The sequence below is a fragment of the Shimazuella soli genome, from assembly GCF_022511585.1.
Lineage (GTDB): Bacteria > Bacillota > Bacilli > Thermoactinomycetales > Thermoactinomycetaceae > Shimazuella > Shimazuella soli.
Genome location: NZ_JAKWBN010000011.1, coordinates 1 through 57,671, shown reverse-complemented (window position 1 = coordinate 57,671; position 57,671 = coordinate 1). Strand labels below are relative to the sequence as shown.

57 protein-coding genes and 1 pseudogene (1 of these 58 running past the window's edge) are annotated in these 57,671 nt (G+C 41.6%); 26 read left to right on the top strand and 32 right to left on the bottom strand.

Annotated features, from left to right (window positions below):
- From rlmD to gatC, 6 genes are all read right to left on the bottom strand, one after another.
- A protein-coding gene (gene rlmD / locus MK805_RS16580; protein WP_240877032.1) for a 23S rRNA (uracil(1939)-C(5))-methyltransferase RlmD crosses the window boundary here: on the bottom strand, positions 1-977 show its 5' portion. The gene continues 400 nt to the left of window position 1, outside the view; the window shows 977 of its 1,377 coding nt (coding positions 1-977); the start codon lies at positions 975-977; the stop codon falls past the left edge of the window.
- An 8-nt stretch (positions 978-985) separates the two neighbouring features.
- Positions 986-1,735 carry a sirohydrochlorin chelatase gene (locus MK805_RS16575; protein WP_240877031.1) on the bottom strand — a complete coding sequence of 250 codons (750 nt, stop codon included), beginning with the start codon at positions 1,733-1,735 and terminating at the stop codon, positions 986-988.
- Complete coding sequence (locus MK805_RS16570; RefSeq protein WP_240877030.1) at positions 1,732-2,037, bottom strand: 6TM ABC transporter family protein; 306 nt, start codon at positions 2,035-2,037, stop codon at positions 1,732-1,734. The genes MK805_RS16575 and MK805_RS16570 overlap by 4 nt, the downstream gene beginning before the upstream one ends.
- A 170-nt stretch (positions 2,038-2,207) precedes the next feature.
- On the bottom strand, positions 2,208-3,635 hold the full coding sequence (gene gatB, locus MK805_RS16565; RefSeq protein WP_240877029.1) for an Asp-tRNA(Asn)/Glu-tRNA(Gln) amidotransferase subunit GatB: 1,428 nt from the start codon (positions 3,633-3,635) through the stop codon (positions 2,208-2,210).
- Entirely contained in the window at positions 3,632-5,080 is a 1,449-nt protein-coding gene (gene gatA, locus MK805_RS16560; RefSeq protein WP_240877028.1) for an Asp-tRNA(Asn)/Glu-tRNA(Gln) amidotransferase subunit GatA, read from the bottom strand. Before gatA ends, gatB begins: the two co-directional genes overlap by 4 nt.
- A gap of 11 nt (positions 5,081-5,091) precedes the next feature.
- Complete coding sequence (gene gatC, locus MK805_RS16555; RefSeq protein WP_240877027.1) at positions 5,092-5,382, bottom strand: Asp-tRNA(Asn)/Glu-tRNA(Gln) amidotransferase subunit GatC; 291 nt, start codon at positions 5,380-5,382, stop codon at positions 5,092-5,094.
- Between the two features lie 274 nt (positions 5,383-5,656).
- Between gatC and MK805_RS16550 the strand changes: the two genes are divergently transcribed.
- On the top strand, positions 5,657-6,055 hold the full coding sequence (locus tag MK805_RS16550; protein ID WP_240877026.1) for a hypothetical protein: 399 nt from the start codon (positions 5,657-5,659) through the stop codon (positions 6,053-6,055).
- Between the two features lie 77 nt (positions 6,056-6,132).
- Here the strand turns inward: MK805_RS16550 and MK805_RS16545 are convergent, their stop codons facing one another.
- Positions 6,133-7,077: an MBL fold metallo-hydrolase gene (locus MK805_RS16545; RefSeq protein ID WP_240877047.1), complete on the bottom strand. Its 945-nt coding sequence runs from the start codon at positions 7,075-7,077 to the stop codon at positions 6,133-6,135.
- A gap of 129 nt (positions 7,078-7,206) precedes the next feature.
- Here MK805_RS16545 and MK805_RS16540 point away from each other — a divergent pair, with 129 nt between their 5' ends.
- Together MK805_RS16540 and MK805_RS16535 are read left to right on the top strand one after the other, a co-directional pair.
- A complete protein-coding gene (locus MK805_RS16540) occupies positions 7,207-8,016 on the top strand; it encodes an HAD family hydrolase (RefSeq protein ID WP_240877025.1) in 810 nt (269 codons plus the stop codon).
- 177 nt (positions 8,017-8,193) lie between these two features.
- On the top strand, positions 8,194-9,159 hold the full coding sequence (locus MK805_RS16535; RefSeq protein WP_240877024.1) for a DMT family transporter: 966 nt from the start codon (positions 8,194-8,196) through the stop codon (positions 9,157-9,159).
- Positions 9,160-9,613: 454 nt separating this feature from the next.
- Here MK805_RS16535 and MK805_RS16530 read toward each other — a convergent pair whose 3' ends face one another.
- Positions 9,614-10,294, bottom strand: a complete 681-nt coding sequence (locus tag MK805_RS16530; protein ID WP_240877023.1) for a Crp/Fnr family transcriptional regulator — start codon at positions 10,292-10,294, stop codon at positions 9,614-9,616.
- A 42-nt stretch (positions 10,295-10,336) separates the two neighbouring features.
- On the opposite strand from MK805_RS16530, the gene MK805_RS16525 reads away from it, so the two are divergent.
- The 3 genes from MK805_RS16525 to MK805_RS16515 are packed head-to-tail and all read left to right on the top strand — an operon-like array spanning position 10,337 to position 13,439.
- Positions 10,337-11,710, top strand: coding sequence for an amino acid permease (locus MK805_RS16525; protein WP_240877022.1), 1,374 nt, complete (start codon positions 10,337-10,339; stop codon positions 11,708-11,710).
- Positions 11,707-12,837 (top strand): aminotransferase class V-fold PLP-dependent enzyme, encoded by a 1,131-nt coding sequence (locus tag MK805_RS16520; protein ID WP_240877021.1) that lies wholly within the window; start codon positions 11,707-11,709, stop codon positions 12,835-12,837. The genes MK805_RS16525 and MK805_RS16520 overlap by 4 nt, the downstream gene beginning before the upstream one ends.
- The gene (locus MK805_RS16515; protein ID WP_240877020.1) at positions 12,834-13,439 is read left to right on the top strand and encodes a YitT family protein; all 606 of its coding nucleotides are present in this window, start codon (positions 12,834-12,836) and stop codon (positions 13,437-13,439) included. Before MK805_RS16520 ends, MK805_RS16515 begins: the two co-directional genes overlap by 4 nt.
- Before the next feature lie 18 nt (positions 13,440-13,457).
- On the opposite strand, the gene MK805_RS16510 is transcribed toward MK805_RS16515, so the two are convergent.
- Together MK805_RS16510 and uptA are read right to left on the bottom strand one after the other, a co-directional pair.
- Positions 13,458-13,652: a twin-arginine translocase TatA/TatE family subunit gene (locus MK805_RS16510; RefSeq protein ID WP_240877019.1), complete on the bottom strand. Its 195-nt coding sequence runs from the start codon at positions 13,650-13,652 to the stop codon at positions 13,458-13,460.
- Positions 13,653-13,729: 77 nt separating this feature from the next.
- A complete protein-coding gene (gene uptA / locus MK805_RS16505; protein WP_240877018.1) occupies positions 13,730-14,341 on the bottom strand; it encodes an undecaprenyl phosphate transporter UptA in 612 nt (203 codons plus the stop codon).
- Positions 14,342-14,565: 224 nt separating this feature from the next.
- On the opposite strand from uptA, the gene MK805_RS16500 reads away from it, so the two are divergent.
- From MK805_RS16500 to MK805_RS16490, 3 genes are all read left to right on the top strand, one after another.
- The gene (locus tag MK805_RS16500) at positions 14,566-15,246 is read left to right on the top strand and encodes a response regulator transcription factor (RefSeq protein WP_240877017.1); all 681 of its coding nucleotides are present in this window, start codon (positions 14,566-14,568) and stop codon (positions 15,244-15,246) included.
- Entirely contained in the window at positions 15,239-16,288 is a 1,050-nt protein-coding gene (locus MK805_RS16495; protein WP_240877016.1) for a sensor histidine kinase, read from the top strand. Before MK805_RS16500 ends, MK805_RS16495 begins: the two co-directional genes overlap by 8 nt.
- A 129-nt stretch (positions 16,289-16,417) precedes the next feature.
- Positions 16,418-17,200, top strand: coding sequence for a hypothetical protein (locus MK805_RS16490; protein ID WP_240877015.1), 783 nt, complete (start codon positions 16,418-16,420; stop codon positions 17,198-17,200).
- 87 nt (positions 17,201-17,287) lie between these two features.
- On the opposite strand, the gene tnpB is transcribed toward MK805_RS16490, so the two are convergent.
- Complete coding sequence (gene tnpB / locus MK805_RS16485; RefSeq protein WP_240877014.1) at positions 17,288-18,415, bottom strand: IS200/IS605 family element RNA-guided endonuclease TnpB; 1,128 nt, start codon at positions 18,413-18,415, stop codon at positions 17,288-17,290.
- Between the two features lie 198 nt (positions 18,416-18,613).
- Between tnpB and MK805_RS16480 the strand changes: the two genes are divergently transcribed.
- Together MK805_RS16480 and MK805_RS16475 are read left to right on the top strand one after the other, a co-directional pair.
- A complete protein-coding gene (locus MK805_RS16480) occupies positions 18,614-18,865 on the top strand; it encodes a hypothetical protein (RefSeq protein ID WP_240877013.1) in 252 nt (83 codons plus the stop codon).
- A 599-nt stretch (positions 18,866-19,464) separates the two neighbouring features.
- Positions 19,465-19,905, top strand: a complete 441-nt coding sequence (locus MK805_RS16475; RefSeq protein ID WP_240877012.1) for a hypothetical protein — start codon at positions 19,465-19,467, stop codon at positions 19,903-19,905.
- A gap of 147 nt (positions 19,906-20,052) precedes the next feature.
- Here the strand turns inward: MK805_RS16475 and pruA are convergent, their stop codons facing one another.
- Complete coding sequence (gene pruA / locus MK805_RS16470; RefSeq protein WP_240877011.1) at positions 20,053-21,597, bottom strand: L-glutamate gamma-semialdehyde dehydrogenase; 1,545 nt, start codon at positions 21,595-21,597, stop codon at positions 20,053-20,055.
- A gap of 166 nt (positions 21,598-21,763) precedes the next feature.
- Between pruA and MK805_RS16465 the strand changes: the two genes are divergently transcribed.
- The 3 genes from MK805_RS16465 (at position 21,764) to MK805_RS16455 (ending at position 24,541) form a co-directional block, all read left to right on the top strand.
- Complete coding sequence (locus tag MK805_RS16465; protein WP_240877010.1) at positions 21,764-22,687, top strand: proline dehydrogenase family protein; 924 nt, start codon at positions 21,764-21,766, stop codon at positions 22,685-22,687.
- A gap of 141 nt (positions 22,688-22,828) precedes the next feature.
- Complete coding sequence (locus MK805_RS16460) at positions 22,829-23,317, top strand: Lrp/AsnC family transcriptional regulator (protein WP_240877009.1); 489 nt, start codon at positions 22,829-22,831, stop codon at positions 23,315-23,317.
- Positions 23,318-23,338: 21 nt separating this feature from the next.
- Positions 23,339-24,541, top strand: coding sequence for an aminotransferase class I/II-fold pyridoxal phosphate-dependent enzyme (locus MK805_RS16455; RefSeq protein WP_240877008.1), 1,203 nt, complete (start codon positions 23,339-23,341; stop codon positions 24,539-24,541).
- Positions 24,542-24,597: 56 nt separating this feature from the next.
- Here the strand turns inward: MK805_RS16455 and MK805_RS16450 are convergent, their stop codons facing one another.
- From MK805_RS16450 to MK805_RS16435, 4 genes are all read right to left on the bottom strand, one after another.
- Positions 24,598-25,374: an alpha/beta fold hydrolase gene (locus MK805_RS16450; protein ID WP_240877007.1), complete on the bottom strand. Its 777-nt coding sequence runs from the start codon at positions 25,372-25,374 to the stop codon at positions 24,598-24,600.
- 158 nt (positions 25,375-25,532) lie between these two features.
- A complete protein-coding gene (locus MK805_RS16445) occupies positions 25,533-28,757 on the bottom strand; it encodes an AAA domain-containing protein (protein ID WP_240877006.1) in 3,225 nt (1,074 codons plus the stop codon).
- A gap of 2 nt (positions 28,758-28,759) precedes the next feature.
- Complete coding sequence (locus tag MK805_RS16440; RefSeq protein WP_240877005.1) at positions 28,760-29,860, bottom strand: hypothetical protein; 1,101 nt, start codon at positions 29,858-29,860, stop codon at positions 28,760-28,762.
- A gap of 328 nt (positions 29,861-30,188) precedes the next feature.
- Positions 30,189-31,325, bottom strand: coding sequence for a transglutaminase domain-containing protein (locus MK805_RS16435; protein WP_240877004.1), 1,137 nt, complete (start codon positions 31,323-31,325; stop codon positions 30,189-30,191).
- A 138-nt stretch (positions 31,326-31,463) separates the two neighbouring features.
- On the opposite strand from MK805_RS16435, the gene MK805_RS16430 reads away from it, so the two are divergent.
- Positions 31,464-31,847: a hypothetical protein gene (locus MK805_RS16430; protein WP_240877003.1), complete on the top strand. Its 384-nt coding sequence runs from the start codon at positions 31,464-31,466 to the stop codon at positions 31,845-31,847.
- Positions 31,848-32,012: 165 nt separating this feature from the next.
- The gene (locus MK805_RS16425; RefSeq protein ID WP_240877002.1) at positions 32,013-32,747 is read left to right on the top strand and encodes a YheC/YheD family protein; all 735 of its coding nucleotides are present in this window, start codon (positions 32,013-32,015) and stop codon (positions 32,745-32,747) included.
- Between the two features lie 152 nt (positions 32,748-32,899).
- Here MK805_RS16425 and MK805_RS16420 read toward each other — a convergent pair whose 3' ends face one another.
- The 4 genes from MK805_RS16420 to MK805_RS16405 form a co-directional block, all read right to left on the bottom strand.
- Positions 32,900-33,910, bottom strand: coding sequence for an asparaginase (locus MK805_RS16420; RefSeq protein WP_240877001.1), 1,011 nt, complete (start codon positions 33,908-33,910; stop codon positions 32,900-32,902).
- 93 nt (positions 33,911-34,003) lie between these two features.
- Entirely contained in the window at positions 34,004-34,309 is a 306-nt protein-coding gene (locus tag MK805_RS16415; protein ID WP_240877000.1) for a RidA family protein, read from the bottom strand.
- A 553-nt stretch (positions 34,310-34,862) separates the two neighbouring features.
- Positions 34,863-35,699, bottom strand: coding sequence for a YitT family protein (locus tag MK805_RS16410; RefSeq protein ID WP_420833103.1), 837 nt, complete (start codon positions 35,697-35,699; stop codon positions 34,863-34,865).
- A 126-nt stretch (positions 35,700-35,825) separates the two neighbouring features.
- Positions 35,826-36,776 carry a tyrosine-type recombinase/integrase gene (locus MK805_RS16405; RefSeq protein ID WP_240876998.1) on the bottom strand — a complete coding sequence of 317 codons (951 nt, stop codon included), beginning with the start codon at positions 36,774-36,776 and terminating at the stop codon, positions 35,826-35,828.
- A gap of 234 nt (positions 36,777-37,010) precedes the next feature.
- On the opposite strand from MK805_RS16405, the gene MK805_RS16400 reads away from it, so the two are divergent.
- Together MK805_RS16400 and MK805_RS16395 are read left to right on the top strand one after the other, a co-directional pair.
- Entirely contained in the window at positions 37,011-37,838 is an 828-nt protein-coding gene (locus MK805_RS16400; protein ID WP_240876997.1) for a hypothetical protein, read from the top strand.
- A 245-nt stretch (positions 37,839-38,083) separates the two neighbouring features.
- Entirely contained in the window at positions 38,084-38,380 is a 297-nt protein-coding gene (locus tag MK805_RS16395; protein WP_240876996.1) for a hypothetical protein, read from the top strand.
- A gap of 170 nt (positions 38,381-38,550) precedes the next feature.
- Here MK805_RS16395 and MK805_RS16390 read toward each other — a convergent pair whose 3' ends face one another.
- Positions 38,551-39,402, bottom strand: coding sequence for a trypsin-like serine peptidase (locus MK805_RS16390; RefSeq protein WP_240876995.1), 852 nt, complete (start codon positions 39,400-39,402; stop codon positions 38,551-38,553).
- Between the two features lie 107 nt (positions 39,403-39,509).
- Positions 39,510-39,809, bottom strand: a complete 300-nt coding sequence (locus MK805_RS16385; protein ID WP_240876994.1) for a hypothetical protein — start codon at positions 39,807-39,809, stop codon at positions 39,510-39,512.
- A 169-nt stretch (positions 39,810-39,978) separates the two neighbouring features.
- On the opposite strand from MK805_RS16385, the gene MK805_RS16380 reads away from it, so the two are divergent.
- Complete coding sequence (locus tag MK805_RS16380) at positions 39,979-41,322, top strand: helix-turn-helix domain-containing protein (protein ID WP_240876993.1); 1,344 nt, start codon at positions 39,979-39,981, stop codon at positions 41,320-41,322.
- Between the two features lie 857 nt (positions 41,323-42,179).
- Positions 42,180-42,431 carry a hypothetical protein gene (locus MK805_RS16375; RefSeq protein ID WP_240876992.1) on the top strand — a complete coding sequence of 84 codons (252 nt, stop codon included), beginning with the start codon at positions 42,180-42,182 and terminating at the stop codon, positions 42,429-42,431.
- A gap of 50 nt (positions 42,432-42,481) precedes the next feature.
- Here MK805_RS16375 and MK805_RS16370 read toward each other — a convergent pair whose 3' ends face one another.
- Positions 42,482-43,498 carry a P1 family peptidase gene (locus MK805_RS16370; protein ID WP_240876991.1) on the bottom strand — a complete coding sequence of 339 codons (1,017 nt, stop codon included), beginning with the start codon at positions 43,496-43,498 and terminating at the stop codon, positions 42,482-42,484.
- A 111-nt stretch (positions 43,499-43,609) separates the two neighbouring features.
- On the opposite strand from MK805_RS16370, the gene MK805_RS16365 reads away from it, so the two are divergent.
- Both MK805_RS16365 and MK805_RS16360 read left to right on the top strand, forming a co-directional pair.
- Positions 43,610-44,710, top strand: coding sequence for a GerAB/ArcD/ProY family transporter (locus MK805_RS16365; protein ID WP_240876990.1), 1,101 nt, complete (start codon positions 43,610-43,612; stop codon positions 44,708-44,710).
- 720 nt (positions 44,711-45,430) lie between these two features.
- Complete coding sequence (locus MK805_RS16360) at positions 45,431-46,561, top strand: SMP-30/gluconolactonase/LRE family protein (protein WP_240876989.1); 1,131 nt, start codon at positions 45,431-45,433, stop codon at positions 46,559-46,561.
- Between the two features lie 305 nt (positions 46,562-46,866).
- Here the strand turns inward: MK805_RS16360 and MK805_RS16355 are convergent, their stop codons facing one another.
- Both MK805_RS16355 and MK805_RS16350 read right to left on the bottom strand, forming a co-directional pair.
- A complete protein-coding gene (locus tag MK805_RS16355) occupies positions 46,867-47,160 on the bottom strand; it encodes a hypothetical protein (RefSeq protein ID WP_240877048.1) in 294 nt (97 codons plus the stop codon).
- A 17-nt stretch (positions 47,161-47,177) separates the two neighbouring features.
- A pseudogene (locus MK805_RS16350) lies at positions 47,178-47,318 on the bottom strand (acyl-CoA dehydrogenase family protein); the annotation flags it as partial.
- Positions 47,319-47,345: 27 nt separating this feature from the next.
- Here MK805_RS16350 and MK805_RS16345 point away from each other — a divergent pair.
- On the top strand, positions 47,346-47,576 hold the full coding sequence (locus MK805_RS16345) for a hypothetical protein (protein ID WP_240876988.1): 231 nt from the start codon (positions 47,346-47,348) through the stop codon (positions 47,574-47,576).
- Between the two features lie 349 nt (positions 47,577-47,925).
- Entirely contained in the window at positions 47,926-48,051 is a 126-nt protein-coding gene (locus tag MK805_RS17920) for a hypothetical protein (RefSeq protein WP_255724723.1), read from the top strand.
- Positions 48,052-48,318: 267 nt separating this feature from the next.
- On the opposite strand, the gene MK805_RS16340 is transcribed toward MK805_RS17920, so the two are convergent.
- From MK805_RS16340 to MK805_RS16330, 3 genes are read right to left on the bottom strand one after another with little or no spacing between them, the layout of a single operon-like run.
- A complete protein-coding gene (locus MK805_RS16340; protein ID WP_240876987.1) occupies positions 48,319-50,040 on the bottom strand; it encodes an acyl-CoA dehydrogenase family protein in 1,722 nt (573 codons plus the stop codon).
- Positions 50,041-50,051: 11 nt separating this feature from the next.
- Positions 50,052-51,230 carry an acetyl-CoA C-acyltransferase gene (locus MK805_RS16335; RefSeq protein ID WP_240876986.1) on the bottom strand — a complete coding sequence of 393 codons (1,179 nt, stop codon included), beginning with the start codon at positions 51,228-51,230 and terminating at the stop codon, positions 50,052-50,054.
- Between the two features lie 12 nt (positions 51,231-51,242).
- The gene (locus MK805_RS16330; protein ID WP_240876985.1) at positions 51,243-53,570 is read right to left on the bottom strand and encodes a 3-hydroxyacyl-CoA dehydrogenase/enoyl-CoA hydratase family protein; all 2,328 of its coding nucleotides are present in this window, start codon (positions 53,568-53,570) and stop codon (positions 51,243-51,245) included.
- Positions 53,571-53,851: 281 nt separating this feature from the next.
- Here MK805_RS16330 and MK805_RS16325 point away from each other — a divergent pair, with 281 nt between their 5' ends.
- On the top strand, positions 53,852-54,652 hold the full coding sequence (locus MK805_RS16325) for a PIG-L family deacetylase (protein WP_240876984.1): 801 nt from the start codon (positions 53,852-53,854) through the stop codon (positions 54,650-54,652).
- A gap of 27 nt (positions 54,653-54,679) precedes the next feature.
- On the opposite strand, the gene MK805_RS16320 is transcribed toward MK805_RS16325, so the two are convergent.
- The 3 genes from MK805_RS16320 to MK805_RS16310 all read right to left on the bottom strand — a co-directional run bounded on the left by MK805_RS16320 (position 54,680) and on the right by MK805_RS16310 (position 56,641).
- On the bottom strand, positions 54,680-54,952 hold the full coding sequence (locus MK805_RS16320; RefSeq protein WP_240876983.1) for a hypothetical protein: 273 nt from the start codon (positions 54,950-54,952) through the stop codon (positions 54,680-54,682).
- 84 nt (positions 54,953-55,036) lie between these two features.
- Positions 55,037-55,807 (bottom strand): sporulation protein, encoded by a 771-nt coding sequence (locus MK805_RS16315; RefSeq protein ID WP_240876982.1) that lies wholly within the window; start codon positions 55,805-55,807, stop codon positions 55,037-55,039.
- Positions 55,808-55,837: 30 nt separating this feature from the next.
- Positions 55,838-56,641, bottom strand: coding sequence for a hypothetical protein (locus MK805_RS16310; protein WP_240876981.1), 804 nt, complete (start codon positions 56,639-56,641; stop codon positions 55,838-55,840).
- 215 nt (positions 56,642-56,856) lie between these two features.
- Here MK805_RS16310 and MK805_RS16305 point away from each other — a divergent pair, with 215 nt between their 5' ends.
- Positions 56,857-57,435, top strand: a complete 579-nt coding sequence (locus MK805_RS16305) for a hypothetical protein (RefSeq protein WP_240876980.1) — start codon at positions 56,857-56,859, stop codon at positions 57,433-57,435.
- Between the two features lie 145 nt (positions 57,436-57,580).
- Here the strand turns inward: MK805_RS16305 and MK805_RS16300 are convergent.
- Positions 57,581-57,671: IS3 family transposase (locus MK805_RS16300; protein WP_240877046.1), on the bottom strand; the 91-nt coding region annotated here is incomplete at its 5' end.

Here is a 57,671-nt window from a genome sequence, read left to right as displayed (position 1 = left end):
AAAGATATAGACCCAATACCACAATAAGCATCAATCACAATTTCTCTTCCAGACAGATTTGCATATGTTTTTGCTTGCTCATATAATACTTCTGTCTGTGTAGGATTGACTTGAAAAAACGAATGGGGTGAAATCGCAAAACGAATTTTGCCAATAGTATCATGGATAACAGGCATTCCCCACAGCAGCTTATTTTCTTTGCCCAAAATGACATTCGTGCGAGCAGTGTTGATGTTTTGCTGGATGGAAGTAATAACTGGAAAAGAGCGTCTTAATTCTGTGACCAACGTTTCCTTGTGAGGCAGCTTCACCCCATTTGTCACAAGTACTACCATCAATTCATCCGTATGAACCCCTTGACGAAGAAGAACATGCCGAAGAATCCCTGTATGTGTGGTTTCATCATAGATTGGAATGCGTAATGTCTCTACTATCGTTTTTATTTTTTTGGTTAACTCTGTATGTAATTCATTTTGGATAAAGCAAGTTTCCATATCGACCACTTGATGGGTACCGAGTTGATAGAAACCAGCTATCACTTTTCCATCTTTCGTTGACAAGGGAATCTGCACTTTGTTGCGATAGCTCCATGGGTTTTCCATTCCTTTGACAGGATGAATCGTTACATCCTGTAACAGACCTATTCGCTCTAATTGATCGACTACTTGCTGATGTTTTAACTTTAATTCTTCTGTATAGGATATATGCTGCAACTGACAACCACCACAACTGTCAAAATGAGGACAGATCGGTTCGATACGCTCAGGATGAGCAGTAAGTACCTCTAACAGTTCCCCTTCTGCAAATGTCTTTTTCACTTTCGTAATCCGGATTCTAACCTGTTCTCCTGGCAGTGCTCCACCCACAAACACGGCAAAACCTTCATATCTGCCTACACCTGTTCCACTGTGTCCAAATCCATGAACCTTACATTCAATTATTTGTCCTTTTTGTACAGGCGGCTTTTGTTTCATCATCTTTACTCCTAAACGGATAAATTTTCTTGTGCTACTGCTTCAATCCATTTTGAAACATTAGGATGCGGTAAATACGCTTTACCGTCATACTTATAAGATAATCCTTCTACACGAGCTGGTATTTTCTTTCTCGTAAAGTACCCTTCGCTCAAAAATAAAGGTAAAAGAACAACTGCATTCTCTTTGCTTTCCTCTTCAAGTCTCGCTCGCAATGTGTCCGGAAGCGTAAAAGCATACGATATAGATTTAGCACCAACCTTATCTTGCAATTGACTAGCAATTTTATCTGCTACTTTTCCCCATTCCGCTTGAAACCAAGGTAAATCACTTCCATGGCCTACTAAAAGGATTATTTCATTGGAGATGTCTGTTGACAATGCATGAACACGTTCCGCAAGTACATCTAAAATAAGAGGATGATCATTCATTGGAGCTAATAATCGGATACATGCCCGATGCTGAATCGGTTTTTCATCCATCGGTATACGAGGATTTTGCTCTAATCCCAAAAGATAGCGAATTTCTTCAATATGAGTGCTCCCAGAAGAGACAAATAGCGGGATAGCTACTATTTCTGTTACTCCTAATTGTTCAAGTTGATGTATTCCATCTTCGATTGTTCGATTTTCTACCATTTCCAAAAAGCTCGCGACAACAGGAACATCGAGCTGAACTAGATTTATACATGCATCAACTTGTTCGACCCAATTCCTGCTGCTTGAGCCATGCGAGATAACAAGGACACCTTGTTTCTTCATTCTTCATTGTCCTCCCGTTGATCGATTTTCATCTGTTGATAAGACAACCAAGTATTGATAGCAAAAAAGATATGTAAAATCCCCATCCCGATATAAACCATTCCTAACATGCTAATAGAAAATAATCCTGTTCCAATGAATACAAGACATAACAATAGATATGCTTTATGTGAAAAAGGCTGTCCTCTTCTCTCCATCAAACGAAACAACGGCTGTAGGGACAGAATAAAAAATAGGATAGCAATCAGCGGATTGGCAAATAAAAAACAACAACCAATTAGAGTAAATAAAAAGTATGCCAATGAACCTCTTCTCCCCAGTCTCCCCATATGGGGCAAAATACCTACATGAACAACATCTCTCCACTTATAAGAAAGATTCTTTTATAAGAAATATTATAATAAACATTTCCCCAGAAAAAAACTCGCCCCATCTGGGACGAGCTTATGGGGTCAAGCTCTTTGGATTGCTTTTATTGATTTACTTCTTGACGGATCAATTGGTTTACTAGTTGTGGGTTAGCTTTTCCTTTGGTAGCTTTCATCACTTGTCCAACCAAAAATCCGATTACTTTATCCCGACCGCTTTTTAACTCTTCTACGATTTTAGGATTTGCATCCAATACTTCGACAACAGCTGCTTTGATCGCACCTTCATCACTAATCTGTACCCAGCCTTTTTCTTCCACGATTGCTGCTGGTTTTTTCCCAGTAACTAATACTTCTTTCAGCACATCTTTTGCTATCTTACTACTGATCGTCCCTTTTTGAATCAAAGTAATCATCTCAGCCAGATGTGCGGAAGTAAGTAGCGTATCTTTTAATTCCAATCCTTGATTATTGAGAAAACCAAGCACCTCTGACAGCAACCAGTTGGCAGCTAGCTTTGGATCTGCTCCTTTTGCTACAGTATCTTCAAAGAAATCTGCTAAAGCACGAGTGGAAGTAAGAACTCCTGCATCATAAGCAGGCAGGCCAAACTCAGACTTGTATTTTGCTATTCGTTGATCTGGGAGCTCTGGAAGTTCCGCTTGAATCGCTTGTTTCCAAGCTTCATCAATATGTAAACTTACGAGATCAGGTTCTGGAAAATAACGATAATCATGAGCTTCTTCTTTGGAACGCATGATTTTGATCGTATTTTGTTCTTCTGACCAGCGCAATGTTTGTTGGACGACTTTTTCCCCATCATCTAAGACTTCTGCTTGGCGAACTTCTTCAAACTCCAAAGCTCGTTCCACATTGCGGAAGGAGTTTAAGTTTTTTAATTCGGTTTTGGTTCCAAATTTTTCTTCGCCAACTGGACGCAAGCTGATATTTGCATCACAGCGGAGGGAGCCTTCTTCCATTTTCACATCGGAAACACCTGTATATTGAATGATCGACTTAATTTTTTCCAAATAAGCCTTTGCTTCTTTGGGAGAACGCAAATCTGGTTCGGATACAATCTCGATCAAAGGAACACCAACACGGTTGAAATCGACTAGCGAATCGTCTCCATCGTGATTTAACTTCCCTGCATCCTCTTCTAGATGGAGGCGTGTAATGCCAATTCGTTTTGTTTCTCCATCTACTTCGATGTCAATCCATCCATGTTCCCCGATTGGTTTATCAAACTGCGAGATTTGATACGCTTTTGGTGAATCTGGGTAAAAGTAATTTTTCCGGTCAAACTTTGTATCTTCGGCAACTTGGCAGTTGAGAGCCATTGCGGCTTTCATCGCAAAGTTTACCGCTTGTTTATTGAGTACAGGAAGTACTCCCGGATGTCCCAAGCAGATGGGACAAGTTTGCGTATTTGCTGGTGCACCAAAAGAAGTGGAACAACCACAAAAGATTTTTGTATTGGTAGCAAGTTCTACGTGGACTTCTAACCCGATTACTGTTTCATATTTGCTCATGCTCTCACTCCTCCTAACGCAGGCAATTCAAGACGGCCGGCCGCTTGTTCATACGCATGAGCAACACGAAGGACAGTCTCTTCCGCAAAAGCTTTTCCGATGATTTGCAGCCCTACAGGCAGACCTTGTGCTAAACCAGCAGGCACACTGATGGCGGGCAGTCCTGCTAAGTTCATCGGAATGGTGCATAGGTCATCCATATACATGGTCAACGGATCAGAAATCTTTTCTCCAATACGATAAGCTGTAGTCGGTACAGTTGGTCCAACGATGACATCGTATTCTGCGAAAATGTTGTCAAAGTCTTGTTTGATCAAGGTACGAGCTTTTTGCGCTTTTAAGTAATAAGCATCATAGTAACCCGAACTGAGTGCATATGTACCTAACATAATGCGGCGTTTAACTTCTGCGCCAAATCCTTGGCTTCTCGTTTGCTCATAAATATCGAGCAAATTTTTTCCTTGGCGGACACCATAGCGAATCCCATCAAAACGGGCAAGGTTAGAAGATGCTTCTGCTGGTGCGAGTATGTAATAAGTGGCAACTGCATATTCCAAATTAGGAAGAGACACTTCGGAAATATGTGCACCTAATTCTTCGAGTTGTTTTACCGCTTTTTCCACTTGTTCTTTTACCCCTGGATCAATCCCTTCACCGAGCATCTCACGGGGAACAGCTACTTTTAATCCTTTGATATCACCCGTTAAAGCGGATAAATAATCGGGAACCTCTTTGTTGACAGAAGTAGAATCCAACTCATCATGACCGGAAATAGTTTGCAATACATAAGCTGCATCTTCTACTGTCTGAGTAATTGGTCCTATTTGATCCAAAGAAGATGCAAAAGCGACCAAACCAAAGCGTGATACACGGCCATAAGTAGGCTTTAAGCCAACAATCCCACAAAAAGCAGCAGGCTGGCGAATCGAACCACCTGTATCTGATCCGAGGGCAAATGTCACTGCACCAGAGGCAACCGCTGCGGCCGAACCTCCACTTGAGCCCCCAGGAACACGAGTGACATCCCATGGATTTTTCACCGGATGGAAGCCAGAATTTTCATTGGATGATCCCATTGCAAACTCATCCATATTGGTTTTCCCCACGATAATCGCATCAGAAGCGAGTAATTTCTCCACTGCTGTCGCATTGTAAATCGGTTGATAGTTGGCTAGCAATTGACTTGCACAAGTAGTAGTGATTCCTTCAGTACATAGGTTATCTTTTACTCCAGCAGGAATAGCTGCAAGTAAACCGCGTTCCAACGTGGTTGATAATTTTTGCTCTAACTTCTTTGCTGCTTCTCTCGCACCTTCTTCATTGATTGCAAGAAACGCACCAATTTCTGGTTGAACTTCTTTGATCTTTGTTAAAGATTCTTCTACTATTTCGGTTACTTTTCGTTCTTTTTTAGCTAATTGACGATGTATTTCACGTATGGACAAACTATTTCCTCCTATTCTTCAAACACCGCAGGAACGCGGAAAAGACCATCTTTTTGATCAGGTGCGTTCAGCAATACTTTTTCTCTATCCAGTGATGGTTTGACGATGTCTTCCCGCATCACATTCGTAACCGGATAAACGTGGCTGGTAGGCTCCACATTCTCCGTATCTAATTCATTTAATTTCTCCGCAAACTGGAGAATATCGTTTAATTGACTTGTAAACTGCACTTTTTCTTCTTCTGACAACGACAATCGAGCAAGTTTCGCCACATGCTCCACTTGCGCACGATTAATACTCATATCCGTTCACCCCAATATGTAAACATTGCCTCCAGTATAGCACAAGCATGAGTGAGATTTATAGTTTTGATAGCAGGTTATTTCACGTTGTTTTTCCAAAAAGGAAAATATCGTCAATTTCATTTTCCAAGCTTTTCCGATGAAATGGAAATTAGTAGATCAAGTCCCTAAACCTCTCTTGTTTTTGGAAAAGATAATGATAGAATATTTATTTTTATTTGATTTTTTATTACACTTATACTAAGTTGTTCATCCCTACAGGGGAGGTTCGGTCGTGAGTACAGGATACATCAAACACCTGATGTTTGTACTCGAACTGGTGCGAGATGCGGAAACCCCACAAGAGTCTCCAGTTGTACTCCCACCGGTTACCGTAGAGGCATTTCGTCTCTATCCGGCATGGAAGTTCCGTCATGGAACCCCAATCGATGTCATTGAGTTTGACATCTTCCGCCTGATCAAGACACACATCGATTTGGCGGGAAACAACAAAGATGACGAAGTATCGCTTCCGGTAAAGGTGGTTACTGCCCTTCGGGCGTACGATTACCTCAAGCTGACGGGAGATGGTCTTTCAGAAACACAGATCAAAGTTGGGTCCGCTTATCGTGAAGCAATGGATCTGCTCTTCAAGAAAGAACTACAACGAGCAACGGAGAGAATGAAAGAATGACTGCAACCCCAAGTGGTATACGACAGGGATGCAACACACCCGGACACTCAGCAGTGTCCGGGTGCGCGCATTTACCCCTAACTTGAAGCCAATACATCTTTCTCCTCTAATCGATATACCTGTCCATGCTCTGTCAGCACAATACGATCTTTTTCATCCCCTGCCGCTTTTAACAACCTCTCCAGCGGCTCCTCTACAGGTTCTTGTGATAACACAAAGGTATTCCAATGAATCGGGATCAACCACTTCGCTCCTGTATCCAAAAACATTTGCCAAGCTTGCTCTGGTGTACAGTGATGACGTTGAAATGCATCAGGAGAATATGCACCAATTGGCATAAAAGCGAGGTCGATTTCTCCTTTTTCCTTCAGCCAAGTGAAATCGGCTGTATAAGCTGTATCTCCTGGGAAGAAAATACGTGTATTGTTTCGTTCCATTAGATAACCTGTATAGCCATAGCCTGTGTTCCAAGGAAATCGATTTCCCCAGTGTCTCACTGGTACAGCTTGGATCTTAACATCTTCATCTATGGTTAAAGAATCTTTTCCACCGAGTTCCAAAACTTCAGCAAAGGGCAATCGTTTTAACAAGCCAGCAGTTCCTGTTGCTGTGATAACTTTCGTTTTTTTATTCGCTATTTTTCTTAGGGTCGGAATATCAAAATGATCCATATGACCATGGGACAATAAAATCAAATCAACTACTCCAATATCTTCTAAACGAAGTGCAGGCGGGATATGCCTTTCCATACCGATTTGATAAAATCCGAGCGAAACTCCGACTCTTTTTCCAAACACGGGGTCTGTCAAAATACGATAACCATACAAATTGATCAAAATCGTAGAGTGACCTACCCAGCCAACGGTTACTTCGTCATCCTTCCAAGTGAAAGGGTCTAAATATTGTTTGGGTTCTTTTGCTGTCACGTTTGCACGAAACCACCACTGCATAAACAGAAAAAAAGCACCAGCCAAAATAAGCAACCCGACAATAAATAGGAGTACCCATCCTACTATTTCCATCTTCAAATTCATACTCCTTTTTGCAAGAAATGCTAACTTATTCTAAAATAGCATAGGAAAGTGAATAAATATATCATAAATTATTCAAAATTAAAATAACTCAGCTTCATTTTTAGAAGGGAGATTTCTATGATACGCCTTTTTGCTACTGATCTTGACGATACCTTATTGAACGCCGAAAAACAAATTGACCAACATAATCTGGATGCATTAGAAAAACTTCAACAATCTGGTGTTCATGTCGCTGTCGCCTCTGGACGCAATGAAGTAGAGATTGAACAAGTTGTCCACAACCTGCCAGGTGACTTCCATCGCGTCTGTCAAAATGGTGCCTTTATTTATTTGAACTCAGAAGAAAAGATTTATGAAGGATACTTCGAAACAGAACTAGCTAAAAAAATCTACCAAGTTGGTAAAGATGCTGGTATGTATTGCTTTATCGGTACTGCCCGTACAATGTATATCCCAGAAAAAAATCACTTTATCGAAAGAAAATCGAAGCAAGTTGCCATTAACTTAGAGTATGACCCAAGTATCGAAAATCGAATCGGTACAGATGTCATCCCAAGTAAATTTTGTTATCTAGGGGACGGCCCAGAGCTACAGCAATTAAAGCAATTACTCCTCAAAACTTTCCCTGGACAAATTGATGTCTTTGTCTCTGCTCCTCACTGCCTTGATGTCATGCCGCTGGGAGTAAACAAAGGTAATGGTCTGCGGCATCTTGCGGATCATCTCGGTTTTGATCTTTCAGAAGTCGCTTGTATCGGAGACTCTGAAAATGATATCCCTATGTTTCGAGTCGTCCCTCACAGCTTCGTGATGAGTGTCGCAAAACCTTCCGTACAAAAAGAAGCAAGAAGGCAAGTTTCTTCTGTATCCGAAGCAGTAGAGTGGGTCATCACTTATAATGAAAACCTTGCTCTGCAGCAGAAGTAATCCAAGGAACCAAATAAGAAGGAGATTGGTATATTTTATTGTACGAACCAATCTTTTTTTTATGTAAAGATTACAAAACACGACCCATCGGCCGTGTTTTGCTGTGTTTTTGTGTTGATTATATACAAATGGTGGAATTATATTCATCCATTGTTGTTCAGAAAGAAAGGAGAAAGAATGGGCACAAAAACAAATAAAAATACCATTTCCTACTTGCTGTTAATATTTACGATGATCTTTTGGGGAAGTGCCTTTACAGGGGCAAAATTAGTTGTCGGACAAGTCCCGCCGGAAGTAGGGGCTTTTTTGCGGTTTGGATTTGGGGCGGTCTTTATGTTTCTCCTCTTGCTAAGTCGGAAAACTGGCAGAAAAGATGCAGCATCCATTGGGAAAAAATATTGGATTCCCATTATCCTTTTGGGAATAACAGGTGTTGCCCTCTATAATTTGTGCTTTTTCTGGGGAGTTCAGTATTCGTTTGCTTCTGATGGAAGCAGTATTGTGCCAACGATAAGTCCAGTAGTAACGACAATCTTAGCGATCTTCTTTCTAAAAAACAAACTGACAAAATTCCAAATCATAGGTCTGATAATCTGTTTAATCGGAGCTGCCATCTATTTTATCGGAATGAATCATCACGGGAATGACGCTTCCCATCGCCTGCTCGGAAATCTATTTTTCCTTACCTGTGCATTGTGCTGGGGAACCTATACCATATTAGGGAATAAAGTGTTAACAACACTAAAACCATTGCCTGTTACTGCCTATGCAACGCTGATAGGAGCGATCATACTAGGACTGCTTTCCCTCCCTAAAATGGTCAATATCGCATGGGGTCAACTAGGGATAGATTTTTGGCTGCTGCAAATATATTTAGGTTTCTTTTGTACTGCTTTAGCGAACTGGTTTTATTCGCTAGGAGTAAAACATATCGGAGCATCCAAAGCTTCTACGTTTATGTACTTTGTTCCGATAAATGGTCTTTGGATATCGATGGTTTTCCTTCAGGAATCACTAACTACCTTGCAGTTTATTGCTATACCAACCATGTTAATCGGGGTTTGGTTTGTGAATAAGAAAACTGCTAAACAAAATATTTTACCAAAGCAAACGATAAAAATAGAAACAACTTCTATAAAATAGCTTCCAATAAAAACTGCGCCCCCCAGGTGATATTCCGGACCACCTGAGGGGCTTTTGTTGTTGTCAAGTTACTTGTTTAGCTCCTGACGGACTTGGCCAGCTCCGGAGACCAGGCGACGAACGCCGCCCACGCGGGAACCGAGGCCTCCTGGGAGTACTCCCACTTGGAGTCCTTGAACCAGACTGATGCCCCGTCCGGTGCTTGGCTTCCACGCAGCTGTTGGCCCCGCCGCTGTAACTGGACTTTGCCTATTTATTGGTCAAAGCCATCTTACCTCCATGCCGCTCTCTGTTCACCATCCCTGTGATGGTGTTTCTTGCAGCAATACTATTTCATCAAATGTTAGACAGAACATAAAGAATATAACACCAAAAGAGCGTACAAATAATTACAAACAAAATGTAAAGTACTTTACAGATTTATAGACACCAAGTGTTTACAATTCAAATAAGGTTACTTCCACTTCTCTTGTAATCTCACTAAGCTGCCTATAGAAGACAAAATAATGTAACCGTTTTCTTTTGTTAGTATCCTCTCTTTTCTTAGCTGCCTAAAAACTTGGGCAACTGTCACTCTAGATGTGCCTGCTACATTGGCCATCTCTTGTTGAGTGAACCGAATCGCAATACGAATACCATTATGCACTTCTGCTCCATATGTTTGAGCTAGTTGGATTAATAATTGCAGGACTCGAAATCTTGCACTCTGATAAGAGAGTTCTACAATTTGAGAAGTCATAATCAGAAACTTTTTATCAAGATTGAACAGATAAAAAGATAGGAGGGCTGGATACTCTAGTAATAAACGCTGAAATTCTATTGCCGAGAAACTCAACAACTTGCAAGACGTAACAGGAACTGCACTCGTCAAATATGTATTTGTTGCGTACAAGCCTAAATCTCCGACAATGCCGTTTTTTCCAATGATCATAATCGCTTTTTCTTCACCCAATTTGTTGATAATCGATAGGCGAATCCGACCTTCCACAACCACATATATCTGATTGATCTCCTCCTCTTGATCGAAAAGAGTTTGATGCTTGCTCAAAGTAACGATTTTCGCTCGAGAATAAAACGGACTCCAATCAAATTGTAAATGTTCTATCCACATGGAAACATTAGCCTTTTTTTGCATTTGATCCGCCTCATTTACACTCAATTCTTAGGGGTGACAACCATGTCCAAACAACAAGAAGCCATCTTTGACCGTGAAAATGATCTCCAGAGAAAGCTGTCACAAAGACAATTGACGATGATTGCCCTTGGTGGTGCCATTGGGACTGGATTGTTCATGGGTTCAGGTATCGCGATTGGTTATGCCGGACCCGGAGTTTTAATCAGTTATGCAATTGCAGCAATTATTGCCCTTACGATGATGATGTGTTTATCCGAAATGACATTGGCTCATCCTACTTCTGGTTCCTTCGGCTCCCATGCAGAGCGATATATCGGGAGCTGGGCAGGTTACTTGGTTCGCTATACGTATTGGGCGGCGCAGGTGATCGCGATCGGCGGGGAGGCAACAGCAGTCGCGCTCTATATGCAATATTGGTTTCCCCAGACACCAACATGGCTTTGGATTGTGATTTTTGCCGCTGTCATCATCTTTGTCAATGCTCGTTCGGTCAATAATTTCGGTGCCTTTGAATATTGGTTCTCGACGATTAAAGTAACTGCAATCATTGTCTTTATCATCTTAGGATTTTGCGCTGTTTTTGGCATTGGCTCTACTGCTACTGGATTTCACAACTATACTTCCAATGGTGGATTTATGCCAAATGGATTTTCTGGTGTGTGGATGGCTGTATTGATGGCAATTTTCAGCTTCTATGGTGTTGAGGTAGTTGCTGTAACTGCTGGGGAAGCAAAAGATCCGCAAAAGGCGATTCCAAAAGCGATGAAATCGATGGTATTACGTTTAATTTTGTTTTACATCTTGTCGCTCGGCATCATGCTTGCCGTCGTTCCTTGGGAACATACCGGAGCTCAAACGGTAACAGAAAGCCCGTTTGTTAAAGTATTTTCCCACCTTGGTATCCCTTATGCTGCTGGTATTATGAACTTTGTTGTCCTAACAGCTGCCTTGTCCAGTATGAATACAAACTTATATCTGTGCAGCCGGATGTTGTTTTCTTTAGGACGCGGTGGTTACACCCCAAAAGCACTTGGAAAGCTGAACAAACGCGGTGTACCGCTTAACGCCTTATTAATTTCTAGTATTGGACTAGCTATTGCCATGCTGCTCAATGTATGGACTCCCAATGCATTCGGTCAATTATTTGGCATCTCTATCTTTGGCGGAATCTTCGTTTGGATCATGATCTTTCTCACGTTTTTGCGTTTTCGCCAAGAAAATGGCAAGTTACAAGACTTATCTTATCATGCACCATGGCATCCAGTTCCTGCCTTTGTAGGTCTGCTTTTACTGATTGGTATTCTCGTAACGATGCTGTTTAGTCCCGATTGGCAGTATGCTTGGTATTTTGGTGTACCTTGGATTGTATTGGTTCTCATCTCTTACTACTTCTATGGAAGGAGAGCTCACCAATGAGTTTATCCCACTATCGAAAAGAATTTCCGATCCTAAAGGAAAAAATTCATCTTGGTAACTGTTCACAAGCTCCTCAATCTACGCCTGTTTTAAAGGCGATGGATGAGTATTTTCAAAACTGGAGAACCATCGGAATGGATTGGGACTATTGGATGACAGGAGTAGAGAGAGCAAAAGCGAGTTTTGCTAAACTAATTCATGCAGAAGCGGACGAGATCGCAGTGGTGAGCTGTGTTTCAGATGCAGTAACGAGCATTGCCAGCACTTTTCCATGGCAAAACCGAAAAAAAATCATCACAACAGAAGCCGAGTTCCCATCTGTCGGCCACGTTTGGAATAGCTTCGCCAAAAAAGGATTAGTTGATCTAGCATTTATCGCTTCTGAGGATGGGCTTTATGCTCCAGATCAACTTGATGGTTTACTCGATGAAAATACCGCATTGGTATCTATCCACCATGTTGGATATTACAATGCTGCAAAACAGGATCTAAGAGCTTTTGCAAAAAAAGCACACCAATACGGAGCAAAATTGTTCATTGATGCTTATCAATCCATCGGCACTTGTGATATCAACGTGAAAGAATTAGATATCGATATGCTCGCCTCAGGAAACCTTAAGTATTTACTCGGTATCCCTGGTGTTGCATTCCTTTATGTCAAAAAAGAACTCGCCGAACAAATCGAACCTGCGATGACCGGCTGGTTTGGGCGGATCAATCCTTTTTATTTCGATGCTACCCATCTCGATTTTGCCGAAGGTGCAAAGCGGTTCAACACTGGGACCCCACCAGTAATCGCAGCTTTTGCAGCTCGTGGAGGGATGGATTTTCTGTTGGATGTAGGCATGGATCGGATTGAAAAACGTATCCTCGAATTATCCGAATACACTTTGAATGGAGCGAAAAAACGCGGATTAGAAATCTCCAGCCCACTTGATCCATTGAAGAAAGGTGCATCTACAGCTATTCGTGTTGGGGATGCACACAAAGTAGAAAGCTATTTGGCGAAAAATCAAGTGATCGGTTCAGCAAGAGCAGATGTAATCCGTCTTGCCCCCCACTTTTTCACAGAAGAAAAAGAAATCGATCGAGCACTCGATCTCGTGGTAGAAAGCTTGGAACAATGAAAGCTCAAGAATGTCTAAATTATTTATGGATTACACTTGGCACTTGTCTCATTGCCGTTGCCTTTCATTTGCTAATCGAGCCAAATAACCTTCTTGTCTCGGGAACAGGTGGCATTGCGCTGCTCATCGTACATTTCTTTCCTGTTTCCTTAGGGCTTGTCTACTTTGTGCTGAATACACCCTTATTTTTGATCGGCTGGCGCTTTGTAGGCACTCGTTTCTTGCTGAAAAGTATCTGGGGAACCGTCAGCTTATCGCTTTTTCTCTCCCTGTTCGCTTTTCTGCCTGGTATTCCTTATCCCATATTGGGAGCAATTTTAGGCGGGATTCTATCAGGAATTGGGATTGGCATCGGAATTTCAGCAGGAGGGACTACAGGCGGTACAGACATTCTCTCCGTTGTCATTCATCAGAAATTTAAGTGGTCTATTGGAAAAGTCATGTTTTGGATCAACTGTGCGATTGTAATTGTTGGAACATATCTATTTGGCTGGGAAAAAGCAATACTTACAGTCCTTTCTCTCTATGCCACGACATGGATGGTAAATATCATCCTAAAAAAATATCCCCCTTCACAAGCAAAAGAACATCTCCAGCTGTGAGATGTTCTTTTCTATCCATTATTGAATTTTATTCGCTTCGCTTTCACTTTTCGTAACTTTCTTCTCTTCGTCGTCCAAAACACCATTCATCCCATTTTTAAACTCGCGAAAGCTTTTCCCTACTGCTTTTCCAAGTTCTGGCAGTTTTTTTGGACCGAAAAGGAGGAGAGCAACGATTACAATCAAAATCCATTCAAAACCGTTTATGCCCATCTTAATCCCTCCGAAACATTATTGACCATTTTATATTATACTACCAACGAGGAAAAACCAAAAAGGAAAATCTTGCATTACTTCGTAGCAGCGTTATTTTTCTTGCGTTTGATCAGCCAATGAATGCCAAAGTAAAGAATAAATAAAACTACCGCACCGATCGCAATATAATGAATATAGTTTCCTGCAACTGCTTCGATATTTTTCCAGTTACTTCCCAGCTCCATTCCTAAATATAAAAATAAGATGGACCATGGAACAATCGCAAGCGTGGTAAGGGTGATAAATCGTGTAACTGACATTTTTGCAATCCCTGCTGGGATGGAAATAGCATGCCGTACAACAGGAAGGAAACGAGCTCCAAAAATTACTCCTGTCCCGTAATTTTTGAACCATTTTTCCGATAAATCGAGATGGCTTTTTTTGATCAATAAAAACTTCCCGTATTTCTCCAAGAAAGGTCTTCCACCATAATAACCGAGCCAATATAGAAACAGTTGAGCTATTACTCCACCGATGGTTCCTGCAATAACTGCTCCGATAAAGGAGATTTTACCAGAATCAACTAAAAAGCCTCCATAAGCGAGGACGATTTCACTGGGAATGACTTCTACCATTAATCCTAATGCTATTCCAAAGTATCCGAGATCTGTTAACCAATTTAGTATCGAAAAAAAGACGTTTTCCATGAATTTCTCCTTTTCTCTCGTTCTTTTATATAAGAATGATAGACGACAATACGCAACTCGTCCACCATTGTCACACAATCGATCTAGATGTTCGGTCTTTGTTTGGTTTTCCAAAAGCTCATATTCTCATTACAAAACATGGGAGGAAAGTCAATTATTCATGTTCCATTCACATATCTCCTCTATACTAAAGGCAAGAAAAAATATACAAAGGAGAATCCCGTATGGCTCGTATTTTGGTTGTAGATGATGATGATCACATCCGTGAAGTAGTGAGTATCTTTCTGAAACAAGAAGGCTATGTAGTGGAAGAGGCTGTACATGGCAAAGAAGCACTGAAACTTCTTGATTCCATCCAAGTAGATATGGTTATCTTAGACATCATGATGCCACAGATGGACGGTTTTGAGCTATGTACCGAACTTAGAAAGTTTTACGATTTCCCCATTCTCATGTTAACTGCCAAAGGAGAGACCACCCATAAAATAAAAGGATTTCGCGTTGGTACCGATGATTATTTGACGAAACCGTTTGAAGTAGAAGAATTGGTAGTTCGTGTAAAAGCACTACTTAGAAGATATCAAATTATATCCTCTAACCGCGTACAATTGGGAGAGTTACTGTTAGATCGTTCACGGCATGAAATATTGTACAAACAAACTCCTATCTCTATTCCTCTCAAAGAATTTGAGCTCTTATTTGAGTTTGCCAATTATCCAAACCGAACCTTAACCCGTGAACATCTGATCGAACGCATTTGGGGCTATGATTTTGAAGGAGATGAGCGAACCATCGATGTACATGTTAAACGCCTTCGCGAGAGATTTCCAGAAAAGCAATACGACTTCGCTATTCGGACGGTACGCGGGTTGGGCTACCGTTTGGAGGTAGTACAGCATGGCTAGGCTGAAAAAAGTTCTAGGCCCTTTAGCAGGAATCGGTATCGTTTTATTCTTCTGGTCCCTTTCTTATTGGTTGGTAAATCTGTTATTTCCTACTCTAAAAGATGTAACAAGCGAATATGTGAAAGATCTACTCATTGGATTTTTGGGATTTGTATTGATGATGTCAACCATGTATCTAATTGGAAAAATATTCAGCTCTCGTCGAGATGATGTTTTTCATGTCATTGTCGATGCCATCAAACAGATCAGTAAGGGAAACTTTAAAGTTAAATTAAACTTAGGAAAACTCAATAAAGGACATCCCTTTGCAGCATTAGCGAGCAGTATCAACGATATGGCAGAAGAACTTGGGGAAATGGAAAAAATGAGGCAAACTTTCATCTCCAATGTCTCCCATGAGATCCAGTCTCCACTCACCTCCATCCGCGGGTTTGCCCGTGCCTTGCAAAATAATGAGCTGTCACCGAGCCAGCGTACACACTACATCGACATCATCATTACCGAAAGTATCCGCCTGTCAAAGTTGAGTGACAACCTAATGAAACTAACTTCGTTGGAATCGGAACATCATCCATTTGTCGCTACTGACTACAGGTTGGACAAGCAATTGCAACAAGTGATTTTAGTAAATGAACCGCAATGGTTAGGTAAAAAAATAACGGTAGAACCTATTTTGGAGGAAATCACCATCTATGCAGATGCTGACTTGCTCAACCAAGTGTGGACAAACTTATTGCATAACAGCATCAAATTTACAGATGAACATGGTTCCATCACTATTTCCCTAAAGCAAACAGGCGAAAATACAGTTGTTCAATTTACTGATACAGGATCAGGCATTTCCGAAGAAGATCAGCTTCATATTTTTGAACGATTTTATAAAGGGGATAAATCACGAAACCGCAATGCTGGAGGAAGTGGTCTTGGACTCTCCATCGTCAAAAAAATTGTTGAACTTCACCATGGAACGATTCAAGTGGAAAGTAAATTAGGAGAAGGAACTACCATAACCGTTTCCATTCCCTTAAAATATGGGAAATAGAACTTAGGCATCTGAAAAAGATGTCTATTTTCGTTTCAGTAGGAAAATTTTTCTTTACGAAATAGACAAAAAATTTTTGCTGGGAATGCTTTACAATACAAGTAAAGTACAAGGATGAGGAGTGAAGTAATGTCAAAAATACTTTGGAAATGTTCCATTATCACTTTTTCTTTACTTGTCAGCCTTTCCATACAACCTACCTATGCAGAAGAAGACAACCCCACAAAAGGAACCATCGTCTTCCAAGAAGATTTCCATGACTTACAAGTAGGTGTAAATAAAAAATGGGGCTGGGAAACAGGAGCTTATGAATTTTGCACGACCAATCCTAAAAATAATAAGTTAGATAACCTCACTACCGAGGCGATGAAGATTGTTGATGGTAATTTACATATCCAAGCAACGCCAAAAGGAAATGGATATTGGGATACAGGGCTTGTCACCACAGGAGATTCTTGTGACTCTGGGGGCAGCCAATTCCAAGCTCAAGCAGGGGACTTCCTCTTGACACATGTCAAGCTTCCAACTGGAAATGTTGGTGCTTGGCCCGGCTTTTGGACTTGGAAAGATGGCAATAATGAAATCGATATATTTGAGTGGCATTCGGATAATCCTCACAAACTAGAATTGACCAATCACGTTAAACCAGCAGGTTCCATCTATGAAGATGAATCGCTCATCGGTCCTGGAAAATGGATTTACATTGGCACCAAAATCGGCGAGAACAACAACACATGGTATGTCGGTTCCACTGAAGACAACCTAAAAGCTGTATACTCCGATCACACTGGGGTAGGGCCCAATTGGTCTGCATTTTTAATCTCCAATCTGTCGGTAGACAATGGACAGCGAGGACCGCAAGGAGATCAGCCGATTGATTATGATATTGATTTCATCAAAGTATTCCGTTAATTTCCAATTTATCGTTTGACAACTCCGCACGGCTAAAGCCGTGGAATTCTTGGGTAATCCTCGGTAATCCAAGGAAATTTACCAAGCTTAAACCGCGAGCCCCGCGGCAAGTAATCTTTTTCCTTCTTTCAAAATGTTTTTGGCTGCATTGATGTCTCGATCATGGTGAATACCACATTCTGGGCATGTCCATTCTCGCAGTTGAAGTTTCTTCACTTCTTTGTTTATATAGTCACAACTCGAGCAAAGCTGACTGGATGGGTAGTTTTTCCCTACCCTTACCAATTTCCTTCCGTATTCTTTCGCTTTGTATGCTAACATCGTAACAAACTCCGACCACGAAGCATCGGTGATCGATTTCGCCAGCTTATGATTTCTCACCATGTTTTTTACTTGCAACGTTTCGATACTGATGACTTGGTTTTCGTTCACCAGTTTCGTGGATAGTTTATGTAAAAAATCATGGCGGGCATGGGTGATTTTTTCATGAATACGGGCTACTTTTATGCGGGCTTTGTGCCAGTTGGAGCCGTCTTTCTTTCTTCTCGCCATCATTTGCTGCGCTTTTGCTAGCTTTTGTTCGTATTGACGAAAAAAACGGTTCGCATTCTTTTTCGTTCCATCATCAAAAATAGCAAAGTCTTTCAACCCTAAATCGATTCCAATGGCTTCTTTTCTCGTCGGAACAGATCGCAAGTAACACCCCTCGCAAAGGATGGATATTTTGTATTTTCCGGTAGGAGTCCGACGGATCGTAGCAGACAAAATACGACCACTTACTTCTCGGGAGGGGACAAACTTTACCCAGCCTAATTTCGGCAATTTGATTTTGTTTCCCTCGATTTCGATGGTCGGTCTGCTATGTTTGGGATAGTTACACTGAGTTGTATACGCCTGCACCTGATTTTTCCTGCTTTTGAAACGCGGCGCATCGTTTTGCTTACGAAAAAAACGCTGGAAGGCATCCGCAAGGTGTTTCAATGTGTTTTGCAAGGAAGTGGAATCGACTTCTTTTAACCACGTTAACTCTCGTTTTTTCTCCGTCAAGATACGGGAACAGGTAGAATAGGACAGACCTTTCCCTGTTTCTTGATACACTTTGTTCCATTCCCCAAGAAAATGATTGAATACAAAACGGCTACAGCCAATGGATTTGTGAATCATCATCGCCTGTGCTCTGGTAGGTCGAAGCCGGTAAGAAAATGCTTTATGCATGGAATCACCCCCCTCGTTGGAATTTTGCGAATAGTGTAGATCATATGTTTGTCATTTGTCAAGTATATTTCAAAAATAGTCAGGCTTGGGAAAGGAATCTTTCTAACACTCACTTTCATCCCACGATTCAAACCGTGGGTTTTCTTGCTCGCAATCTTATAATAGAATACAAGTATTCCTGCTACAGGAAAGGCAGCCATGACTATCCAAACTCTCGAAGAGGCTGAAGAGGCTATTGCCATGCTTGCGAAGGAGGCGAAGAGTCAAGAAGAACAAAACTTGATTCTCGTCTTGGAGTGTTACGCAGGAGGCGCTTGCTTTCTGTTCGACAACCCCTTCGCAAGCCAGATCGAGATGGAGATCGAGCGACTCCGAGCAGGGGAGCCCTTGCAGTTTGAGTACGTTCCTCTAGTCGTCGATCTGCTCCACTTCTTCGCTAGACCCAGATAGTTTCCATGGGGGGGCCTAACTTAGTAGGATGGATGTGAAATTCGTTCAATCGAACATCGCATCCCCCCAATTTGAATATAAAAGCCTCATTTGGGGCTTTTTTGTTCTTTTTCTGCGCTATAAACTTTCTTCAAAATGAATAAACCACCAAACAACCCTTTCTTCATAGTTGTTGGTGGCCCTTTTTTTCATATCAAATTGTCTAATCATCATTAGGAGCAAGACGAAATTGGTGTGCTGGAGGCGGAATGAAATCGCGCATTAGCTTTCCTCCTTACGTCAAAAATACTCTCGATGAACTTAGACTTTCTTAAAGATTATATTAGGATATCCTATTTTCTTATAAGGATTCCTCAAATAAATTATAACAATAAACAACGAAAAATACAATGAATTCATTCTATTATGAAATAAATTCGCTAGTGGTGTTTCTTCCACCATGACTACAGAGTTGTTAAGTAAAGTACAGTAAAAAGAGATAAACCATCATTTAAAAAATTATTAAAAAACGAATAAGTTTTATATATGAATCTTCCCATTTTATTTTCCATCCTTTATACTAAGTTCGCAAAAATCCTACTCCCTTACGGAGGATTCACATGACTCGCCGCCCTCTCACCGTGGAACAGGCAGCCGAGGTCTTTCAGATCATCATCAACGAAGTAGAACGCCCTGAGGGCTGTGCGATGGAGTCGATTCCATCCGGAAACCCGGTCATCCACGACCTCGGCTCCGTTCTCGACGCCTACCGCAACCTCAAGAGGCTGGTGACTGGAGAAACTACACTCGACCAGCTCAAGAAGAAGCTCCAGTCCAATTCGGGCGCCTACTTCTTCACGATGATGTATGTCCGGATCGCTCGCGGTGAGCAGGAGGCGCCGCCTAAGAGCCACGAGCGTTTCCTCGCTGCACTGCGAACCCTCGGCGAGGTGCTGAAGGGACAGGAGAAGGAATCGCTCTCCCACAGCACCAATCGCTTCCTCGCTGCGCTGCGAACTCTCGTTTACATTCGTAAGAAGCGGGAGGGCCGGAAGAAGTAGTCCCTCATAGGGGGAAAGGGCAGTGTTGGAGTGGAAACAGAAAAACATCCACCCGACACTGCCCGGCCGAATATAAATCCCATTCATATAAACGTTCCAACACAAAAAAGACCACTGTACACCAGTGGTCTTTCATACGTTAAATCATTAGAGTGCTTCCGAAACAGACTGCGCCTGCAAGAACAACAAGAGATAATCCCGTCCGCCTGCTTTGGAATCGGTACCGGACATGTTAAATCCGCCAAATGGATGAACTCCTACTAATGCTCCTGTACATTTGCGGTTAAAGTAAAGGTTTCCAACATGGAATTCTTTGCGTGCTCTTTCCAACTTCAAACGGTCACGGCAGATGACAGCACCAGTCAATCCAAACTCGGTATTGTTGGCAATTTCAAGTGCTTCATCAAAGCTGTCTGCCTTGATAAATGCGAGCACAGGACCGAAAATTTCTTCTTGGGAGATGCGTGCTTTTGGATCTACATCAGCAAAGACAGTAGGCTGGATAAAGTATCCGCTTTCGTCCCCTTTTTCCCCACCTGCGACGAGACGGCCTTCTTTCTTCCCGATCTCAATGTACTCTAAAATTTTATTATATGCTTTATCATCGACAACAGGACCTAGATCGATGGAAACATCATCTGCTTCGCCTAGTTTCAGGCTTTTGGTTTTCTCGGTTACTTTCGCTAAAACTTCGTCATACACATTCTTATGCACGATTGCGCGAGAACAAGCAGAACATTTTTGACCAGCAAAGCCAAATGCAGATTTGACAATCGCATCCGCTGCTAGATCGAGATCAGCATCTTCATCCACGACGATGGAATCTTTTCCACCCATCTCAGCGACCACACGCTTGATCCACTTTTGTCCTGGCGCTGTTTTTGCCGCTTGTTCGTTGATGCGAAGCCCTACTTCACGAGAACCTGTGAAAGAAATAAAGCGAGTCATCGGATGTTTAACAAAGTATTCCCCGACTACAGGACCAGGACCAGGAACATAGTTGACAACCCCAGCTGGAAGTCCTGCTTCCTCAAGTATTTTGACAAATTGGTAAGCGATTACATTGGTAGGAGTGGCAGGTTTTAAAACAACTGTATTACCAGCTACAATCGCTGATGTTGTCATCCCTACTGTAATCGCAAGAGGGAAGTTCCAAGGAGGAATAATCGCTCCAACCCCAATTGGTAAATATCTCAATTCATTTTGTTCGCCGATCAGTGGTGTTACTGGCTGACGCTCACTGAGGCGAAGCATCTCTCTTCCGTAAAACTCCATAAAATCGATAGCTTCTGCTGTGTCTCCATCTGCTTCTGGCCAGCTCTTACCTGCTTCCATCACCATCCAAGCAGAGAATTCATGTTTTTTGCGGCGAAGAATCGCAGCAGCTTTAAACAATACGCTGGCACGAGCTGCCGGGTCGACATGTTTCCACCATGAAAAAGCGTCTACAGCGGTCTGCATCGCTTGTTCCGCAAGTTTTTCATCTGCTTCTGAAACAATTCCCACTACTTCTTTTGTATTGGAAGGATTGATGGAGTTCACCTTTTGATCCGTTTTAATATGTTTTCCGCCAATAATCAGATCGTACTCTTTTCCTAGTTCCGATCTGACTTTATCCAAAGCAGCTTCAAATGCTTTGCGATTTTCTTTAACGGAGAAGTCGGTAAAAGGTTCGTTACGAAATGGAATCATATCAATATTTCCTCCTAATTTTTTATAACTCGATAAAATTGTAACGCAGTTACGACCTAAAAACAATCATTTACGGGACTCTATTGTCTATTTTCTCTATAATTTGTATAATAACAACTGTAAATTAAAGTTTATTCATTATTTCATAGTAGAAGTAGGTGTAGTCATGTCATTTGCAAGAAAAGTTGTCTTATCCCTAGCCGCAAATCCAGTGATTCGCTCGATAGCTGGCAAATACGGTTTAAAGCTTGGCGCAGGGCGTTTTGTCGCAGGAGAAACGCTGCAAGAGGCGATTACTCGTGCTGGCGAATTAAATGAACAAAACTTGTGGGTAACCTTAGATCACTTAGGGGAAAGTGTCACCTCGAAAGAAGAGGCTATAGAAGCTACCCGTGTAGCTGTCGATACCTATTCCGCTATTTATGCAGCTGGACTCACGAAAACAAACGTCTCTGTCAAGTTAACACAACTTGGTCTAGATATAGATTCCGCTTTTTGCTTAGAAAATATGAAAAAAATTGCAGCAAAAGCAAAAGAAACCCATAATTTTTTACGGATTGACATGGAGGATACTCCACGAATAGAAATAACGATGGACATCTTCCAAACTTTACTATCCGAATATGGAAGCGCTACCATAGGACTCGTCATCCAATCTTACCTCTATCGGTCGGAGCAAGATGTAGCACAACTAGGAAAACAAGGAGTCAATCTACGAATCGTAAAAGGTGCCTATAAAGAGCCGAAAGAAGTAGCCTTTCCAGCAAAAAAAGATGTCGACGAGCAATTTATTCAATTAGTCAAGCAGCATCTTACCAATGGGGCTTACACAGCAATTGCCACTCATGATGAAAACATGATTTATCCCTTACTCGCTTGGATCAAAGAGCAAAACATTGCCGATCACCTCTATGAATTTCAAATGCTGTACGGAATTCGCACGGATCTTGCACGGAAATTAGTAGCGGAAGGTTATAAAGTGAGAGTTTATACACCCTTTGGCAAACAGTGGTATCCATATTTTACTAGACGATTAGCAGAAAGACCAGCAAACGCTCTTTTTATCCTTAAGAACTTATTCAAAAAATAAAGTACGGAAAGTCAGGTTTATCAAACTTAGACCGTGCTAAAAATAAAGTTACATGAAAAAAGAGCCCAAATGCTCTTTTTTTGTTACTATATATAAAGCAAATTATTGCAGGCTGCCATTTATCAAGAAGGGGGCTAAAAAATGGAACTGCAAGAAGAAATCCTATCTGTGTTATCGGAAAATGCTCGACTCACCATCGAACAAATCTCGCATATTGTAAATCAACCTGAGGATAAGGTACGGGAGACTATTGCTTTATTGGAAAAAAAACAAGCTATCATTGCCTACCAATGTGTGATAGATTGGAAAAAAATCGGAAAGCAAAAAGTTCGTGCACTCATCGATGTACAAGTTACTCCTCAGCAAGCCCATGGTTTTGATGTAATTGCCAAAAGGATTGCGATGTATAATGAAGTGGTTAACGTTTATTTGATGTCTGGAGCATATGATCTTTCCATCACATTGGAAGTGGATTCGCTTGAAGCAGTTGGACTTTTTGTAACCGAAAAACTCGCCCCACTTGATTTTGTAGTCAATACCAGAACACATTTTATTCTAAAAAAATACAAAGAGGCAGATGTTCTTCTCGATACAGATGGTCCTGATAATCGACTGCATATTGCCCCTTAATCTGGAAAAGGTTGTGTTGACATGGATTTAGAGTCTAAACTATCTCCCATTGTAAGAGATATGGCTCCATCTGGTATACGTCGTTTTTTTGATCTTGTAAATCAAATTCCTGACGCTATCTCTCTTGGAGTGGGAGAACCCGACTTTGTCACTCCTTATCACATTCGTAAAACGGTAACGGATTCATTGGAGCACGGACCTACTAGCTATACATCCAACCAAGGTCTGCCTGAACTGCTATCTGCGGTTTCCGAATATTTACGGAAACGCTTTGACTTATCTTATCATCCTGAAACAGAAATAATCACTACATTTGGAGGCAGTGAAGCCATAGATCTAGCCTTGCGTGCTCTCATTTGTCCAGGTGATGAGGTAATGGTAGTAGAACCTTCGTATGTATCCTATGAACCTTGTGTTGTATTAGCTGGTGGTATCCCAGTCCCTGTTGCTACTCATGCGAAAGAAGGTTTCAAATTACGAGTAGAAGATTTAGAACGCTGTGTTACCCCTAAAACAAAAGCTCTTATTATCAGTTTTCCTAACAACCCAACAGGCGCTATCATGACAGCAGAAGATTATACCCCTATTGTCGAGTTTGTAAAAAAACACGAGCTGATTGTGATATCCGATGAAATATATGCTGAGTTGACCTATAAAAACAAAAATCACGTTTCCATTGCGTCTTTCGATGGAATGAAGGACCATACGATATTAATAAATGGCTTTTCCAAGTCATTTGCCATGACTGGATGGCGAATCGGTTTTATCGCTGCTCCAGAAATTTTATGGAGAGGCATGTTGAAAATCCATCAGTACACCGCCCTTTGTGCACCGAGAATGAGCCAGATCGCAGCACTTGAAGCACTGCAAAACGGTCTGCAAGAATGTCTGAATATGAAACAGCAATATGATCGAAGACGTCGTTTCGTTGTTCACTCTTTAAGTGAAATGGGTCTGACTTGTATGGAACCAGAAGGTGCTTTTTACGTCTTTCCTTCTATCACATCTACTGGATTAGATGCCGAATCATTTGCTGAACAGCTTTTACTTGAAGAAGGAGTAGCTGTAGTGCCAGGAGGAGTATTTGGTCCAAGCGGAACGGAACACATTCGCTGTTCCTATGCTACATCATTGGAACGACTGGACGAAGCAATGAAGCGGATGAAACGCTTTGTTGAAAAGAAAAGACAAACGAATAAAGAACACTATTTACAACTTGGATGAAAAATAAGACCCTAATCAGGGTCTTATTTTTGTCATCCTTTTTTAGATATCAGATCTCACTTTGTCAAAAAGTCCGTCACCACTTGCTTAAACCGATCTTTCTCTTCAATAACCGGTGCATGTCCCGACTTTTCAAATAAGACAAATGTTGCATTTGGTATGAAAGATGCGACCTCTTTTCCACGTTCAGGTGGATTTAATCCATCATGTTGTCCACTAATAACCAGTGTTTTCGCCTCTACTTTATGTAATTCTGGGCGGTAATCAAATCCTTCCAATGCCTTGTTAGCAGCAACCTGTTGTTCTGGACTTAAAACGGTACCTTTTTCTTCCCATTGTTTTAACGCCTTTCCGACGGCTATAGGATCGTAAAACATATACTTAGTCAGATGGGTCAATTGTTGCTGAGAATCCATACCAACCAATTCTTCTGCATAGCGATGAAACATCTCCTGCATAGAGGAAGTTTTTCCATGAGCTTTCGGAACAACGAGTACTAATTTTTCAACTCGATGAGGCACCGCCACTGTTACACCTTGTGCTATATAACTTCCCAATGAATTCCCCATTACGCTGGCTTTTTCAATACCTAAGTGATCCATGAGCGCAATAACATCTTGAACATGATCTTGAAGAGTATAGGAAGAAAGTTTAGACGATTTCCCATGCCCCCGGGCATCTAAAGATATCACCCGGAAATAGGGTTTGAGAAATTCTCTTTCATAAACAAGTGTTTCTATATCTTGTGTAAGTCCATGAAGTAAGATAAGTGGGCTTCCTTGTCCTTCTTCTTCAAAGTATAGAGTTGCATTATTGAAAGCAAAGGTTGGCATTGTCTATTCATCTCCATATCAAAATCTATAATTTTATATACTCTTCTATTCTAATATACACCTTCCAGTGCAGGGGAAAGTCAAGTAATTAAATTCTATCATTTACGATATAATCAGGACAGCTTGTCATCACAACGCTATGATACATACCTTTGAAATCATGACTTCACTGCATCTAACATTGGATAAATATTCATTTCATCCAGCTTCTTCCATAACGTCTCCATCGCATTCTCAGGATTACGGTAAAATTCTCTTCCGCTGACTCTCCAAAACTTCCATCCTACCCGTTCTAAAATGCGCTGCCGCTCAAGATCCGCTTCCCATCTATCAAGTCCATACCACTTATCTCCATCACATTCTACCGCTATACGGTTACCATTACCTTCGATGACAAGGTCAATCCGCTTTCCTACACTTCCTACTTGAACTTGAGGTGTCACCCGATAACCTCTTGCTGTGATGAATTGGCACACATCCTTCTCAAAAGTCGACCCAAATAAATGATCTACTTCTTTGATTTCTGGCTTTCTCTGCTTCTGATTCAGACAATAGTTTAAAAGATGATACCGCATGCAATTCGCATTTAAATCATCTAGGCGTACAGAGTGAAACAAGACCAATTGGTCTCTCGCCCGGCTCGCTGCAACATTAAACCGTCTTCGATCAGATTCTTTTGCTAAAATTCCAATCGGCATATTGTTTGCTGCAACCATGGACAAAAAGATGATATCTCTTTCTGCCCCTTGAAATCGATAGGCATCCCCACAAATAATGTTACGTTTTACCATTTCACTCTCGCCCAATTTTTCACGGAGCAATTGTTCTATTAACTGAGCTTGATCATAACCTTGAAGAGAGATAACACCCATTGATTTCCCTCTATATTTCTCATCCCCGCAGCAATGAAGGATAAATTCCACTATTGCCTCAGCTTCTGGTTCGTTCCATGCTTTGGCCGTTTCCTTTCGGTATCCATCTTTCACATGCACAGTTAAAACCGGATAATCATACATTTCTTCGACTAGTGGTAGACGAAGTGGGTCTATCTTTCCACCATACATGAGATCATTGCTAAATTGAATAATTTCAGGAACACTACGAAAATGCTCTTTTAAGACTACTTTACTATTGGTAAAAATTCGACTAGCGGTGTCGTATAGACTCGTCGATAGCTCTAAATGATCAGCCCCGGGAATTCCTTTTAAATGTTGTTTGATTAATTCATAGTTTTGCGAACGGTCTACACCGACCGTTTCTGGACTAATTTGGTTATCGTCCCCAACAATAACTGCCTTTTTGGCACGTAACAGTGCACTCAAGGAAAATAAATTGCTTTGGCTACTTTCATCTACTATCACAACATCAAATAAGTTATTTGTGAGTTCTATGTTTTCAATGACTCGTTGAATTGGCATGATCCAAACAGGAATTGCATCCCTACAGTTATTTAGTTCTCTGCTCGCACTTTTTCGATATTTGGAAGCATATTTACCAGTACCTTTTCCGAGCTTTTTCATCATTTGCATCCAAGTAGTTAAACTTCTCTTTTGCTGCTCATCCGTCCGTTCCAATTGAGCTTTCCAAGTTTGATCTGCAACTAATTTACGAATTACATTTGCTTCTCTTCGTCGCTCTAACTGTAATTCTTCTTCCAGTTCCTCTACAGACTTATGCTGCTCTAATTCATTTAACCAATGATTCAGTTGGCTCCAAATCCACGCTTTATCTAAATCTTCTGGCGGGAATAACGGGCGCAGCGAACTAGAGATTAACTGTTCGCACCACTTGGGACAGACCTCTGTCAATCTATTTGTTAATTGTTGATAGTACAAAAAATCAGGTTCGATTTTTTCCAATCGAACGACTTCCTCACACGCCTCCTCCCACTTTCTAGCATCTTTTTGCTGGCAAGCCGCTCGTAATGAATTCCATATTGGGTGAACAGTCTCTTGTTCTTCTATTTCCTTGCTTAATTTGGAAGAGATTTGCTGAAAAAAAGCTTCTATTTCTTTGATTTGATAGTGAAATTGCAAGACTGTTAAACTATGTTGAAAGTCAGCGAATGACTTGGCATTAATCCAATCTACATCCTTTGCTCCTAATAATTGGGCAAGAGGCGCAAGAGGCTCTATAATCTTCTTTTCCCACAGAATGATCGTTTCTAGTTGCTTCAATACTTCCAGCACTTCTCTAATCCATTTTCTATCTCCTATATTGATCAGAGGCCCATCTACTTCTTCCATGATTCGATTCCATTTTATTTGAAATTTACGTTTCAATTGATTACCAACTAAACGCTGTTTGACCAAATCAAAATGCTCTTGTTTTTGGGCAGGTAAACCATCAATGAAACATTGTTCAAACAGATAAGCATATTTTTTACCAACTATCTTCTTGTACATCCAGCCTGTAGATTTATTTTGATTGATCCTTTCCACAATAATTTCGATATCTTCTAGTATCTTACGTTCTGGATGCGGGGGAAGCTGAATCTCATACTCCAGCAAACCTTTCTCGATTTGGATTATCTGTTCTAATTGCTCTTTATAATCTTTGAAAAAACGTATCCATTCGTCTTTTTGGTTTGTATGATGAACCATATCTGTTAAAATTGTTATTTTCCAATTATCTTTGGACATGTGATCAAGAAGCTTTACATTTTTATGATTTTGTTGTATTAGCGCTTCAAGAGAAAAGGATAATCTATCAGGTATTTTCCAGTCTTGTATATAAGGACTTCCTCCATCGAACTTCTGCTTCAATGTAGTAAATTGCTGTGTCTTCTCTTTAAATCGATCAAGGCTCAGTAACTGTTCTCGTTTAGGTCTCGTTAAATGCAAGCTTTCCAAATCCGCTTTTGAGAGACTTGCTAAAAGGCGATACAGCGAGACTAGTTCCTCTTTTATCAAGGGAAATCTCGTTCCAGGTACGATGGAATCGGGGAACCAATTATACTGTTCTTGTTCCTTTAGCCATTTAGCTGCTTCTAATGGCTTGAATTTTACTCCAGCAATACATTTTTCTTCATTATCTATTTGAAGTACTTTATTGATTTCCTCTTGGTTTCGTGCTATTTTTCTGCGTATTTCCTCTAACTCTTTTCGGGACAGTTGTATATTTTCATGGAGGAGAGAAATATTTTTCCGCTCCAAATTGTCAGCGATCGTGCGGACTGAATTTTCCATCTCCTGTACGGATTTACTATCTCCACCAAGCACGCTTACACATAAATCTCTTATTTCATCCGGAATTTTGTCTTTTAATACTTCTAAAGCCCGTTCCTTTTCACTCGTTACTAAAACTCTTTTACCATGGGCGAGTAAATGACAGATCAAGTTGGCAATGGTATGGCTTTTTCCTGTTCCAGGTGGTCCTTGCACTACTACCCAGCATTTCTTGCTAACTTATGTACGATTTCTTTTTGTTCCTGATTTGCAGGCAAAGGAAAGAGTAAGTTATCCTCTAAACTTTTCCACTCGCGGGAATAGGCAGCTTTGGATTCTATCCTGCTTCCATCATCAGATAAGACGAGTTTTTTTATTGTTTCTGGAATAGGATAATTTTGTTCCAATTGATGAATTACATTTTGATATTCCACATCCCAAATTCTCCCCGCTGTTTTGCGTATAAAAACAGCGGGACTGTAGGAAATCGTCAAATGAGAGGTGACTTGCTTAATCGGTGCCCAGTCTTCGATAAATTGCCCTTCAGAACTCAACATATTTGCTACCTGTTTTAAAAGACTAGCTACTTCTCCTTTGTTTTTGGGCTGCACGTCCACTTGGTCTAACTCTTGGATCATGCTCATATTCGGAATATCTAAATGCAGTAACATATCCGTTTCCACACGTGATCCCTTAGTCGTGGAACACAGCGTAAACAAACCTTGTTCAGCATCAAAGCGTAACTCTAATGGTGTTACGAGGGGATGTCTTTGTATTTTGACATCGTCTTTTTCCCAAGTTAACAAACCTTGTCCCCATACAATCTCCCAGTTATCCCCTTCATCTTGCAACAGATGATACAGCGTAAACATTTCATCATAAAACTTTTTCGCTTTCTGTTTTTCCTTTGTTTCCTTTGCCCAAGGTATCCATTCTTTTAAAAACCAATGATCAAACGCTTCCTTTCTAGCCTTATTATCAGTAAATCGTTCATAAATATCTCCTTCTTCCATCCTGCTTTCTCTTGGTATCTGCATTTTCACTTCTGGCTTTTGCTCAGGATTCCCCCAATCGATCACCCATTCTTGCAATTGCTCGGGTATTTTGGGAACAGGAGGTAAAACAGCTTTATGAGCAATAACCCACTGATCATTTTCTAATCTATCATCATGAATCCAAATATCTGAAAGACGTGCTAAATCCGCTTGCCACCAGTATTTTTCAAAATCTGTAATTTTACGTTGAATACGGTAATTTAGTTTTTTTAGTTCACACAGATATTGAAATACTTGATTCACTTTCGTCTGAACTGAGTCCATTAAAACATCCTCCACATGGCCAAAAAATAAAGATAAAGATTTATATTCGCAGCGTATAGATACCATATAAATTTAATTATACAGAAATTTACGGTAAGAACTAAACTTATGGAGACATATATTTCTCTTTAGGAAGACAACTTAAGTTGGTCAAAGAGGTTGGTGCATAAATAGATTTGAGCACTGGAAAAGGTCGCTTGATGTGTGTGTTTTCCGCGTCTGTTGTTGAAAAAACACAAAGGACGCTCCACCCACACACATCTGCGCTTTTGGGACGAATAATGCAACAACCTCCAAAGAAAAAGGCAGGAATATGGGCTCCTGCCTTTTATAACGCCTTCTTATCTGGATGATGCGTTGCATAGAAATCACGGTTATCAAAGTAATTTCCCGATTTCTCCCATGTAGGATCACAAGGAATCTGTTTGTGCTCGTCTTTCAAATACACCACATTCCAAGCGTGAGCACCTCCGCTTCCATCAGGTAAAACTGCTTGTCCCAACTCTTGTTTTACTTCAAGCCCTACCGCTCTTCCCATCGCCACCATTAAAGCAGAGTAATCAGAACAAATGCCGGTTCTCGTTTGGAAAGTTGGAATCGCCCCGTATGTGAGCGAGCGATAGTTTCCCGACTGAATGGCTAACGCTTTATTATCATCGTACTTAATATTTTCCCCAATCCATTTATACAGACGATATGCTTTTTCTCGATCGCTTCTAGCGCCTCTGACAATCGATTTTGCGGTCCTATCAATTTCAGAATTGGAATCAAATCTCGTTTGCCATGTCCAAAAGCTTTTGCTGTCTTTAGGTCCGTATTTTGCTGCTTCTTGACTAATCTGATGAAACCAATCTTGTGTTTGCTGCCCCAGAACAGGGAGTTCTTTACTCCATGCACTGGCAAGCACTGGCGTGATAACTTTCTGATCGGTCCAATCATAGACAACACTATTTTCTGCCATCTTCGAGAGGTCAGAAGAAGGCAGATAGGCTAATCCAATGTGAACTGCGAGTAGAAAGATCAACGTTTGTAAGATTGCTTTTGGAACATTTATGATTACAGCAGTTACTCTGCTTAATCCCTGCGGCAGTCGCTCTGTCCATCTGCTCACATGATGAACACTTCCAGTTAACAGCGAAATGATTGGCCAAGCGATTAATTTGAGGAGCCAATATATAAGTAATGCAAGGATAGGAACTGCTATCGCCCAAGCAAAAATACTAGCTTGTAATTGTTGTTGCACCCATTGCAATTGGTTTATATCTGGTAAACTATTAACTTTGACAAAGCTGCTTAATATCCAAAACGTGACACCATAAGAGAAAAGCCATAAAACAGAAGAACATAGAGAATGAATGCTGTATGTCAATTTATCTAATTCTCTTGGTAAACCTCTGATTAAACCTATCAACAGAGGGCTGACAAGCAAAAACACTACAATGATGGTGATCCAGTTAGTTTGCAAAACAGTAGTCCCCTTTTTGTTGATTTTCTTCCATACCTTATAGTTTAATCTGGAAAGGAAAAAAGGTCTATATTCTGGTTCATTTTCCATTGACCTATTCTGTATACTAAAAGAGTAAGCGAAACGATTGGGAGAAAGATGAATCCTTTTGGAATATTGGAAGCGGTTTCTGTTGAGGTCGATGATGGGATCCATACCTTTGCTGGTTTCCATGGCCCCATAACCATCATTATCAGAACTTTTCAACCTGAGCTAGTCGAGTGGACAGGAAGGAGAGTTATTTGCAGAGGTGGCCTAGTAACTTTGGGTTATACCCCAGATGAAGGCGACCCGGATCAAATCTCTTTTGAAATCGATGTAAAACAAGAGCAAGTATTCCAACTTGTTCGGGGAAAGTCATTTTTCACCATTACCTACAAAGGAAACTCCATTCCATTTCTCACCGATCCTTTTCAGTTTTTCAGGGATGGGAAATTCATCCCTGCACGAGACCGCCTGAAAGAACGAGTTATTGTCAGGTGATCATAGACCGGGCTCCTATCGGAATCCGGTCTCGCCATGTTTTCTACATTTTTTTCTTCGAAACTATCTCTTTTCCACTAGCCCACACAGGTCTTATGCCCTTCCCATTCTATCTTTCACCACATAAATTAAATAGAAACTTGATCCTGACAGGCTGGTGAGAATATGCAAAAGGAGATTAGTAAAATCGGGAATGCGCAAATATTATCCAGCAACTATTATGTTTCATCTCATATCCCGGAATATCACCCTCTTACTAAATCCAGTCTACAATCCATGTTAAACAAATACCCTACGATTTATGTCAAACCAAATAATTCATGCCAAGGTAAAGGCGTGATTCGCATAGAGAGAAAATCCAATGGTTATCTTGTCAAACCACGTGATCGTAATAAAACACTTCATAAAAATACGATCGAATCACTCATGAGGTGTATTAGGCGTGAGAAAATGAATCGGCCTTATCTCGTTCAACAAGGTATCGCTAGTTACACCAAAAACGGACGGCTATTCGATATCCGTACTCACTTACTGCGGATTCATGGAGAATGGGAAATGGGAGCAATTATCGGTCGGGTGGCGAGTAAAAGAGGGGTAGCAACCAATGCTTATAGCGGAGGGACACCCGTTCCCATCCGTCCTTTATTAAAAGATCATCTGGGATTAAGTGAAGAGGAAAGTGAAGGTTATATCGCACAATTAACCACCCTGTCATTAGAAGCAACACAAACATTTAGCAAGGAGTTTCCTAAGTGGACGGAGTTCGGATTAGATATTGGTGTCGATGAAAAAGGACACTTGTGGATCTATGAAATTAATATCAAACCGGGAATGCTGGTATTTCGCAAAGATCAACCCTCTTATCAACGCATTATGAAAATGAAGAAGATGAAAGGATAAAAAGTTCTGTCTAAAAAATGGTGATTACTATATAAAAAAAGTGACCGACAAAGAGGCAAGTTGTCGGTCACGGTGCTTCCATAGGGATATCATACTGTTCACTCATCCAAGTTCTCCATATCTATGAGACGCCCCTCTATCTTTCCTAAAAATTATGTTGCTAACCGGTCATGAGCGATAGGAGTCTCCATGAGTTGCTTCACTTCATTTGGTACATTGCTTTTCCCTAAAGTCCACATCAATTTTGCAACAATTGCCTCTGTATTCATATTTCTTGTATGAATAATGCTCTTTTCTACTACTTTTCTTCCTACTTCGTACCGATGCAAGTCTTCTCCTTCTTCCAAGCATTGGGTAGTAATCACTACGGCTATTCCACTGTCGATCAGCTCTTCAATTTTTGGCAATAGATTACGGCCTACAATCGGGATACCCCCACTGCCAAAACTCTCAATAATAACCCCTTTATATGCCTGTTTTAGATAATCAAATAATTCTGGTTTAATACCCGGATACAGTTTGACAACTATTACATCTGTACAGACGGAAGTATCACAAAGCAGTACATGCTGGTCATTCGTTGGTTTCCCTAAAGGATATGTGATCTCTTCTCCATCCACATAGCCAATGTAAGGATGATTGATACTTTCAAATGCATCATAACTCTTGGTTTTTATTTTCACTGCTCTCGTTCCTTGAATCACTCGGCCATTAAACACAACAAATACTCCAGCTACATCTTCACATGCAAACCGAATAGCGTCCTGTAAATTTCGTTTGGCATCGGTAGGTTCGAAATTCATCGGAACTTGTGAGCCTGTCAATACAATCGGTTTACTCCCCTGCTGCAGCATGTAGGACAAAGCAGAAGAAGTATAGGCCATTGTATCTGTTCCATGAGTGATCACAAATCCATCGTAGTCTGCATAATGATCACGTACAGCTTCAGCGATCGTAATCCATGACTCCGGCTGCATATTGGTGCTGTCAATATTCATCAATCGTTTCGTGTCGAGTTGGTACAAAGGAGGAACTTTATCTACAAAGCGAATCAACTCATCTGGAGTCATTCCGGGAACTAATCCATTATCGCCTTGAAGCGAGGCAATGGTCCCCCCTGTAGCCAACAGCAATAGCTTTTTCTTCAACTTGAGCACACCCATTTCTTCTTGTGATGTCCATCTATTATTATGATCGGATTTACTATTTTTGTTGTGTAATAAGAAAAGTGATTAGAAATAACGGAAAACTCTTTATTATCTTACTGCTGCAATTGCTTCAATTTCGACTAAAAATTTGGGATTCACTAAGCTGTGTACAACCAAAACCGTTATAGCAGCCGGATGATCCCATCCTTCTACTCTCCTTGCGGCTTGAAAACCAGCTTGGATCGGGTGACCTTGTACGATATAGATAGTAAGTTTCACTACATCTTTTGGAGTCGCATTTGCAGCTGCTAGTGCTACACTTACATTTCGAAGAGCCTGCTCCGTCTGGGTACCTAAGTCTTCACCAACTATTTCACCAGCTGCATTTACTGCATTTTGACCGCCTACATACACTGTTTTTCCAGAACTTCAACCGTGACCACTTGGGTAAACGCGGGGTTTTTAGGAAGGCTTTCTGGGTTAATATGTGTTATTTTCATATATCCATGATACCCATTCCGTTATCAATTGCAAACATTTATTATCGAAATGCCATATGAGCAATTCTTTGTAAGATTCCCAATCCAAAAATCCCCTGTTACACTAACGGAACATTATTCTAACCAAATAAAAAGAATAGTCTTCTGACTACTCTTAGTGTAAATGAAAGACTATAAGTTTCCCAACATTCATCTATTTTTTAGACCATCTTTTATGATCTTAAATTCCGACTTCTGCGTGCTTGAAGGCCCTTGATTCCAAGCACGCAGAGGGTGTATCTACGCCATTACCAGTACCAGTACCAAGGCGAAGTTGTAGAGGCAGCAGTGCTGCATACAACTGTTACATACACCGCAGGTAGCTGTTTGACCACACCAACACATGTTTACTCCTTGCCGCTACCTTACCCATTTGGGTCTTACGTTTTTATCGTACCAAATTTCTCGTTCATATTAAATTGGTTTTGCTAGTGAATATCCCGTTTCTTAAAGCTTTCTCCTCGCACCTCGTGTATATTACCAATCGCAAGAAAGGCTTGAGGGTCGATATCTTCGACAATTGCCTTCATCTTTGCTTCTTCCAGACGAGTGATAACACAGAAGATCACTTGTTTATCTTCTCCTGTATACGCTCCTTCGCCTCTCATATAGGTAACACCGCGTCCAAGACGATTAAGGATAGCATCTCCTAAATCCTTTGACTTCTCACTGATAATCCAAACTGATTTTGTCTCTTCAAAACCTTCAATGGTAATATCGATCACTTTAAATGCAATAAAGTAAGCGATCAAAGAGTACATAGCCCGATCCCAGCCAAATACAAACCCGGCGCTTCCTAAGATAAATAAGTTGAAGAACATCACTGTCTGCCCAACCGAGAATGGAATTTTTTTGTTGAATAAAATCGCTAATATTTCCGTTCCATCAAGTGATCCACCATACCGAATAACCAGGCCGACCCCAATTCCAAGAATAATCCCTCCAAAAACTGCTGCTAGTAACGGGTCTTTTGTCAAAGGAGGAACTGGATGAAGGTACGCTGTTCCTAGTGACATGACAGCAACACCAAATAACGTAGAGATAGCAAATGTTTTTCCGATTTGCTTATATCCTAAAAAGAAGAAGGGCAGGTTGAGCACAAATAAGAATAATCCTAAGCTCCATCCCGAAAGATGAGATAACATGATGGAAATGCCAACGATTCCCCCGTCAATAACTTGGTTTGGCACCAAAAATATTTCCAGTCCAATCGCTACCAAGACAGCCCCGAGTAATATCATCGTTCCCCGCTTCAGCAGCTTCATTGTTGTCAGTTTTTTATGGTTTGTTTTTTCAATTGCTGATACCCCTGCAACTTCTCCCATAACGTATGCCTCCCTTAGTCTGTTTCTTCGATGTTGCGGTGAAGAGGAGGAAACGCTTCTAAAATATCAATTTTTATTTTTCTCCTCTATTTGCTTCAATTTCTCTTTGATTTGTTCCCTGTTTAACTGTGTATACTTAGCAGTAGCTTGAATAGATGGTGTTCCTTGTTTGGTCACATGGCCGAGGTAATAAGCGATCTCCTCCAGGCTCCATCCCGCACTTCTAGCACGATACGCAAAATCTTGGCGCAGCTCATGAAACGTAATGTCGTGAATAAGCTCCCATTCTTCTTGTGCAGCCTTTTTCTTTAAACTGGCAAACCAGCGGTGAATACCATTTTCCGTCAAGTGTCCTGATTTTTGAGATAAGAAGACAAAGCTGCTGTCTTTCTTTTTCCGTTCTTCACTATTCAAATATTCATAGAGAGGTTTGCGCACTTCTTCTAATAAATCAATGTCTCGTTTCTTTCCGCTCTTAGCTCCAACGGTTATCCATCCTGTTTTCGGGCCCACATGACAATCTTCTACTTGCAGCCAAGAAACATCACATACCCGGCATCCTGCCCAATATCCCAGAGCAAAGATCGCATTGCCACGCATATTTTGCTGTCTTTCCACTAAACCTCTCAGTACTTCTCGCTGTTCATCAGTCAACTCTCGTGGCGTAAAAGCAGCTTGTGGAGGGACATAGACATCATGCGCAGGATTTTGGGACAACAGCTGTTTTTCTTGGATCAACCAATTTGCAAACCGGCTGATCGCCGCTCGTACTTTGTGTTGATGCGCACTGCTGTAACCTTTTTCCTGAAGTTTAGCTAAAAATACTTCTAAGTCTTCACGAGAAAGATGTTCCATCAAAAATATTCCATTATCACTGGGACATTTGCCAATCCATTCGATGAACTGCCGAAGAATTCGCAGGTAAGCATCAACGGTCTGATCACTTTTGGAAGATAGCAAATACTGCTCGTATTCCTCCAATAAATCTAGACATCGCTGATCAAGAGGGGCTTTCATGAGGGTAACCTTCTTTCAAAAGATTCCGCCTGTGTAATTGGGAACCTGTTTATCACCTAAATACCGTTTATGAATTTTATCATGCTTTATTTCTGTGGTTTTATTATAACACAAAAACGCAACGGAACATTTTTTCCGTTGCGTTTTTTATGAGATTTATTTTCGCATCAGAAGATTGACAATAATGCTATACTACATATAGCAACTGCTCACCCGAACTTCAAGGGAGACATCATGGACACGACCATGCCCCAGAACCAGACCGCCCAGCCCGAGAACGAGGAGATCATCCTCGGGGTCGACTACATGCCCATCCTCTGGCCCTACTACAAGAAGGCGGCCGGCGAGGGCACCTACCTGTACATGGCGAATCACATCGAGGAGGCCATGCAGGTCTTCAGTGACGGTACGTACCCGGTTCGGGCCGTCGTCGTTCAGGGGAACTCCCAGTGGAACAACACCCCGCTCTGCGACGTCACGAACACCTTCGCATTCTGCGTCTGGCTGCTCCAGCGGGACTTCCGTGGGCCGATCGTCATCGTCAGCACTTCACCTGCAAGCGTCGACGGTCTTAAGCGTCTCTCGCCTCAGATCGAGGTGATGGACAAGTGGGAGTTCTTCCGCAACGGCTCCAAGCAGCTGAACAGCTCCTACGAACGCTCAGCACGAACCCTGATCGAGGAGCACCTCAACGGGGAGCTTGCGGTGCATTCCGCCGAGTCGTTGAAGCGGCTCGACGCACTCGTCGCGAGCTTCAGCGACTGCGACACGGCCGTCCTTCATGCGCTCGTCCAGACGCGTGTCGGTACGCCCCAAGAGAACACCATCGATCCTTGGTTCGACCAGTACCGCTGGCTCGTAACACTGGCTGTTCGGGAGCTCTTCTTCGACCACCCGAACAAGCTCGCATCCATGCGTGAGCTGCTGGAGAGCACCATCTCCGGCGTCCCCCGCACGGTCGAGCTGAGCTCGACCAAGCCGAGGGAGCGGACGAACGCGAGGCTCCTCCAGATCTTGGAGGTCGAACCCTACTGGCGCTGGTTCACTCGGCCGGACTCCTGAGTCCCCGAGTTCGGGAGAACAAAAAAGTCCATCGTCACCATTCAGTCATGAATGGTGACGATGGACACCCGTACGGGAGCTACCCGGCTAGCCGTACACTCGACGGGCTGTCCCTTATAGGTACAGTTCGTCGGTCGTTTTAATTTTCGAAACATAAAAATCAAGCTAAGATAAAATAAGTTTGATTCCATATAGTTATTTGATAAGCTAAAGCTGTTAGGTTCTCACATAGATGGAGACTCCCTATGTATCTAGCGAATCTACTGGGGCTTAGTTGCAACCTTCAAGGTGAACTAACAGCACTAGACGAGCACAATCTCACAAAAGTCAGAGACAAGGTTCTTGGAGCTGGTGTCAAAGCCATTCGAGGTCTAAACCTCACCTTTGATCAACTCCAAGAAATTCACAACAAGCAAAAAGCCTTTACCATTGCTTGGTTGGCAATGTTCAGGACAGTATGCACGCTGTCTCACCGACCAGCTTGGGAACCACTCCCCAGCCCCAAAGATGCGTACGAAAAGTCTCTAAATCTTTCAAACTGAATCGAACTGTCGAGGCGGCACCCAGTTGTCTCGACCCGATAAAAAAATAGCCACCTAATAGGTGGTTTTGTTGTAATTAAGTGCATAAGAATGTCCGAAAACGGGCGGCGGACTGCTACCTTGGTGAGGTGCAGCCCGCTGGGGGAGTACTAGTGGGGATCGAGCTACGTTCACTCGCTCATAGCGATCCACATCCTGATTTCCCTCAGAACCCGGTCCGTGAACGGGACGAAGTAAGTCACTCGCTCCTGAGGACAAACCCCATGCTCGTCACAGGCCGTTCCTCCCCAAAGAATACCCTCAGCCACGAACCGCCTTCCCTCAACTTGGAAAAGCGGTGAACCAGACTGCCCATGAAAAGAGACTCCACCAGAAATGACTCCGAGTTTCTTGTTCAAATAAACGAAGTCGTGGTACTTGCTTTCCCACATGGTGGACGCATCTTTATCACCGGGATAACCCGCGGTGACCATATCGGCAGACTCAGCATGATGGGGAAATTCCTTCAAGCTGAAGTGTGCAGTAGGGATGAGGTTGGGCAGAAAGATGACCCCATAGTCCTGACCGCTCGCACTCACTTGGAATCGAGTTGAAGTCAGGATTTGAAAAGGCATGTACTGACCATTGACCGCAGGTGCCACTTCCACGAGTTGAGCCATCTCATTGCACGGTTTGAGCTTCTGAAGACAGACTTCGGGATTCTTCAAGCAGTGTCTGGCAGTCAGCACCACTTTAGGGGCGACGCTAAATCCTGTGCAAGAGAACCATCGTTCTTCCTCGTATTTGACAAGGAGATGAACGACCGCCTGATAAGGCCACTCAAGAGAATTTACCACCCTCGTCCGAGCATCGGGCTTGTTGTGAGCTGCGATTGCTTGATTGATCCTTGCTTCCTGCTCTCCTTTCTTTGCCGTCAGTGAAGTTGTGCCGGCATGGTTAGCAGGATTAATCAAAAGACCAAGCAGCACACCGATGCCGATCAACGAGACCCAGAAGATCAGAATTCGAAACAACTTCTTCACTAGTACTCCTCGGTTGAAGTTAACCTTGACCCTATTTTATCAAAAATGAATCAAAATCCACTTTGTAATTCCAAATTTATAAAGTATTTTATCTTTACAAGAAAATATTAAGAATGAAAAATATCATAGTGATAGCCTAATACCAACTGTTTTCCTGTCTCCAACTCAAGAATATGGCAATTGGACAAATCAAAAGAAATGACTTCCCCTTTCTCTGTTGTCATACAAACCCGGGATAAGGTTTGCTTCTTTTCTTTAAACTGCAAGAAACAAAGCTTATTTTTATCAATGGAATTGGGTTTTACCATTTCCGATACATCCCAAAGATGAAGACACGCATCCCTGCTCAAATGCTCCCATAACTGATCCACTTGTTCTGCTTCCCCTTCTACTGTTAAACGCAGCATAAATCCATCCCCCTTCTTTTTATAAAATCATAAAATGAATAGTAAATATTTTCAATAATTATATTTTTCTTACTTTTCCAAGGAATTTAAGTCAGATCGAGGAGGTTTTTTCAATATGGATGGAGAAGTTTTGGAAAACATTAGGACATTCCAAGAAGAGGGGTAAAAGATGCAGTTACCACTAGAAAAGATCGGGCCGATCCTCCGGAAAAAACGGATGGAACTTGGACTTCGCATCAACGACTTAGCAGATGAACAAATCTCCAAATCAACGATCAGCAATGCAGAAAGAGGCCTTCCCATTGTCACCGAGGCGATGTACCTCTATCTCGCAGAAAAACTGAAAATCAAGCACTCATTATTAAATGTATTAGAAGAATCCGAGCAACAAGAACAAGCGGTGATGGAACAATTACTCGCTCTAGAAGGCATGATCTCTACTGATCCAATAGAGGCTTTGCAAAAACTAGAGCAGATCAAACAGAACTACTCCATCACAAAAAACACCTATCTCTACGCCTTACATACCTTTCTGCTGGGACGGTGTGCTTTTGAACAGAAAAAATGGCAGAAGTCCAAAACGTTATTAAAAGAAGTTGTCGAGCGGACAAAACAACAACGCTCGTTAGCTAGTACGAACCTATTTAGTGCTTGTATGAACGATCTTGGGAGAATTGCTTATTACGAGAACCAAATAGAAGACGCTTTGCATTATAGTATTGATGGGCTATCTCGTTTAGACAAGCAAGGTGAGAGAGCACATTACCGATTTCATCTTTTATTAAACAAAGGAATTTATTTAGAGAAGATGAATGAACCAGAAAAAGCGTTAGAAGCTATTCAGGATTTAGAGAAAGAGATAAATAGTTACTCTAGCATTTGTGATGCATTATATGTAATTCATGTTGATATTATCATTCAAATGCACAGTATGTATGCCTCTATCTATAATGAATTGCAACTGTATCAAAAAGCTTTTGGATATGTGAAAAATGGAATTATTATCGCTCAAAAAAATAAACAATTTGATCAGTTATTGCTATTGCGCACCACCCTTGGTATTATTCTCAGTAATCTAGGCAGGACAAACGAAGCAAAAAAGTGTTATTTAGAAATCTTAGAGTTAAGAAAAAGAGTTGATCATGAGCATGATTTTGTATTTGCTTATGTAGAACTAGGTCAGCTATATATCAAACAAAAAAATTGGTTAGAGGCAGAAAAAACATTAAAACAAGCAATCGCTATTAGCAAACGAAATAATGATTTAATGCATTTAATGGAATGTTCAATTCGTTTAGGGGATTGTTTTGTGGAGCAGCAGCAATATAGACAAGCTATTAAATATTATGAAGAAGCACAAAGGTATTTACCGGTGAGTGAAAACCTTCAAAAGGAACGTGAAATAATAACGAATCTCGGATATTGTTATTTTCAGCTTGGTGATAAAGTTAGTCTTGAGATCTACCAACAAAAATCACTCCAGATCAATTCCAAAATCCGATGGGGGGATTAACTGTGTGCTGTTATGGAAACAAGCCTTCTGGTGATTCCATTTATAGTCATATCATAAAGGTATAGGGCAAAAAATGAACTTATATGAAAATCGAAATCAAATAACACAATGACCATTTCAACAACTTTCAAATTTATATTTCGGTTAAAAATTTCACTATCCCTTGGACAAACTATAAGAATAATTCCAATTGTAATAGTATTAATCGAAAATATAATCCAAAGGAAATAACAAAACCATCCATTCTCTATAAGCTAAGATAAAGAGAAATTGGATGGTTTTTGCATTTATTGTATACTTGATCTCTTATTATCGGGGGGCGTGCAGAGCCCTGTTTGATCTCCGCACGCCCCGGTAGGGAAAGAGTCCCTTACTGCTCGTTGCCGTCTTGCCGGCCGTCGTGGCCACTCTCGGACGTGTGGGGTAGACCACCGGCTCCTTCTCCGACGAGCCGCCGCTCGTCCCATTGGTCGAAGTGCTCATGAGAGTAAGATTCCTTCCTATCCAGGGAGAATCGTTCGTTCTCCAGTATATTTAGTATAAACCCAATTGGAGGGATAATTCAAAATTTATTTCTCCTATACCACCGTATAACATCCACTTGATCTACTACTCTCTTTGTGCGACAAAAAGAACCGTCCCCTTGTCGCATATATTATAATACGAAAAAGAACCGTCCCCTTGTCGCGAAACAAACAACCAAAAGAAATAACAAAACCATCCAATCCCTTAAAATCAGAGGAATTGGATGGTTTTCGCATTTATTTCAAGCTATATCGCTTATTTCTCGGGTGGGCGTGCAGAGCCCAGTGTTGCTGTACTCTGCACGCCCCAGCAGGGAAGGGGTCCCTTACTTCTTGCTCGGCGGAACGATCGACGTGCTGGTGATCGACGCGGAGTTGTTCACCGAGGCGCCGAGAACCGATCCCTCGTCGACCGGCCTGTTCTCCGTGATCGAAGTCGCCGTGGTCACGCTCGCCGCGGTGGTGACACTCGGGACGTCGTTGATGCTCCCGGAGTTGCGTCCGACCGGAGCACTGCTGTTGGACATGAGTAAGGCCTTTCCTACTAAGGGGAGAACGGGTTGTCCTCCAATATATTCAGTATAAACATAATTCCAATAAAAATCAAAACATAACCTTTCCCTTATCCCTAATCTCTACCAACAAAAATCACTGCAACTGGGAACAATCCCCTGATATCCTCCCTCAAACGTGATTGACTCCGCCTTCCTGCAAGCATCATAAATGCTCTCCTGCACCGCCTTGGCCGCAGCATTTCCCACTCGATCTACTTCCATACTCGGCCAGTTTGGATTATCATCTGTCATTTTCACTTCCTCCGTCGAGAAAACAAAGATCGTATCCCCATCAAGCGAAGTATGTACCGGATAAATCGCCCTCACATGTCCATGAGAAGCGAGGTGTGCTACTCGGTCGTAGTTTTCGCGTGTCTGTAAATCCGCGTTGGTCCCTACGATAGAAATGGTCGTGTTCATGCTATTGGATGTCACAAAACCATTCACTTCCTCATAAGCGAGAATAGGCTTATCCTCACCCCTATTTCCCGCGAGAATTTTCCCATCTGGAAGCACTACGTTGCCTACTGGGTTGACGACGGACAAGGCACAAACTATCACCCCATTACCTAGATCCACTCTCGCTGACCCAACCCCTGACTTCATCGCTGGAAACTTGGTCCCATCCTCCAAATAATAAAACTTCCCTACGGTCGTACCTGTACCCGCCCCGACATTGCCATTTTGCACAGGCTGGCCTGTAACATTGTCATATGCTTCGCGTCCAAAATTCCCGTCAAACTGGGCAATTCTCGTTCCAAGGTCATAGACAATTGCGCCACTGATGCTCGGGTTGATGATATTTGCTGTAAGGTCGCCAATGCCATCAGCAATCATCCCTTCCATGATAGCAGAAGCACTTGCCAATCCCGGTAAACAGCCTCCTGCAACAAATAACCCATGACGACGATAGTATGATTTGCCAAGATGCAGGGTATCCGTATTAAAGGTACTCGATGCTCCGCCATAAGCCGTATAGGCAACAGGAAGAGCACGGTCAAAAGTAACGACCGTACAGCCTGTTAATTTATCCAAATGTGTTGCATGACCTACTTTTACTCCTGTTAAAGCAGTAAGTGTGTTGTTTTCTTTGTTCATTTTTCCTCTCCTACGCACTTTCCTTTATAAAACCCCACGAAACAAAGTCAAAACATCGTATATCGAGAAAATATTGGTAGACAATAAAATAGAAAGGAAGTGTGTTCCTGCATGGTGAAAAGAGAAGATCAGATCACCGCTTATCAAGCAGCTGTTTTTGTCTCTTCTTTTATGCTTGGCGTCGGAATTCTAATCTTGCCAAGAAGTGTGAGCGAAGTTGTGAATTCTCCAGATGGTTGGATTTCCCTACTTCTCTCAGGATTATTTGTCATTCTCATCAGTATTATTATGATAAAACTTTGTCAGCGATTCCCAAGGAAAAATTTTTTTGAATTCAGTCAAGAGATCGTTGGAAAGTGGGCTGGCGGGATACTAAATTTTATTCTGATTGCTTATTTCATTATGGCTGCTGGTTTTGAAATTCGGGGAATGGCAGAAGTAACGAAGTTATTTTTGCTGCCAGCAACTCCTATTTTCGCTACTATTATTCCTTTTATATGTCTTGGAACTTATCTCATTACTGGCGGCATTAATCCCATAGCCCGCTTCTTCGAACTTATGCTGCCTATTACCATTATCGTCTTGATTCTGGTATTCGCTTTAAGCATAAAATCTTTTGATATTCATAATTTACTCCCAGTTATGGGTTCAGAGATCTGGCCAGTTATCAAAGGAGGAAAAGCAACATTTTTATCCCTCACAGGATTTGAAGTTATGCTAATCATTACAGCATTTATGAAAGAACCACATAAAGCAGTGAAAACTACGATAATAGGTATCACAATCCCAGTGATTGTTTATCTGGTGGCCATTATCTGTACAATAGGAAATTTAGGTGTAGAAGGAACTAATATTCGAACATGGCCAACTGTATCTTTGATGAGAGAGTTTGAATACCCTGGAATTTTATTCGAACGATTTGAAACCTTTCTGCTTGCTGTTTGGATCATACAAATTTTCACAACGTTTGTCTCCTGCTATTACTTTGCTGCCTTAGGTTTAAGCCAACTTTTTAAAAAAGATAATAGCTTGTTTATTTTTAGTCTAGCACCTCTTATTTATCTTGTTACCAGATTGCCTAAAAATATCAATGATCTGTTTCATTTTGCTACCTTTGAAAGCAGTATTATTATTTTATTTGTCGTTTTGATTCTGCCAACATTATTGATTATCGATGTCTTTCGGAGAAAAAAGAAAGTTTCTATTTCATGATCTTAAATGAAAAGAACACCATGAAAATCAGATGTTGTTTTCATTATTGAATTATTCCTCAAAATTACCGTTAAAGATATCCTCATATTCTTGAATATCCTGTTCCATTTGAGTCAGCTGATGTTTTTTTCGACGGAAAACCCGATCAAGTACCATATCATCAACGCCTTCCGATCGAAGCTCTTCTATTTCCTCCTGTAAAAAAATGATTTTCTTCTAAGTCTCTCTTAAGTTGTTTATATTCTTCTCCAGTGGTAATCAGAGCCATCTTTATCATCCTTTCTGAACTTGGATTATACCCCGCGGTTTTCCAGAACAATCTTTTTATATCAATTATTTGAGCAAAATATAACACATGTCTTATAAATAAATGAAGGTATTTTCAAAAAATCCCCGCTATAAGGATCTTATCTTTACTTTTAGTAACCTTTCTACTTCTTCCATATCCCCTTAAACCTTTTTATTTCTAACACAAATCAAATTCATACTAAAAATAGATAAATATATACAAATAATTAAAATTTCAACTATAACAATTTTCTTCATTCTCTATTATAATAGAGTTATTATTCTACAAAGGGGGAGGGATGCGTATATAGCGAATCTACAAATAATTGCTTAAGAATTTATTTCTTAGACGATCTCTTATTTTCTAAACAGTCCCTCTATGCTAAATTTCCAAATATTACTAATCCAAAACATCTGTAAAGGGTGATACTGGTGAATTTCGAAATAAATCGGGCGAATCATCGATCTATTTTAGGAATTGCTTTGACTGTTTTCATTATCGCTATCCTTCTTTTGTCTACGGCGGCAGCTCCGGTTCAGGCAGCTACAACATTAAAAACAGAAGTTTTCGCAAAAGTACCAGCTCCCGGATTTCCAGAAGGGGTTGTGGTATCAGACGAGAATACCATCTATGTAGGAACTCACCAAAGTGGTACAAATCCTGCTAATGCACCTTCCCATGTGTTCGCTTATGATAAAAACGGAAACCTCAAGAAAGATTATGTCATCCAGGGACAAGCTTCAAGTGCACAGGGCATCCTCGGAATGGCTTTAGATAAACAAGGCAACCTATACATTCTAGACCGTCATCCATCTCGGATCATCCGTTTGAATCCAAAAACAGGGGAGCAGTCTACGTATGCTACTTTCCATGAAGTAAAACCATGTGTCGATGGACAGCCTGCTGGGGACTGTTCCGCAGAATCTGAAGATCGTGCTTCTTACGCGGACGACCTAGTATTTGCTCCAGACGGCACCCTATATGTCACCGACATCCAGCAAGCTCTAATTTGGAAAGTTCCAAATGGCGGGGGAGAAGCAAAAGTTTGGTATACTGATCCTGACTTAGACTCTGTCTTTGGAGCCAATGGTATCCGCTTCGCTGATAATGGAAAAACCCTTGTGCTTGCTGTTTCTCTTTATCATGTGACCGATCCAAATCAAATTTTCAGCGGAAGAGGGCGCATTTACAAACTTCCTGTCAATAACGATGGCAGCCCTGGAACGAAGAAATTGATCTGGGAAGCACAACAAGACGGGGAAGGTCCAGATGGATTTGCGATTGGCCAATCTGGTAACTTGTATGTATCTTTGGCTTTACCAGGTGCTCTTCTAGTTCTTTCGCCAGATGGTCAGGAAATCACCCGTACACCAGCAACCCCAGAAGAAAACCAACAGCAAGCAGTTCCATATTCCTTACCTGCCAACGTCGCTTTTACTGGAACCAACGTTTTGATTACAAACCAAGACTTCTTTGCAGATGGTCCCAACGATAAACAAGTTTTATTCAAAGTAAACGTCGGGGAATGTGGAAAAGCATTATTCCGTCCTTATGTAAAATAAAAGTGAAATGAAAAGCCACTCCTCATGGAGTGGCTTTTTGTATAGGAAAGTGAAGCACTTTATATATGGGTGGTCACAGCAACTAAGGCTACCGTGACCCGTTCTCCCTAAAGGTTCGTCCGCTCCGCTCGTTTTATCCTTCAGTCGAACAAAATGCCACGTTAGGCACCTCGGAGGAAGGTATCATCAGAGGGGAGAAACTGTTAGAAGAACTGTTCAGTTGTTGAGCATAAGAATACAGGCCGGCTTCGTTTTACTTATTTTACTTATTTTACTTATTTTGTCGATTATTCTCGAGCTCAAGTCTAAGATAAATATATCCCTTCTTCTTTTGTATTGTCAATACTGGGAGGAATAATCATACTCATTAACAAAAACTTTTCAATTTTAAAGGTTTTTAACTTTATGTTCAGTGTTGTTATACTTAATAAATTCTCCGCAATTGAACGTTTCATTTTCACCTCGTTGATTGGTTTCACTCGATTGTATCTCCTCAAGATCACTAAATGAGTCGTCAGCTCATCTCCTGTAAAAATAGCAGATAATGCATGTCTAGCTGACTGGTCCATCTTCTCTTTGGTGTCAAAAGAAGAGTGCATTCCTTCGAACAAAAAAGTAAGTATTTTTGCTTTTGAGCTTTTGTTCCAAAGAACACGATGGGCAGTGTTCCGATTCCTACATGAGCACCATGAGAGAGTGCAAATGACCGGGATAGTGCCATTTTTTCTGTGATCAAAGTAGAACTGATCTTATCCATGTATCTTTAGCTCTGCCAGGTGCTTTGTTGGTACTCTCGCCAGATGGAGAAGAAATCACTCGCACCCCAGCTACTCCAGCGGAAAACCAACTGCAGGAAGTACCATACTCCACACCTGCAAACGTCGCTTTCATGGGAACGAACGTCTTGATCACCAACCAAGACTTCTTTGCAAGTGGTCCCAATGATAAACAAGTTGTATTTAAAGTGAACGTTGGAGAATGTGGAAAAGCATTATTCCGTCCTTATGTATACTAAAGATGAAATCCAAAAGCCACTCCATGAGGAGTGGCTTTTCTTATGTGAAAGTCTATACACTTTATATACGGGTGGATCGCAGCTGGTTGCATGCGACCCTCTCTCCCCAGTCTTCGCGTCAACAAAATGCCTGCTAGGACACTTTGGAATTGAAGGGGGAAAGCTATTTAGTTGTGAACTCCTTTAAGAGAATGACAACTTAGATTCATAATACACCAATTTCTTTAATATTTCAAGTCAAAATAGTTTTTTTAAAAAACTATTCTAAATCTATATCTTCAACAATCTTCCTGCAGCGGAAAACCAACTACAAGAAGTGCCATACTCCACACCTGCAAACGTCGCTTTCATGGGAACGAACGTCTTGATCACCAACCAAGACTTCTTTGCAAGTGGTTCCAATGATAAACAAGTTGTATTCAAAGTAAATGTTGGAGAATGTGGAAAAGCATTATTCAGACCTTATGTATACTAAAAAGGAAATGGAAAAGCCACTCCATCGAGGAGTGGCTTTTTGTATAGGAAAGTCTATGCGCTTTATATGCGGTGGATCACAGCTGGCTGCATGTGATCCTATCCCCTCACAGCCTTCCATCGAACAAAATGTTAATCATTTTGGAGGAATAGGAGGGAGGAGATTTTTTCCCTTTAATAGGTTGGGTATAGCTTAAATTCATTTTACTCCAATCCTTTAAATATTGCAAATAAAAAATTTCCACTTTATTAAAAGGTGTTTATATACCTAAGTCTTCAACAATCGCTCTGTAATCAAACGTTTTAAAACCACTTCATTGATTGGTTTCACTCGATTGTATCTCCTCAAGATCGCTAAGTGAGTCGTCAGTTCATCTCCTGTAAAAATAGCAGATAATGCGTGTCTAGCTGCCCGGTCAATCTTCTCTTTGGTGTCAAAAGCCAATGCTAAAGTCATCTCTTCTTTGGATGTATCAGGATGTTTCTTTGTTCGAAGGAATGCACTCTCTAAGGCAAACAACAGAGTAACGATATCCGCTAAGTCTCGTAAGACTTCCTGCTCTTGATCGATTTTTTCCCGATATTTATCTACTGCTGTACCTGCTGTGAGCAGGAAACTCTTTTTGCTGTTTTGAACGATTTTTTCTATTACTGAAAGATTATCCGATTCCTGTTCCAAGCTGGGAGTATAATTCATGATCTCTTTTGTCAGATCAGCAACTGCTGCCATCAAGGGAAGCTCGCCGGATAATGCTCTCTTTAATAGGGTTCCGGGGATCAACAGCCGATTGATCTCATTTGTTCCTTCAAATATCCGATTGATTCGCGAGTCGCGATACATGTTTTCAATCTCATACTCCTGCATAAAGCCATATCCACCGTGAATTTGAACCCCTTCATCGACGACAAAATCCAGTGTCTCCGAACCGAAAACTTTTGCTAGAGAACACTCAATCGCCCATTCGTGAATCGACTTGGCAACTTCTTGCCCATCGGACTGTTCGATCGTACTCAATCCCTGTTCAAACAGCCCAGCGATTCGATATACCATACTCTCTAAGGCATACGTCTGGATCTGCATGTTTGCTAATTTCTCTCGAATCAAAGCAAATGTAGCGATAGGTACGCCAAATTGTTTCCGTTCTAGAGCATATTCCTTCGAAATTTCTATCGCTCGTTTCGCTGAACCGAGTGTCCCCGCAGCCAGCTTAAACCGCCCTAAATTTAAGATATTAAAAGCGATCCGGTGACCCTTGCCGATCTCACCAAGCACATTTTCAACAGGTATCTGAGCATCTTGCAAGATTAAAGTCCGGGTGGAAGAACCTTTGATACCCATCTTCTTCTCTTCCACCCCTGTGGAGACCCCGGGAAAATCTCGTTCCACAATAAAGGCGGTAAATTTATCGCCATCTACTTTGGCGTAAACAATAAACAGATCAGCAAAAGCAGAGTTGGTAATCCACTGTTTTTCTCCATTTAATAGGTAATGGGTTCCTGCTTGATTTAAGACAGCTGTTGTCTTTGCCCCAAGTGCATCTGATCCTGAACCTGGTTCTGTCAAGGCATATGCCGCTAGTTTTTTTCCGCTTGCTAAGTCAGGTAAGTATTTTTGCTTTTGAGCTTTTGTGCCAAAGAACACGATGGGCAGTGTTCCAATTCCTACATGAGCACCATGAGAGAGTGCAAATGACCGGGATAGTGCCATTTTTTCTGTGATCAAGGTAGAACTGATCTTATCCAGCCCAAGCCCGTCAAACTCCTCTGGTACATCAGCACCTAGTAAGCCTAATTCCCCTGCTTCTTTGAGCAGACGGACAGTATGCGAAAATTGGTGTTCCTCTATCTCAGCAAGCACTGGCCAAACTTGCTCCTTGACAAACTCCTCTGTCATTTTTGCCATCATTTTTTGCTCTGCTGTAAAATCTTCCGGTGTAAATACATCAGCAGGCAGCGTTTCTGTAACGAGAAAAGAGCCACCTTTACCCATGTTTTTCCCTCCTACACACGTTCAAATAATCCAGCTGCACCCATACCGCCGCCGATACACATCGTCACGATTCCATACTTTTTCTTCTCCCGAATAAGTTCATGTAAAATAGATACCGTTAACTTCGTTCCTGTACAACCCAAGGGATGCCCTAAGGCAATTGCTCCACCATTCACATTTACTTTGCTTTCATCTAAGTTCAACTCTTGGATAATTGCCACAGACTGTGAAGCAAATGCCTCGTTCAGCTCGATGCGGTCAATTTGCTCTAAGGTTACTCCTGATTGTTTTAACAGCTTTGGAATCGCTCGAACCGGACCTATGCCCATCACTTCCGGCTCTACACCCGCTACTGTAAATCCTCGAAAAACAGCCAATGGCTTCAGTCCTAATTCTTCCGCTTTTTCACGGCTCATAACGATAACTGCTGCCGCTCCATCACTTGTTTGTGAGGAATTCCCTGCTGTTACTGTCCCGTTTACTTGGAATGCTGGGCGCAGTTTTGCCAATGCTTCCAGAGATGTATCAAGCCTTATTCCTTCATCTTCGCTAAAGAGACGCCTGCTTTTCACAGGAGCACCATCTTCTGATTCTTTCCACTCTGTCACTTCTATAGGAATTATCTCTTCTGTAAACTTTCCTTCATGCTGTGCTTTTGCTGCTTTTTGGTGGCTGCCCAAGGCAAATTGATCCTGACTCTGACGGCTTATCTGGTAACGCCTCGCTACTTCTTCTGCTGTATGTCCCATCGATAGATAGGTTTCGGGATAATTCACCATCAAGTATGGGTTAGGCGAAGGACGGGAACCTCCCATCGGCACCATGCTCATGCTCTCTATCCCACCTGCGATGATCATCTCCGCAAATCCACACATGATTCGCTCAGATGCTAACGCAATCGATTGCAGCCCGGAAGAACAGTAACGATTGATCGTCATCGCAGGGATTTCCACCGGTAAGCCTGCTCGTAAGCTGACTGTTCGAGCGAAATTCATCCCTTGTTCTCCTTCAGGAAATGCGCAGCCAATGATGATGTCATCGATTTCTTTTGGGTCTATCTGAGGATATTGCTTGAGCAATCCTTGTAACACCAATGCTCCAAAATCATCTGGTCTTGTATGGCGCAGAGCCCCTCTTGATGCCTTTCCAACCGCAGAACGTTTTGCTGCCACGATTACTGCTTCCCGCATACTTTTCCCTCCTCAATTGCGAAGCGGTTTTCCCGTACGCAACATATGAGCCATTCGAGCTTGTGTTTTCGGTTCTCCAATCAAACTCAGGAAAGCCTCTCTTTCTAAATCGAGCAAATAAGCAGAATCAACCAATGTATCTTCTGGAACTTCTCCGCCAGCTAAAACATATGCAAGTTTAGAAGCAATTTTATAATCATGCTCTGAGATATAGCCTGACTTCCAAAATTGATAAGCTCCTAGTTTCATCGTATTGGCACCATTACTGCCTAAAACGGGGATTTTCTTCGTCTGGGGTACTTGATAATTAGCTCGATCTAATGCGAGTACTGCTTCTTTGGCATCATGCAGCAAGAAGTCACGGTTCATCGTAATCGCGTCAAACGGACGTAAATAGGTATAGCTTTTTGCATCTAAAGCACTTGTAGACACCTTTGCCTGCCCGATTGTTTGAAATGCTTGATAGACAAACGGTTCTATCGCTCTTGCATTTGCTCCATTGGTCTGCTCATGAATACGCAGCAGAAATTCTTTGCAGCCTCCCCCTGCTGGAATCAATCCAACGCCTACTTCTACCAAACCCATATAAGTCTCTGCTGAAGCTTGAATACGGTCGGCAGGTAAACACATCTCCACTCCGCCACCAAGTGTCAGCCCAAAAGGCGCTGCGACTACTGGACGAGGGCAAGTGCGCAGAGACCCTAACGTTTTTTGGAACCGGCGAATCATGAGGTCAATCGCATCATAATCTTCATCTTCGACAAACATCAACATCATCAAAAGATTGGCTCCAACTGAAAAATTGGTCCCGCTGCCTGTAATGACAAGTCCACGGTAATTAGCAGCTACTTCTGTGACAGCATAGTCAAGCATCTCCAAAGCGTCATTGCCAATCGCTTGTTTAGGAGAATGAAATAAGTAACAGGCTACATCATCTCCGATATCGATAAGACTTGCACCTTGGTTTCCTTTGATTAACACCTGAGAGGCAGGATGAATCGGAATTATTTTTGGATGCTCTACAATCGGTTGATGGGAACCATCGAGATCGATGAATTGATCAGACTGATAAAAGGATGTTTTCCCATCCGCAATGAGTTGTTCAACCCAAGCAGGAATTGTTTCTCCTTCTTGTTTCATTCGCTCTACTGTGGCAGCCAAACCCAGCTGATCCCAAAGCTCAAACGGACCAACATCCCAGTTAAATCCCCATTTCATCGCCCGGTCTACATCGATGAGATGATGAGAAATGACAGGGGCATAGGTTGCAGTGTACAGCAGCGTCTTTTTCGTGATATACCAGAGGAACTTTCCGATATCAGGCTTCAGTTGAAAAAGGGCTTGCAGTCGAATGCCTAAATTCTTTTCCTTTTTGATCTGCGCTAGTTCTGGGAAATTTGCTTTTTTTCGATCTTTGTACTGCCATGTATCGAGATCGAGTGCTTGAATCGAATTATTTTGTTTACGATAAAATCCTTGCTTTGTCTTCTCGCCTAATGAACCTTCCCTTATTAACTTTTGTATAACAACAGGAATTTGAAATGCATTTCGCTCCTCTTCATCTTGCGACTGATCACGAACATTTTTGACAACATGAGCATAAGTATCTAAGCCGACCAGATCGAGTGTCCGAAAAGTAGCACTTTTGGGTCTGCCTAAGAGAGGTCCTGTTAATTCATCCACAATCTCAGGAGAAAAAGGCCATTGTTCCATCGCCTGGAAGATCACTTGAATTCCATAGGTACCAATCCGATTGGCAATAAAATTAGGTGTATCGCGCCCGATAACAACACCTTTACCTAGGCGTTCTTCGGCAAATTTTTGGACTGCATTGGTGATAGAAGGAAGTGTGTGTTTGGTTGGGATCAGTTCAAGAAGCTTCATGTATCTGGGGGGATTAAAAAAGTGTGTTCCTAAAAAATGTTGTTGAAAAGATACCTTTCGATCGTATATGATTTTATTGACGGATATACCTGAAGTATTGGAACTTATAATAGATTTCCCATTCCAGACTTGTTCCACTTTTGCAAGTAACTGCTGTTTGATCGTTTCATCCTCTACAACCGCTTCAATTATCCAATCTACTTCTGCTAACTTGTGAAAGTCATCTTGGAAATTTCCAGTTTGAATAGATGAAGCTATCGTTGAAGAAAAAAGGGGAACGGGCTTTTCTCGAAGAAGAGATTCTTTGGCTTTTTCTGCTAGAATATTTCGATTCTGCTCGTTTTCTGGGACCCGATCGAACAAATAGGTGACAAAACCTGCATTAGCAAAATGGGCGGCGATCGCACGACCCATCACACCAGCACCCAATACTGCTACCTGTTTTATCTCTAGCATTTTCATAGCTCCTTTTCGTTAATCCGTCTGAAACAAAACCGTTCGGGATAGGGAGAAAATAGCTACATCACTTTATTATTTCGCTACATTTAAAAATAGTCAATATTTTTTAAAGAGTTATCTATTAACATTTTAACAATAAATGTTAATCTTAAAATAAGTTCTCTCTCCTTTCTATATAAATATTGCACATACGGAATCATTATGCTTAAGGGGAATGTATGATGGGTAAGTGGATATTTCGTTTTTTCTTACTATGTTCGTTTTTTCTAGGATGTTATGTGATCTATAGTTTTTTTGAAATGGGTTATGGAGTAAATGCGATAAGCATATCTGATGGAAAACTCCACAAAAAAGAAGATATTAAAGCATACGGTTTGACCAAACTTCGCATTCCAGAAGAATCACTGAGAAACAAACCCATCTCAGTTTACTATGTCCCCCATCCAGACGACGAAATTTTGACGTATGGTGTACCAATTCGAAATGATTTAGATGCAGGCAAGATTGTATTCTTGGTACTGTTCACACATGGCGAAGGCTCCGCCATTTTAGGAAAGTTAAATAAAATGGCAGCACCGAAAAAAATTACCCATGAAGAATTAGGAAGATCACGGGTACGGGAATTTTTATTTTCGGCTGAAGCATTAGGCATAGATGAAAAACACCGAGATGTATATGGCCCTAGTAAAAATGGATATAAAATGAACTTAGTAAGATCAGTAGCATTATACTTTGAGAGTCTATCCAATAACGTGATGCATAATGGAATGAGCGAAATGGATACTCTTCCTGAGCACTCCCTGACAGGAAAAGTACTCAATGAGCTTTACAAACAAGGGAAGATCAAAAAGAAAAGAACTTTTGCATCTGTCTACATGTCCCGATTCGCCAAAAAGAAAATTAAGGGACCTCATATCAAATTAGTCAATCCCACTGATAATTATTACCTTGATTCCTCCATTAACACCTATAACCGTTGGGACCCTGAAAATGGATGGTATGCATGTGGTTATATCAGCGTTAGCGAACAATTCAAATCTTTCTATGCTCACAAATATTCGGTATTGACCAAAAAATAAAAAATAACCAGAGTTTTTACTCTCTGGTTATTTTTTATTAAAGATAAATGCAAACAGCACTCCACCAATTGCTAAGATCAACAATCCAGAAGATTGTAAGCCTTGATCCTTTATAAATTTTTGAATGGGCATGGCTACACTACTGCCCCCGCTGCCGGAAGCACTATAATTGTGATACAACCAGTATATGCCAAAAGCAACTGCTGCAAAAAAGAGAATCCCGATGATAAATCCTCCTATTTGCTTTCCGTTAAAACCACTCGAATATCGAGACTTTCCTTTTTTAATCGGCTTTGCCATCTATTTCCCTCGCTTCGCATCATTATCGTATAAAAAGTTTATTCGATGCGGGCGATGTATTCAATAAAGAATTATTTTACTTTATTAACCATACAAACCTTCCGAATGTTGGATAATAAACTGTTGGATGGTTTCCGCAGCACGTTCTACAGAAGCAAGGTCACTTGAATAGAACGTATAACGACCTTTTTTCTCATCCAAATCTAATTCGTCAGCAAGCGCCCCCATCAAACCACGGGTCTTTTTATCTAATTCAAACCAACCAGTAATTTGTGAACTGGCAAGCTCTGTAGCATAAGAAAACACGATCTCATCATATTTCCCACGCAACCAAGTCGTGGGTCGAAATTGAATAATTTGCGTAGCGTCTCTTCTTCCTGTATATCCTTCTGCATAATGCTGAAATCCTAAAGAATGAAAAGCATCTAAAAAGTTTTTGAGTATACCTGATGGTAAAATATCAATATAATCACGATCTTTGGCATCTATCGCCTGATCAATATCTAAATCTGTTTCAAAATAATAGTGGGTACAGACTGAGCTGACTGGCAATCCATCTGGACACACAAAATGAAAAGGATATTCATAACGCGCACCTGGGCCCAAAATAAGTTTTTCATTGGTGATCGGGATCGTCGCTACTTTTTCATGCACATGATGTTCATGCTCACCTCTTGTGTAGCGGGAAGTAAGATGAAGAGAGACCTTTAGCCCTTCTGTCACTTGCTCGGTTTCTCCACCCACAACTAAAATGGTTCCAGTGATGGGCTGTCCCATGGTCATAACTTCTTGATCCAGTTGTAAGTTTACTTTTGCAGCTCCAAATCCAATCGATGCTAGAAACTTTTTCAACATGGCTGATATCACCCTCCTGACCCTATTGTATCAGAGAAAACGCCCAATAAGATCAATGAGATGATAAGTTGTATAGACATTTCCATCTTTGGTGCGAAATCCTTGGTCATATGCTTTCATCCAATTATGTAACAGATGATTATTGTCATCTGCTAATTTTTGTTCCATCGCATGAAAATAGCCGAATAAAGCGGCCATTTGAAATACTCCTTGGCTATTGTGATAAGTCTTGCGGAATTGAACCTCTTGCACATCCTCCAAATGAAGTCCATCTTGCTCTAATCGTTTTTCCCAATAGGTTCTTGGGTTAAACTGGGCAGGAGGATAATTTCCCATTTCTGAATCATCAATCCAACTCAAACAATTATGTAGTTCCATAAAGGTATGGGGACCAAAAAACGTCGTTGCTACTATCCCACTTTCTTCCAGAAGCGCTCCGCTAAACTGAAACAATGCTGGCATCTCTCGCTGAAACTGGCAATTTGGAGAGATGATAATAATATCAAACTTATCTGGAATACCATCTCGGTGATGAGAGATAATCTGTACGATAGCGCTTTTATTCCAAGTCATAAATATATCAGCGTTCATCTTGAGTAAAAAAAGGTCTGAGTCTGGGTAGACATCTTGAATTAAATCAGTAAACATCGGCTCAGTGACATAAATCTCCAAGATCGAGATCGCAAATTGCCTCCGTTGTTTGATCGTATGTACAAGTCGAAACGAGATTTTTTGACAAATTTCATTCTCTTGAAAAGAGGAGGGAGCTGATAGGAATGATGATATTCCGTACTCATGTTCTTGATTCACATCTGCACCTTTCTTTCTTTTCATCGTTATCAACTTGCTTCTCTTTTTAGTTAGGAAAGTCCTTCTATTCGATGTAAATAATCCTGTTTTTTGGCACAAAAAATACATAAGTTCGTATGGTCATGCAGATAAATTCTTGCTGACATTGTTTTTTCTTTTAACGTATCATATCTATTCAAATTTATTTTATTTTCGTATAATAAAGATACTGTCACTCTACCCTGATGGAGGAACCGAACATGGCCGCCACCAACGCCTGCCAGCCCGTCAAGCCCGCCATCGAGGCGACCATCCACATCGAATGGGTCTCGGGCATCAAGCGATGGATCCCGGGCACCAAGCGGTGCAAGGTCGTGATCGGCGAGATGCGCCTCACCGGCACACTGCCGAAGAACACCAGCATGGACTCCTCCAACAAGGAGGCCTTCATCAACGTTCAGATCGACTGCGCCAAGAGGAACTACTGGGAGTTGGTCCGGAACGTCAAGCGGATGCTCCACAACCTCCCGGTCCTCGACGAGCTGGAGCTCGGGAAGTCGATCGACGACGTCCTCGGCTTCGAACTCGAAGACCCCGCCTCGATCCCCGCGGATCAGTACGAGGCCGCACTGATGGAGGCCGAGGCTCCGATCTGGGAGGCGGTCGTCTCCGGGAACGCGCTCAGCATCGACGTTCCGGTCACCAAGCTGATGGCCGAAGCGGCCGTCGCCTACTTCAAGGAGGAACTGGCCACGACGGTTCAGTTCCCCATCAACGGGAGTGTCTGGGAGACCTGGGCGAAGTACGTGCGGGAACACCCCGGGACGTACGCCGCCTGAGGCGACTTCGGTTCCAGCAGGGATGACAGCTCACCTGAGCTGTCGCCCCGCTGGAGCCGGAGCACGAATATAATTTGTTGACATAGATAAGCCCCACTTCTGTATGACTCAGAAGTGTACTGAACCCCAAAAGTTGAACTAAAAATTAAGCCGCAAGCTGGTTGGAATGAATCCTGTATTGAACAGGGCTCATACCAGCCAGTTTTTGTTTTATCCGTTTGTTGTTGTAGTAGTAG

Excerpts from the sequence above, each read along its gene's own strand:
- MK805_RS16330 (WP_240876985.1), bottom strand. The coding sequence starts at position 53,570 with ATGCTAGAGATAAAACAGGTAGCAGTATTGGGTGCTGGTGTGATGGGT.
- MK805_RS16500 (WP_240877017.1), top strand. The coding sequence starts at position 14,566 with ATGGCTCGTATTTTGGTTGTAGATGATGATGATCACATCCGTGAAGTA.
- MK805_RS16395 (WP_240876996.1), top strand. The coding sequence starts at position 38,084 with ATGTATCTAGCGAATCTACTGGGGCTTAGTTGCAACCTTCAAGGTGAA.
- MK805_RS16335 (WP_240876986.1), bottom strand. The coding sequence starts at position 51,230 with ATGCGGGAAGCAGTAATCGTGGCAGCAAAACGTTCTGCGGTTGGAAAG.
- MK805_RS16400 (WP_240876997.1), top strand. The coding sequence starts at position 37,011 with ATGGACACGACCATGCCCCAGAACCAGACCGCCCAGCCCGAGAACGAG.
- MK805_RS16495 (WP_240877016.1), top strand. The coding sequence starts at position 15,239 with ATGGCTAGGCTGAAAAAAGTTCTAGGCCCTTTAGCAGGAATCGGTATC.
- MK805_RS16410 (WP_420833103.1), bottom strand. The coding sequence starts at position 35,699 with ATGAAGCTGCTGAAGCGGGGAACGATGATATTACTCGGGGCTGTCTTG.
- MK805_RS16425 (WP_240877002.1), top strand. The coding sequence starts at position 32,013 with ATGCAAAAGGAGATTAGTAAAATCGGGAATGCGCAAATATTATCCAGC.
- MK805_RS16385 (WP_240876994.1), bottom strand. The coding sequence starts at position 39,809 with ATGCTGCGTTTAACAGTAGAAGGGGAAGCAGAACAAGTGGATCAGTTA.
- MK805_RS16370 (WP_240876991.1), bottom strand. The coding sequence starts at position 43,498 with ATGAACAAAGAAAACAACACACTTACTGCTTTAACAGGAGTAAAAGTA.
- MK805_RS17920 (WP_255724723.1), top strand. The coding sequence starts at position 47,926 with ATGGGAACGAACGTCTTGATCACCAACCAAGACTTCTTTGCAAGTGGT.
- MK805_RS16305 (WP_240876980.1), top strand. The coding sequence starts at position 56,857 with ATGGCCGCCACCAACGCCTGCCAGCCCGTCAAGCCCGCCATCGAGGCG.
- gatC (WP_240877027.1), bottom strand. The coding sequence starts at position 5,382 with ATGAGTATTAATCGTGCGCAAGTGGAGCATGTGGCGAAACTTGCTCGA.
- MK805_RS16575 (WP_240877031.1), bottom strand. The coding sequence starts at position 1,735 with ATGAAGAAACAAGGTGTCCTTGTTATCTCGCATGGCTCAAGCAGCAGG.
- tnpB (WP_240877014.1), bottom strand. The coding sequence starts at position 18,415 with ATGCATAAAGCATTTTCTTACCGGCTTCGACCTACCAGAGCACAGGCG.
- MK805_RS16315 (WP_240876982.1), bottom strand. The coding sequence starts at position 55,807 with ATGTTGAAAAAGTTTCTAGCATCGATTGGATTTGGAGCTGCAAAAGTA.
- MK805_RS16365 (WP_240876990.1), top strand. The coding sequence starts at position 43,610 with ATGGTGAAAAGAGAAGATCAGATCACCGCTTATCAAGCAGCTGTTTTT.
- MK805_RS16480 (WP_240877013.1), top strand. The coding sequence starts at position 18,614 with ATGACTATCCAAACTCTCGAAGAGGCTGAAGAGGCTATTGCCATGCTT.
- MK805_RS16405 (WP_240876998.1), bottom strand. The coding sequence starts at position 36,776 with ATGAAAGCCCCTCTTGATCAGCGATGTCTAGATTTATTGGAGGAATAC.
- MK805_RS16430 (WP_240877003.1), top strand. The coding sequence starts at position 31,464 with ATGAATCCTTTTGGAATATTGGAAGCGGTTTCTGTTGAGGTCGATGAT.
- MK805_RS16460 (WP_240877009.1), top strand. The coding sequence starts at position 22,829 with ATGGAACTGCAAGAAGAAATCCTATCTGTGTTATCGGAAAATGCTCGA.
- MK805_RS16515 (WP_240877020.1), top strand. The coding sequence starts at position 12,834 with ATGAAAGCTCAAGAATGTCTAAATTATTTATGGATTACACTTGGCACT.
- uptA (WP_240877018.1), bottom strand. The coding sequence starts at position 14,341 with ATGGAAAACGTCTTTTTTTCGATACTAAATTGGTTAACAGATCTCGGA.
- MK805_RS16340 (WP_240876987.1), bottom strand. The coding sequence starts at position 50,040 with ATGGGTAAAGGTGGCTCTTTTCTCGTTACAGAAACGCTGCCTGCTGAT.
- MK805_RS16520 (WP_240877021.1), top strand. The coding sequence starts at position 11,707 with ATGAGTTTATCCCACTATCGAAAAGAATTTCCGATCCTAAAGGAAAAA.
- gatB (WP_240877029.1), bottom strand. The coding sequence starts at position 3,635 with ATGAGCAAATATGAAACAGTAATCGGGTTAGAAGTCCACGTAGAACTT.
- MK805_RS16450 (WP_240877007.1), bottom strand. The coding sequence starts at position 25,374 with ATGCCAACCTTTGCTTTCAATAATGCAACTCTATACTTTGAAGAAGAA.
- MK805_RS16310 (WP_240876981.1), bottom strand. The coding sequence starts at position 56,641 with ATGAAAAGAAAGAAAGGTGCAGATGTGAATCAAGAACATGAGTACGGA.
- MK805_RS16535 (WP_240877024.1), top strand. The coding sequence starts at position 8,194 with ATGGGCACAAAAACAAATAAAAATACCATTTCCTACTTGCTGTTAATA.
- MK805_RS16510 (WP_240877019.1), bottom strand. The coding sequence starts at position 13,652 with ATGGGCATAAACGGTTTTGAATGGATTTTGATTGTAATCGTTGCTCTC.
- MK805_RS16530 (WP_240877023.1), bottom strand. The coding sequence starts at position 10,294 with ATGCAAAAAAAGGCTAATGTTTCCATGTGGATAGAACATTTACAATTT.
- MK805_RS16355 (WP_240877048.1), bottom strand. The coding sequence starts at position 47,160 with ATGCACTCTTCTTTTGACACCAAAGAGAAGATGGACCAGTCAGCTAGA.
- MK805_RS16320 (WP_240876983.1), bottom strand. The coding sequence starts at position 54,952 with ATGGCAAAGCCGATTAAAAAAGGAAAGTCTCGATATTCGAGTGGTTTT.
- MK805_RS16465 (WP_240877010.1), top strand. The coding sequence starts at position 21,764 with ATGTCATTTGCAAGAAAAGTTGTCTTATCCCTAGCCGCAAATCCAGTG.
- pruA (WP_240877011.1), bottom strand. The coding sequence starts at position 21,597 with ATGATTCCATTTCGTAACGAACCTTTTACCGACTTCTCCGTTAAAGAA.
- MK805_RS16475 (WP_240877012.1), top strand. The coding sequence starts at position 19,465 with ATGACTCGCCGCCCTCTCACCGTGGAACAGGCAGCCGAGGTCTTTCAG.
- MK805_RS16380 (WP_240876993.1), top strand. The coding sequence starts at position 39,979 with ATGCAGTTACCACTAGAAAAGATCGGGCCGATCCTCCGGAAAAAACGG.
- MK805_RS16490 (WP_240877015.1), top strand. The coding sequence starts at position 16,418 with ATGTCAAAAATACTTTGGAAATGTTCCATTATCACTTTTTCTTTACTT.
- MK805_RS16455 (WP_240877008.1), top strand. The coding sequence starts at position 23,339 with ATGGATTTAGAGTCTAAACTATCTCCCATTGTAAGAGATATGGCTCCA.
- MK805_RS16545 (WP_240877047.1), bottom strand. The coding sequence starts at position 7,077 with ATGGAAATAGTAGGATGGGTACTCCTATTTATTGTCGGGTTGCTTATT.
- MK805_RS16420 (WP_240877001.1), bottom strand. The coding sequence starts at position 33,910 with ATGGGTGTGCTCAAGTTGAAGAAAAAGCTATTGCTGTTGGCTACAGGG.
- MK805_RS16540 (WP_240877025.1), top strand. The coding sequence starts at position 7,207 with ATGATACGCCTTTTTGCTACTGATCTTGACGATACCTTATTGAACGCC.
- MK805_RS16525 (WP_240877022.1), top strand. The coding sequence starts at position 10,337 with ATGTCCAAACAACAAGAAGCCATCTTTGACCGTGAAAATGATCTCCAG.
- MK805_RS16440 (WP_240877005.1), bottom strand. The coding sequence starts at position 29,860 with ATGGACTCAGTTCAGACGAAAGTGAATCAAGTATTTCAATATCTGTGT.